The 53,321-nt window shown below is 60.4% G+C and carries 42 protein-coding genes and 1 pseudogene; 30 read left to right on the top strand and 13 right to left on the bottom strand.

Going from position 1 to position 53,321, the window contains the following annotated elements; genetic code table 11:
• Positions 1-629 precede the first annotated feature (629 nt).
• The 4 genes from NAV33_RS20620 to NAV33_RS20635 all read left to right on the top strand — a co-directional run bounded on the left by NAV33_RS20620 (position 630) and on the right by NAV33_RS20635 (position 5,174).
• Positions 630-1,517 carry an NAD(P)-dependent oxidoreductase gene (locus NAV33_RS20620; RefSeq protein ID WP_255983577.1) on the top strand — a complete coding sequence of 296 codons (888 nt, stop codon included), beginning with the start codon at positions 630-632 and terminating at the stop codon, positions 1,515-1,517.
• Positions 1,514-2,296 (top strand): hydroxypyruvate isomerase family protein, encoded by a 783-nt coding sequence (locus NAV33_RS20625; RefSeq protein WP_255983579.1) that lies wholly within the window; start codon positions 1,514-1,516, stop codon positions 2,294-2,296. The genes NAV33_RS20620 and NAV33_RS20625 overlap by 4 nt, the downstream gene beginning before the upstream one ends.
• Positions 2,297-2,422: 126 nt before the next feature.
• The gene (locus tag NAV33_RS20630) at positions 2,423-3,769 is read left to right on the top strand and encodes a spinster family MFS transporter (RefSeq protein WP_255983581.1); all 1,347 of its coding nucleotides are present in this window, start codon (positions 2,423-2,425) and stop codon (positions 3,767-3,769) included.
• Between the two features lie 139 nt (positions 3,770-3,908).
• Positions 3,909-5,174, top strand: coding sequence for an Hsp70 family protein (locus NAV33_RS20635; RefSeq protein WP_255983582.1), 1,266 nt, complete (start codon positions 3,909-3,911; stop codon positions 5,172-5,174).
• A gap of 103 nt (positions 5,175-5,277) precedes the next feature.
• Here NAV33_RS20635 and NAV33_RS20640 read toward each other — a convergent pair whose 3' ends face one another.
• The 3 genes from NAV33_RS20640 to NAV33_RS20650 form a co-directional block, all read right to left on the bottom strand.
• Complete coding sequence (locus NAV33_RS20640) at positions 5,278-5,691, bottom strand: DUF6306 domain-containing protein (RefSeq protein ID WP_255983584.1); 414 nt, start codon at positions 5,689-5,691, stop codon at positions 5,278-5,280.
• A gap of 69 nt (positions 5,692-5,760) precedes the next feature.
• Positions 5,761-6,312 (bottom strand): peptidylprolyl isomerase, encoded by a 552-nt coding sequence (locus tag NAV33_RS20645; RefSeq protein WP_255983586.1) that lies wholly within the window; start codon positions 6,310-6,312, stop codon positions 5,761-5,763.
• A 129-nt stretch (positions 6,313-6,441) separates the two neighbouring features.
• Positions 6,442-7,332, bottom strand: a complete 891-nt coding sequence (locus NAV33_RS20650; protein WP_255983588.1) for a LysR family transcriptional regulator — start codon at positions 7,330-7,332, stop codon at positions 6,442-6,444.
• A gap of 67 nt (positions 7,333-7,399) precedes the next feature.
• On the opposite strand from NAV33_RS20650, the gene NAV33_RS20655 reads away from it, so the two are divergent.
• Both NAV33_RS20655 and NAV33_RS20660 read left to right on the top strand, forming a co-directional pair.
• The gene (locus NAV33_RS20655) at positions 7,400-7,729 is read left to right on the top strand and encodes a 3-phosphoglycerate kinase (protein WP_255983590.1); all 330 of its coding nucleotides are present in this window, start codon (positions 7,400-7,402) and stop codon (positions 7,727-7,729) included.
• Between the two features lie 169 nt (positions 7,730-7,898).
• The gene (locus tag NAV33_RS20660) at positions 7,899-9,245 is read left to right on the top strand and encodes a DEAD/DEAH box helicase (protein WP_255983592.1); all 1,347 of its coding nucleotides are present in this window, start codon (positions 7,899-7,901) and stop codon (positions 9,243-9,245) included.
• Between the two features lie 45 nt (positions 9,246-9,290).
• On the opposite strand, the gene NAV33_RS20665 is transcribed toward NAV33_RS20660, so the two are convergent.
• Positions 9,291-9,584: a hypothetical protein gene (locus NAV33_RS20665; protein WP_255983594.1), complete on the bottom strand. Its 294-nt coding sequence runs from the start codon at positions 9,582-9,584 to the stop codon at positions 9,291-9,293.
• 202 nt (positions 9,585-9,786) lie between these two features.
• On the opposite strand from NAV33_RS20665, the gene NAV33_RS20670 reads away from it, so the two are divergent.
• Positions 9,787-10,164: a transcriptional regulator gene (locus tag NAV33_RS20670; RefSeq protein WP_255983596.1), complete on the top strand. Its 378-nt coding sequence runs from the start codon at positions 9,787-9,789 to the stop codon at positions 10,162-10,164.
• Between the two features lie 45 nt (positions 10,165-10,209).
• Here the strand turns inward: NAV33_RS20670 and NAV33_RS20675 are convergent, their stop codons facing one another.
• The 6 genes from NAV33_RS20675 to NAV33_RS20700 form a co-directional block, all read right to left on the bottom strand.
• Entirely contained in the window at positions 10,210-12,303 is a 2,094-nt protein-coding gene (locus NAV33_RS20675; protein WP_423836677.1) for a cellulase family glycosylhydrolase, read from the bottom strand.
• Positions 12,304-12,877: 574 nt separating this feature from the next.
• Positions 12,878-14,632: a S8/S53 family peptidase gene (locus tag NAV33_RS20680; protein ID WP_255983597.1), complete on the bottom strand. Its 1,755-nt coding sequence runs from the start codon at positions 14,630-14,632 to the stop codon at positions 12,878-12,880.
• Positions 14,629-15,594: an L-histidine N(alpha)-methyltransferase gene (gene egtD / locus NAV33_RS20685; RefSeq protein ID WP_255983599.1), complete on the bottom strand. Its 966-nt coding sequence runs from the start codon at positions 15,592-15,594 to the stop codon at positions 14,629-14,631. Before egtD ends, NAV33_RS20680 begins: the two co-directional genes overlap by 4 nt.
• Before the next feature lie 3 nt (positions 15,595-15,597).
• Positions 15,598-16,893, bottom strand: coding sequence for an ergothioneine biosynthesis protein EgtB (gene egtB / locus NAV33_RS20690; protein ID WP_255983601.1), 1,296 nt, complete (start codon positions 16,891-16,893; stop codon positions 15,598-15,600).
• 181 nt (positions 16,894-17,074) lie between these two features.
• On the bottom strand, positions 17,075-17,770 hold the full coding sequence (locus NAV33_RS20695; protein WP_255983603.1) for an SDR family oxidoreductase: 696 nt from the start codon (positions 17,768-17,770) through the stop codon (positions 17,075-17,077).
• A 30-nt stretch (positions 17,771-17,800) separates the two neighbouring features.
• Positions 17,801-18,112: a hypothetical protein gene (locus NAV33_RS20700; RefSeq protein ID WP_255983605.1), complete on the bottom strand. Its 312-nt coding sequence runs from the start codon at positions 18,110-18,112 to the stop codon at positions 17,801-17,803.
• Positions 18,113-18,234: 122 nt separating this feature from the next.
• Between NAV33_RS20700 and NAV33_RS20705 the strand changes: the two genes are divergently transcribed.
• The gene (locus tag NAV33_RS20705) at positions 18,235-22,728 is read left to right on the top strand and encodes a DEAD/DEAH box helicase (RefSeq protein ID WP_255983607.1); all 4,494 of its coding nucleotides are present in this window, start codon (positions 18,235-18,237) and stop codon (positions 22,726-22,728) included.
• Between the two features lie 67 nt (positions 22,729-22,795).
• On the opposite strand, the gene rapA is transcribed toward NAV33_RS20705, so the two are convergent.
• Positions 22,796-25,645: an RNA polymerase-associated protein RapA gene (gene rapA, locus NAV33_RS20710; protein ID WP_255983609.1), complete on the bottom strand. Its 2,850-nt coding sequence runs from the start codon at positions 25,643-25,645 to the stop codon at positions 22,796-22,798.
• Positions 25,646-25,837: 192 nt separating this feature from the next.
• On the opposite strand from rapA, the gene NAV33_RS20715 reads away from it, so the two are divergent.
• The 5 genes from NAV33_RS20715 (at position 25,838) to NAV33_RS20730 (ending at position 29,844) form a co-directional block, all read left to right on the top strand.
• Positions 25,838-26,137: an aspartate-semialdehyde dehydrogenase gene (locus tag NAV33_RS20715; protein ID WP_255983611.1), complete on the top strand. Its 300-nt coding sequence runs from the start codon at positions 25,838-25,840 to the stop codon at positions 26,135-26,137.
• A complete protein-coding gene (locus NAV33_RS20720; protein WP_255983613.1) occupies positions 26,137-26,766 on the top strand; it encodes an alpha-ketoglutarate-dependent dioxygenase AlkB family protein in 630 nt (209 codons plus the stop codon). The genes NAV33_RS20715 and NAV33_RS20720 overlap by 1 nt, the downstream gene beginning before the upstream one ends.
• Positions 26,745-26,906 carry a hypothetical protein gene (locus NAV33_RS20725; RefSeq protein WP_255983615.1) on the top strand — a complete coding sequence of 54 codons (162 nt, stop codon included), beginning with the start codon at positions 26,745-26,747 and terminating at the stop codon, positions 26,904-26,906. Before NAV33_RS20720 ends, NAV33_RS20725 begins: the two co-directional genes overlap by 22 nt.
• 212 nt (positions 26,907-27,118) lie before the next feature.
• A complete protein-coding gene (ccoM, locus tag NAV33_RS21490; RefSeq protein ID WP_336605407.1) occupies positions 27,119-27,229 on the top strand; it encodes a cytochrome c oxidase subunit CcoM in 111 nt (36 codons plus the stop codon).
• A 626-nt stretch (positions 27,230-27,855) separates the two neighbouring features.
• The gene (locus NAV33_RS20730; protein ID WP_255983617.1) at positions 27,856-29,844 is read left to right on the top strand and encodes a methyl-accepting chemotaxis protein; all 1,989 of its coding nucleotides are present in this window, start codon (positions 27,856-27,858) and stop codon (positions 29,842-29,844) included.
• Positions 29,845-30,065: 221 nt separating this feature from the next.
• On the opposite strand, the gene NAV33_RS20735 is transcribed toward NAV33_RS20730, so the two are convergent.
• Positions 30,066-30,536, bottom strand: coding sequence for a MaoC family dehydratase (locus NAV33_RS20735; RefSeq protein WP_255983619.1), 471 nt, complete (start codon positions 30,534-30,536; stop codon positions 30,066-30,068).
• Between the two features lie 280 nt (positions 30,537-30,816).
• On the opposite strand from NAV33_RS20735, the gene fadD2 reads away from it, so the two are divergent.
• The 4 genes from fadD2 to hrpA all read left to right on the top strand — a co-directional run bounded on the left by fadD2 (position 30,817) and on the right by hrpA (position 40,687).
• Positions 30,817-32,505 carry a long-chain-fatty-acid--CoA ligase FadD2 gene (gene fadD2, locus NAV33_RS20740; RefSeq protein ID WP_255983621.1) on the top strand — a complete coding sequence of 563 codons (1,689 nt, stop codon included), beginning with the start codon at positions 30,817-30,819 and terminating at the stop codon, positions 32,503-32,505.
• A gap of 217 nt (positions 32,506-32,722) precedes the next feature.
• Positions 32,723-34,411, top strand: a complete 1,689-nt coding sequence (gene fadD1, locus NAV33_RS20745; protein ID WP_255983623.1) for a long-chain-fatty-acid--CoA ligase FadD1 — start codon at positions 32,723-32,725, stop codon at positions 34,409-34,411.
• A gap of 272 nt (positions 34,412-34,683) precedes the next feature.
• Complete coding sequence (locus NAV33_RS20750) at positions 34,684-36,348, top strand: sensor domain-containing diguanylate cyclase (protein WP_255983625.1); 1,665 nt, start codon at positions 34,684-34,686, stop codon at positions 36,346-36,348.
• Positions 36,349-36,577: 229 nt separating this feature from the next.
• Positions 36,578-40,687, top strand: coding sequence for an ATP-dependent RNA helicase HrpA (gene hrpA, locus NAV33_RS20755; RefSeq protein ID WP_255983627.1), 4,110 nt, complete (start codon positions 36,578-36,580; stop codon positions 40,685-40,687).
• 190 nt (positions 40,688-40,877) lie between these two features.
• On the opposite strand, the gene NAV33_RS20760 is transcribed toward hrpA, so the two are convergent.
• Complete coding sequence (locus tag NAV33_RS20760) at positions 40,878-41,786, bottom strand: LysR family transcriptional regulator (protein ID WP_255983629.1); 909 nt, start codon at positions 41,784-41,786, stop codon at positions 40,878-40,880.
• Positions 41,787-41,998: 212 nt separating this feature from the next.
• Between NAV33_RS20760 and NAV33_RS20765 the strand changes: the two genes are divergently transcribed.
• The 13 genes and pseudogenes from NAV33_RS20765 to NAV33_RS20825 form a co-directional block, all read left to right on the top strand.
• A complete protein-coding gene (locus tag NAV33_RS20765) occupies positions 41,999-42,211 on the top strand; it encodes a hypothetical protein (RefSeq protein WP_255983655.1) in 213 nt (70 codons plus the stop codon).
• A 94-nt stretch (positions 42,212-42,305) separates the two neighbouring features.
• A complete protein-coding gene (locus NAV33_RS20770) occupies positions 42,306-43,394 on the top strand; it encodes an amidohydrolase family protein (protein ID WP_255983631.1) in 1,089 nt (362 codons plus the stop codon).
• Positions 43,395-43,415: 21 nt separating this feature from the next.
• Positions 43,416-43,769 carry a Rieske (2Fe-2S) protein gene (locus NAV33_RS20775; protein ID WP_255983633.1) on the top strand — a complete coding sequence of 118 codons (354 nt, stop codon included), beginning with the start codon at positions 43,416-43,418 and terminating at the stop codon, positions 43,767-43,769.
• Positions 43,770-43,906: 137 nt separating this feature from the next.
• A complete protein-coding gene (locus tag NAV33_RS20780; protein ID WP_255983635.1) occupies positions 43,907-44,296 on the top strand; it encodes a carboxymuconolactone decarboxylase family protein in 390 nt (129 codons plus the stop codon).
• Positions 44,297-44,549: 253 nt separating this feature from the next.
• Positions 44,550-45,980 (top strand): aldehyde dehydrogenase family protein, encoded by a 1,431-nt coding sequence (locus tag NAV33_RS20785; RefSeq protein WP_255983637.1) that lies wholly within the window; start codon positions 44,550-44,552, stop codon positions 45,978-45,980.
• Between the two features lie 299 nt (positions 45,981-46,279).
• Complete coding sequence (locus NAV33_RS20790; protein ID WP_255983639.1) at positions 46,280-47,530, top strand: NAD(P)/FAD-dependent oxidoreductase; 1,251 nt, start codon at positions 46,280-46,282, stop codon at positions 47,528-47,530.
• Position 47,531: 1 nt separating this feature from the next.
• Positions 47,532-47,852: a 2Fe-2S iron-sulfur cluster-binding protein gene (locus tag NAV33_RS20795; protein ID WP_255983641.1), complete on the top strand. Its 321-nt coding sequence runs from the start codon at positions 47,532-47,534 to the stop codon at positions 47,850-47,852.
• Between the two features lie 123 nt (positions 47,853-47,975).
• Positions 47,976-48,977 carry a TRAP transporter substrate-binding protein DctP gene (gene dctP / locus NAV33_RS20800; RefSeq protein ID WP_255983643.1) on the top strand — a complete coding sequence of 334 codons (1,002 nt, stop codon included), beginning with the start codon at positions 47,976-47,978 and terminating at the stop codon, positions 48,975-48,977.
• A gap of 63 nt (positions 48,978-49,040) precedes the next feature.
• Positions 49,041-49,535 carry a TRAP transporter small permease gene (locus NAV33_RS20805; RefSeq protein WP_255983645.1) on the top strand — a complete coding sequence of 165 codons (495 nt, stop codon included), beginning with the start codon at positions 49,041-49,043 and terminating at the stop codon, positions 49,533-49,535.
• A gap of 24 nt (positions 49,536-49,559) precedes the next feature.
• A complete protein-coding gene (locus tag NAV33_RS20810; RefSeq protein ID WP_255983647.1) occupies positions 49,560-50,873 on the top strand; it encodes a TRAP transporter large permease in 1,314 nt (437 codons plus the stop codon).
• 87 nt (positions 50,874-50,960) lie between these two features.
• Complete coding sequence (locus NAV33_RS20815; protein ID WP_255983649.1) at positions 50,961-51,848, top strand: NAD(P)-dependent oxidoreductase; 888 nt, start codon at positions 50,961-50,963, stop codon at positions 51,846-51,848.
• A 222-nt stretch (positions 51,849-52,070) separates the two neighbouring features.
• On the top strand, positions 52,071-53,000 hold the full coding sequence (locus NAV33_RS20820) for a ZIP family metal transporter (RefSeq protein ID WP_255983651.1): 930 nt from the start codon (positions 52,071-52,073) through the stop codon (positions 52,998-53,000).
• Between the two features lie 117 nt (positions 53,001-53,117).
• Positions 53,118-53,321 (top strand): annotated as a pseudogene (locus tag NAV33_RS20825) (hypothetical protein); the annotation flags it as partial.

Genomic DNA, 53,321 nt, shown 5'->3' on the forward strand with positions numbered 1-53,321 from the left:
GAGAGCACTGCTAGCAGCGTTTTTACACACTCTGGGCCAAAAGCTGCCGCAGCCGGCTGGCTGCTATCGAGTCAGAAACGGATGTTGGCCCGGCTGTTACGAGCTGGGCTGCGTAAACGCGCTCTCGCTTAAATTCTGCGCTGCGCAGTGAAATCTGACGGAGCCTAGTTGTTCAGAACCTTACTTTCATCGCGATGCGCTGCAGGAAATGATTCAACTGGCCACAAACAGTCAAAGCTTTTTTATCTAGCCCCGACCCAAGCCCAAGCCGGCCAGCCAAACGTTCCGGTAAAACTAGGTCGATTTAACCTGCCAGAGACAGTCCGTCTCGCTTTTGACCTCACCTCACCTGCAACCTATCAACGGGTGCGAAAAGCAGGCTCGTAGCTAAAAATCCTCCATGGCTTTGCTGACCGCTTCGATGCATAAGCGTCTATTTCAGTGGCCTTGCGGTATCGCTCGTACCCAGAAACTGGAAAAGCTGAACAGACACTCTCCATTCACAGCGCTTACTTGCCTTGCTCGGTCGCAATCGAACTGCTCCGGCGAGACACCGTGGCATGGCCTCAAGCAGCGCGATGGCTTTCGTGGCGCTAGAATCGACGTTCCCTCATTCCAGGAGCCAAACCATGTCCGAACTGCCTTCCATCGCCTTTGCCGGCATCGGCCTGATGGGCCTGCGCATGTGCCGCCGGCTGATTGCTGCCGGCTATCCGCTGACGATATGGAACCGCTCGCCGGAAAAATGCGCGCCGATCGTTGAGGCCGGTGCGTGGCAGGTGAGTAGCCCCGCCGAGCTTTGCGCCGCAGCCGATATCGTTCTGCTGTGTCTTGCGGATACCACGGTGGTGCGCGAAGTGGTATTCGGCAGCGACGGCATCGTCGAGGGCGCGCGAGCAGGGCAGGTGCTAGTGGACCATTCCAGTCTGGAACCAGCCGCCACTCGTGCCATGGCCGCCGAGCTCGAATCACGCAGCGGCATGCGCTGGGTCGACGCGCCTGTTTCCGGTGGCACTGCGGGGGCCGAGGCGGGCAGTTTGGCGATCATGGCAGGCGGGCGCGGCGAGGACGTCGAGCGGGTGCGGCCGATCCTGATGCAGCTGGGCCAGCGTCTGACGCACATGGGTGAGATCGGCGCGGGCCAGGTGACCAAAGCCTGCAATCAGATGATCGTGGCTTGCAATGCGCTGGTGATTGCCGAAGTCGTGGCGTTGGCCGAGCGTTCCGGCGTCGATGCCAGCCTGATCGCGCCGGCGCTGGCCGGTGGTTTTGCTGACTCCAAGCCGTTGCAGATTCTCGCGCCGCAGATGGCCGCCAGCGAATTCGAGCCGGTTAAGTGGCACGTTCGTACTTTGCTCAAAGATCTCGATACCGCCGTGCAGCTGTCCCGCGAGGAAGGCAGTGCCACGCCGATGACCGGGCTCGCCGCGCAGCTGATGCGTCTGCATGGCAGTCAAGGGCATCTCGAGCAGGACCCAGCCACTTTGGTGCAGATGTACCGGGAGCAAGACCAATGAAGATTGCCGCCAACCTATCCATGCTGTTCAGCGAGTTACCGCTCGGCGAGCGCATCATGGCGGCGCGAGCTGCCGGTTTCGATGGCGTGGAAAATCAGTTTCCCTATGAGCTTCCGGCGATCCGTCTCAAGGAGTTGCTCGAGCGCGCCGGTTTGCCGCTGGTGCTGATCAACCTGCCAGCGGGCGATTTCATACAGGGAGGCCCCGGCCTGGCGGCGATGCCGGCGCGCCAGGACGAGTTCGACGCCGCGCTGCAGGAAGCACTGACCTACGCGGCCATGGCCCGACCGATGTGCATCAACGTGCTGCCGGGTCGGCTGGCTGACGGCATCGATCGCGACCAGGCGCTGGAAACGTTGGCGAACAATTTGCGCCGGAGCGCCGAGGCCTTTGCGTTGCTCGGTATTCGGGTCGTGTGCGAGGCGATCAATCCGCTGGATATGCCTGGGTTTCTGATCAACACCCCCGAGCATCTACAGGCCTTGCTGGAGCGCGTCGACCACCCCAACTGCCAGGCGCAGCTGGACCTGTATCACATGGCGCGGCAGCAACTGGATATTGTCGCTGGCATTCATTTTTTGGGGGCGCGCATCGGACACGTGCAATTCGCCGACTGCCCCGGTCGTGGCGCACCTGGTACGGGAGCGGTGGAGTTCGAGCCTTTGATCTCGGCATTGCAGGCGGTGGGTTACGACGGCTGGCTGTCTGCCGAGTATCGGCCCGATGATCAGGGCACCGCAGCGAGCCTGGGCTGGCTGGCGGAGTGGCAGCATCGCTGAGTCGCCGCATTGCCCGGCATAAGCGGGGGTGATGGTGACAGACAGACGTGCATCAGGACTTTAGAGTCAGCGTCGAAAATCGGTCGGGGAAACGGCCGCGTATAACAATAAATCGAGAGCGACGTCATGCAGCCATCCACCCAAGCCGCGAACGCCTGGCGCGTCCTGTTTCTGCTGTTTCTGGCTAACCTGTTCAATTTTTTCGACCGCACCATTCCGGCGATCATCGCCGAGCCGATCCGCCTGGAGTGGAATCTCAACGACTTCCAGTTGGGCCTGATCGGCACCGCTTTCACCATCATCTACGCGATCGCCGGGGTGCCGCTGGGGCGGATGGCCGATACCGGCTCGCGTCGCAAGATCATGGGCTGGGGACTGACCGCCTGGAGCGGGCTGACGGCGGTCAACGGCTTCGCCTGGAATTTCTGGAGCTTTCTACTGGTGCGCATGGGCATCGGTATCGGCGAGGCCAGCTATGCACCAGCGGCGAATTCGCTGATCGGCGATCTGTTCCCAGCGCACAAGCGCGCGCGGGCGATGGGCATCTTCATGCTCGGCCTGCCGCTGGGGCTGCTACTGGCATTTTTCACCATCGGCTTGATGGTCGAATACTTTGGCAGCTGGCGTGCACCGTTCTTCATCGCCGCGGTGCCTGGACTGGTGCTGGCACTGTTCATCTTCTTCGTCAGGGAGCCGCAGCGCGGCGCGGCGGAGACGGTCAAAGTCTCCCAGGAACGCGTCGAACAGCCGATCCGCAAGGTGCTGGCGATTCGTACCTTCTGGTGGCTGGTGCTGGCCGGGCTGGCGTTCAACTTCGCGACCTATGCCTGCAACGCGTTCATGGTGCCGCTGCTGATGCGCTACCACGGCGTGCCGCTGGTCGAGGCCTCGGTGGCCACCGGCGTGATCGTCGGGCTTACCGGTCTGATCGGGTTGACCTTCGGTGGCTGGGTTGCTGACAAGATCCATCAGCGTTTCGCCCGCGGCCGGCTGATTTTCGCCGCAGCGAGCATGGTCATCGCCACACTCGCCACCGGTTATGCGCTGTTGGCAGGACGCATTGAGGTCGGTGTGTTCGTCGCGGTGTTCAGCATCGGCTGGCTGTTCTCTTATAACTTCTATACCTGCGTCTACACGGCGATCCAGGACGTGGTCGAGCCGCGCCTTCGCGCTACCGCCATGGCGCTGTTCTTTGCTGGCCTGTACCTGCTCGGTGGCGGCATGGGGACCGTGGTGGTGGGGCTGCTGTCGGATCACTTTGCCGAGTCGGCGATGCTCGCAGCCGGTGCTGCCGAGATGACCGAGGCTTTCCGCGCCGAGGGTCTGCACGGGGCGATGTATCTGATCCCGGCGTCCCTGCTGCTGACCATGGTCTTCCTGTTCCAAGCCTCGCGGACTTTTTGTCACGACTCGCAGCGCATGACCAGTGGCATGAGCCAGTCCGCCAGCGAAGCCGAGGCCGCACTGGCCTGAATCACCGAACGCCCGCTGCGCGCCGGTCAGGCGCCGCAGCGGCGTCCGCTATCTCCGACTCAGCCAGGCGACGATTGGCCAGCATTTGCCGGCAGGGTCGCATAAACTGCGCGGCCGTTTTTGGCAGTCCGGACCGCACATGCACACTCCGTCTCCCGCCCGCGCTTGCGGCATCGACTTCGGTACCTCCAATTCCACCGTTGGTTGGTGGCGTCCCGCCAGCGAACCGCTGCTTGCCCTTGAGGATGATCAGCACACCCTGCCTTCAGTGGTGTTCTTCAACGTCGAGGAGCGCCGCCCCGTGTATGGCCGGCTGGCCCTAGCCGAGTATCTGGAAGGCTACGAGGGGCGGCTGATGCGCTCGCTCAAAAGCCTGCTGGGTTCCAAACTGCTGAAGAGCGAGACAACGGTGCTGGGCAGCGCCATGCCGTTCAAAGACATTCTCGGGCTGTTTCTCGGCACGTTGAAGCAGCGTGCGGAAGAACAGGCCTCGCGCTCGTTCGAGGAAGTGGTGTTGGGCCGCCCGGTGTTCTTCGTCGACGACGATCCGCAGGCGGACAAGGAAGCGGCCGACACCCTCGCTGCCGCAGCCAGGAAAATCGGCTTCAAGGACGTCTCGTTCCAGTACGAGCCCATCGCTGCCGCCTTCGATTACGAATCGCGCATCGAGCGGGAAGAGCGCGTGCTGATCGTCGATATCGGCGGCGGTACTTCGGACTTCTCGCTGGTGCGCCTGTCGCCGGAGCGACGCCAGATAGACGATCGCCAGGAAGACATTCTCGCCACCTCGGGCGTACACATCGGCGGTACCGATTTCGACAAACAGCTCAGCCTGCAGGGCGTGATGCCGCTGTTCGGCTACGGTAGTCGGATGAAGAGCGATGCGCCGATGCCCACCAGCACGCACCTCAATCTCGCCACCTGGCACACGATCAATGCGGTCTATGCACCGGCTTCGTTGCGCGCGTTGCAGAGCATGCGCTACGACATTGTCGATCCTACCGGAATCGACCGCTTGTTCAGCCTCATCGAGCAACGCGCCGGGCACTGGCTGGCGATGCAAGTGGAGCAAGGCAAGATCGAGTTGACCGAGCAGAACCAATATCTGATCGATTTCGCGCGTATCGAAACCGGGCTGCAAGCAGACCTGAGCCGCGAAGGATTCGAAACGGCCATCGAGCCGTTGCTCGAACGCATCCGCGTTAACGTCGGTCAATTGCTGGTCAGTGCCGGGCTCAAGCACGAGGACATCGACACGGTGTTCTTCACGGGGGGTTCCAGCGCGATCCCGGCACTGCGCCAGCGTGTTGCAGCGCTCCTGCCGCAGGCGCGCCACGTCGAAGGCAACCGCTTCGGCAGCATCGGCAGCGGTTTGGCCATCGAGGCGAAGAAGCGCTACGGCTGAAGCCGTTCAGAGCCTGCAAGATTGGTGGCGCGCTGGCAGTATTGTTGGGGCGAGGCGGCGACTTGCGTCGCTACGTCCTGCCACGAAAAGGCTCAGCCTGGAATCAGGCGGCCTGGCTGTTCACTTCATGAATCTTCAACATCTTTTCCAGCTCGGTGCGGATAAATGCGTCTTCGCAGCCCGGCAGGTATTCGCGCAGCTTGCGGATCACCCAGAATTGGCCTTTGTCGACGAAGGGCAGACGCTCGTCCAGTGACTCGATGGCCATGGCTTTGTCATAGAACGCGCCGGTTTCGCGGTTCGGCTCGATGCCCAGATGAGCGAGGCAGTTGAGCACCAGCTTGCAGCTGTCGATCTCGCCTTGACGAATCTGCTCCAGCAACCGCCGCTGCGCCGGATCGCTGTATTCCTGCAGACTTTCCCCCGCAACCTTGGCACCGGCGCGCTCGGCGCTCAGCAGATCCTGCAGCAGCTTCGCTTCGCCCTCGGCTGTGTTGAGATAGTTCTGTTCGGCCATTCGCTAGATATCCTGTTGCAGCGATTACAGCGCACGGGACGACACATGCGCTGTGTCCATCGGTGGGTGCTACAGCTTCTTCGCGGAAACGATTTTCACCGGCGTCAGTGGGACGTTTTGCATCATGCTGCGGTTGCCGGTCGGCACCTGGGCGATCTGGTCGACCACGTCCATGCCGCGCACCACTTTGCCGAACACCGCATAACCGAAGTCGCGGCCGCCATGGTCGAGAAAGTCATTGTCGCGGTGGTTGATGAAGAACTGGCTGGTAGCCGAATCGACGTTTTGCGTGCGGGCCATGGCCAGGGTGCCGCGTACGTTATGCAGGCCGTTGTCGGCCTCGTTCTTGATTGGCTCCTGGGTCGGTTTTTGGTCGAGGTTTTCGCTGAAGCCGCCGCCCTGAACCATGAAGCCCGGAATGACGCGGTGGAAGACGGTGTCGTCGTAGAAACCGCTTTCCACGTAGCTGAGGAAGTTTTTCACGCTGATCGGCGCTTTTTCCGCTTCCAGCTCGATTTCGATTTCGCCCATGCTGGTGTTCAGCAGCACATGTGGGTTTTCCGCTGCGAGCAGGTTGCCGGCCAGCAGCAATGAGCAGGCGGCAAGTACAAGTCGTTTCATGGTGTGTTCCTGGTTTGGATGGAAGCTTGGTTCAGCCTGCCGATACAGGCTGCGTGGAAATACTGTGCTCGGTCGTTAAACGCGCCTCAGCCGTTGCTCGCTACGTTTTCACACGATATGGATAGCAGACTACGGTAGCGCATCGTACGTTCTGATCAGGTCGATGAGAATCTGCGTCGCCGGGCCGAGCGGCTTGTTCGGGTTAGTGTAGAGATAGAACAACGGGCGGCGAATGCTCCCTTGGACTAATGGCAACGGCTTGAGCGCGCCTTCTGCCAGCTCGCGGCCGATCATGTGTCTTGGCAGCCAGGCGAAGCCGAGCCCGCTGCTGACGAAGCCGACCGAGGTGGCCAGACTGCCGACGGTCCAGCGTTGCTCGGCGCCCAGCCAGCCGGCGTCGCGCGGTTGGCGCTGGCCGGAATCGCGCACCACGACCTGCATCTGATTCTGCAGATCCTGCACGCTGAGCTTGCGTTGCAGCTGATGCAACGGATGTTCGGCGTGGGCCACCGCGACGAACTCCACGGTACTCAGTTCCGCGCCCAGATAACCGGTGATACCCAAGCCACTGATGGCCAGATCGGCGGTGCCATCCTTGAGCACGTCCTCGACGCCGGAAAGTACTTCTTCACGCAAGCGCACCCGGCAGCCGCGACTCTTGGGCATGAATTCGGTCAGCGCGCGAATCAGTTTGGCGTTGGGATAGGCCGCGTCCACCACCAGACGTACCTCAGCTTCCCAGCCCTGCTCCATGTGGTAGGCCAGGTCTTCCAGTTGGCCGGCCTGGGTCACCAATTGCCGTGAACGGCGCAACAGCACTTCGCCAGCATCGGTGAGTACTGCTTTGCGCCCATCGATGCGCAACAAGGGCACGCCCAACTGCTCCTGCATGCGCGCAACCGTATAGCTGACCGATGACTGCGAGCGATGCAGCATTTCTGCCGCCTGGGCAAAGCCGCCGTGATCGATTACCGCCTGCAGGGTTCGCCATTGATCAAGGGTCACGCGGGGCGCTTTCATTCCGTTGTTTTCCTGTTACGTCTGTCTGGTACGCTGGCATCCGCCTTTACGAGGAGCCCGCATAAAAATGAAAAGAATCCGCTTCGCTGCGCTCGCGTCGCTCGCCATCATCCCACTGAGCGCCCTGGCCGTCAGCTACCCGGTGGAACTGGAACAAGAGCTCAACGGCGCTGAAGTTCTGGCCACCACCGAAACCATCGATCGCGACATGGCCGGCCTGCTGCTGCAGAACTTCGGCGAACGCCCGGTTGAGTGTACTGCCGTGTTCCGCAACGGGCCGGAAGTACCCCGCACCCGTCGTACTACGCTGGCGTCCGGCGAGCGCAAGCCGCTGACCGCCAAGTTCAAGCGCGATGTGATCCGTCTGCGCGTCAAGCTGACCTGCGAGCCGGAGTAATTCGGTCACGACCGCATATCGCCGCGAACTCGAGTCACTGCCGCTTAGCTGTGCCAGAGACACCTCAACCTCGCCGACGACAGCCTGTTGCGCCGCATAAAGCCGCCTCGCGATAGGCTGGACGGGTTAATCTATGCGACGTTTTTTCGACTTACCTGAGGTGTCGCCCTTGTTTGACCAATTCGCCCTGCACGAACGCCTGCTCAAGGCGGTCGCCGAACTCAAATTCGTCGAGCCGACGCCGGTGCAGGTGGCGGCCATTCCCCCCGCGCTGGAAGGGCGCGACCTACGGGTAACGGCGCAGACCGGCAGCGGCAAGACGGCGGCATTCGTGCTGCCGATGCTCAACCGACTGATCGGCGATGCGGTGGTGCGCACCGACGTGCGCGCGCTGATTCTGTTGCCGACTCGCGAGCTGGCGCAGCAGACCCTCAAGGAAGTCGAGCGTTTCTCGCAGTTCACCTTTATCAAGTCGGCGATGATCACGGGTGGTGAGGATTTCAAGGTCCAGGCGGCGATTCTGCGCAAGGTGCCTGACATTCTCATCGGCACACCGGGACGGATGATCGAACACCTCAACGCTGGCACGCTGATTCTGAAGGATGTGGAAATCCTCATCCTCGACGAAGCCGACCGCATGCTCGACATGGGCTTTGCCGAAGACGTGCAGCGTCTGGTCGGCGAATGCGCCAAGCGTCAGCAGACCCTGCTATTTTCCGCCACCAGCGGCGGCGCCGCTTTGCGCGAAATGGCCGCCAGCGTACTGCGCGATCCGCAGCACTTGCAGCTCAACCGCGTCAGTGAGCTGAACGAGGGGACTCGCCAGCAAATCATCACGGCCGAAAACACCGAGCATAAAGAAAAGCTGGTGAACTGGCTGTTGGCTAACGAGACGTACAAGAAAGCGGTGATCTTCACCAACACTCGGGTGCAGGCCGACCGCCTGTACGGGCGGCTGGTCGCGGAGGGCGTGAAGGCCTTCGTCCTGCACGGCGATAAGGACCAGAAGGACCGCAAGCTGGCCATCGACCGGGTCAAGGAAGGCGGCGTCAAAGTGCTGGTGGCCACCGATGTGGCGGCCCGAGGGCTAGATATCGAAGGCCTGGATCTGGTGATCAACTTCGACATGCCGCGTTCGGGAGACGAGTATGTACATCGCATCGGCCGCACCGGTCGCGCTGGCGCTGAAGGCCTGGCGATCTCGTTGATCTGCCACAACGACTGGAACCTGATGTCGAGCATCGAGCGCTATCTCAAGCAGCGTTTCGAGCATCGCGTGATCAAGGGCTTGAAGGGCAGTTACATGGGGCCGAAGAACCTCAAGGCCTCGGGCAAGGCGGCTGGCACCAAGAAGAAAAAGGAAGACAAGAAAAAAGCCGGCGACAAGAAGGCCAAGCCAAGCTCAAAACCAACAGCCAAGCGACCAAAGAACGCCAAGCGCGAGGCGCCGCCATCACAGGTCGTCAGTCAGGACGGAATGGCACCGTTGCGCCGCAAGAAGCCCGCCGCGGAATAACCTTGCAAGCCGGGTAGCGCTGCTGTTGCCCGGCTCTCTAGAAACTTAACGCTTTTTCGCCGGTGCGATATCGGCGTCCTTCTCCGCCTCTTCCACGTGCTGCAAGCGCTTGTCATAGGCTTGGCATTCGTCGCCGAGCTGCTCGGCCGTTTGCTTGACCTCCATATCGCGCAACTCCTCGTTAATTTCCTCGGCGCGCTTGGGATTGCTTTCGGTCAATTGACTGACCCGTTCGGCAAGCTGCTTCGCCTTCTCGTTGATCTGGTCGGTCGTGCATTCGGCGAGCGCCGGCTGGCTTGCCAGCAAGACGGCAACAAACGGAATCATCAGGTATTTCATGGTGTGCTCCTTCTAACGGCTTGTTCGGTGGATCGTCGTCGGAGCGCTTTAGTTCAGCCTTTTCCGTTGCGCTGGATGATCGAACCATGCCACTGCCGATAGGGTCCCTATAACAAGAGCCGCCGTCCCCAGGTGGTGTGAAAGCGCAGCGCGCGAAGGTTTCACACAGCCTGATCCTGAAGCGGTGCAACGGGAGAATGACATGACCTATAACTGGGATCTGATGCTGCGCTTGCTGCAGGAAGTGCAAAAGCCTGGCAGCGAACACTTTACGCCGCGGCATTACGCCGATGAGCATGCTGTCGCCATGGAAGACGCCGGACAACCGATGCCGAATTTGGACTCGCTCAAGGCTGAAGCGCAGAACTACGAAAGCCTTCTTTTCGAAGGTGGCTTCATTGCCTCGCGTCCGGAAGAGCAGGGCGGCAATGGCGAGAATTTCGTTCTGACCGAGCGTGGCGTGCGCCTGCTGAACATGCTCGAAGGCGGAGGCGGCGACACAACGTTCCGCCAACGTCTGGATGAAAAGGGCGAGGCTGCGCTGGTGCCCGAGGTTTTCGATGGAGTGGCGACGGGCTAAGCTCGAAGGGAGCCGCCCCGCTGATGCGGGGCGTTGGTTCGAGAATTATTGCAGCGGACCGATAGTTCCACAGGATTTGTTCGTCGCATGCTTCTGCAGTATCGGCAGTTGTGGGCGTGGCTTGCCGCTCTTGACGTCCAGCGACAGCGCATAGTTGCCCCACCAAGGACCTGCCGCCCAATAGGTGCTCGGAACGCAATGCTGGTTGAGGTATTTGAGCAGGTTGTCGGTCGCCACGATCGCTGATGGTGAGTAGTCTGGCGCGCCATGCTCGCCGATAAAGCCACGTAGTTTGTTCCTGCTTAGCCACTCGACGAAAGGCTTGGCGCGAGTAACGCCGATCATTGGGTCGTAGACGGCGCTCCGGCTCGCATAAGTGCCCGAGTAGTCCTTGTCGAGATACAGATGGGCTTCGTACACCAGGTTGTTTTTCGGGTCGCGCATCCAGGGGTCGGTCGCGAGCCGGGTGTTATAAGACGGCCAGTGGAACGCACTCGACCAACGATCACCGGCGACGAATATCCAGCGTTTCTGATCGACATCTCGAATCGCCTGCGAGGCAGCGAGCGCGGCTGCGGGCCATTTGCCGTTGGTGGAGTGCGGTTCGTTCATCAGGCCGTAACCGTACACTGCCGGATGGTTGGCGACCTTCTGCGCAATGCGACGCCAGCTATCGGCGAAGGCGCTGATCGGCACCTCCTTAGAGGCGATTAGCTTGCCGTAGTACCGGTAGTAGTTATGCATGTCCAGAATGACCTGCATGTTGTGCTTCTTCGCGTGATCGAGGGTAGCCATCAGCCGGCCTAGCTCGGCGGCGTTGAGCTCGCCATTGAGTTTCGGCTGGATGCGTTCCCAACGAAACGGCAGGCGCACCAGCTTCAGATTAAGGCTGGTGTAGCGCTTGAAGTCGGCTTCGCTCGGGTAGATGTAGTGGATCTGATAGCGACCAGGAAGGCCGACATCCGCACCGAACTCTGCACCGGCGAGATTGACACCCACCAGGTTGATCGGATTCGCCGGTGACGCGCCGCTGCTAGCGACTGGCGCCGTGCTGTTGCTAGCACTTGATTGGATGAAATCGGTACTGCTCACCGAAACCGTTCGAGGATAACCCACCGCTTTGCCATCGATAGGGCCGCCATCGAGCATTACGGTCATGTTGCCGCCAGAATGGTAGACGAGCTTCACGGTACGGACCTGCCCGTCGGCGAATCGCACCTTTGCGCCCTTGTGGAAAGCCGCTTTGTTGGCCGCGCTTCCCTTGACCGAAATCCCGAGCGAACGCGTGTAAACACCATTGACGAAATCGGCACCGTTGAACGAGTTCAACGCGGTTACCAGGGGTTCACTGGCTACTGGCGCGCTGGTCGACGGCGTTACCACTGGCGTGTTAGGCGTCGCCGGAGTGCTCGGTACTGCTGCGCTTGTCGTGGCGAACAGCTTGTTCGGATGGCCAAGTTTGCCACTGAGGGCGCCGCCCGAAAGCATGATGCTCATGTTGTTGCCGGAGCTGTACACGGCTGTGATTTTGCGAGTCTGTCCGTCGGCCAGTTTTACCGATGCGCCGGGTTTGAATGCCGAGCGGTTGGCTGCGCTTGCGGGTAGCGAGAAGCCGGCCGACTTGCGCCAAACGCCGTTCACCCAATCGCTGTTGGTGTAGTTGTTGATCGCGCTGCTGTGGGCTGTAGCGCTCGCCGTGGAAGAAACAGTTGGCTCGCTGGTTATGGCCTCGGAGCCCGAGCCCAACGCAGCCACGGTCTTCGGATAGCCGGTGGTCGACGCGTTGAGCGTCCCGCCCGAGAGCATGACGCTCATGTGCGCGCCGGAAAAATAAACGACCTTGACGGTACGTACCTGCCCGTCCGCCAGTCTCACCTGCGCGCCTTTATTGAAAGCCGCCTTGCTGGCCGCGGTCGCCGGAATGGAAAAGCCCGCCGACGCGCGCCAGACACCTTTGTTCCACTCTGGACTGGTGAAGTTGTTGACCTGTGCCGTGGCGGCGATTCGTATGGTGTTGGTCGTCGAGGCGGACGTGGCTGCGCTTGCATCCTGAACCATCGCCGTGAATCCGAACATTGCCGTGAGCAAGGCTGCGCCTAATACAAGTCGTGGCGTACCCGAAATTGCTTTGAGGGACATAGATATCTCCGGAACTTAATACGACAAAAGGCCGCAAGAGCCTTTTAAAAAGTGGCGGAAGCATTCATGGGTGATGCAACGAACGAAGCACTGACCAACGACGCAACCAACTCACGCAACAGAGCACAAGCGGCGGGGCCGGATAGCTCGTTCTGCGTGGATAGGCTTTATATAGATTGATTGTTAAAGAATGAAGTTCTTTTGGCGCCGTAAAAATGCCACATAACATTGTTTTAATTATCTGGTGCTATATTGCCAGCATCGTAGTGGCGCCATGCTGGCTTAAACGTACTTATTTAAGCTTTTGATTTAGTGATGAAATTTCAAATCCTGCGAAATTGGCGCGCACGGCGAATAACTGTCGTTTCGTTTGTTTAGTAATAAAACGACGGGCCAAAAATAGTGAGCATTTTATTGCAGAGTGTTTCAGGTACACACAGTTGCCCACCTGAAATCGGTAAGCGAAGCGGAGCTTTAGGCGTTTGCAGTAAAGTTTGCAGACAGGTAATTGCAGCGAGGCGCCAAGTTGGTGCGGCAATATTTGCAAAAAGCCGGGTCGATGCAAACAGCGGAATTAGCGCGTCTGGTTCAGGCTATTGGTGGTCAATTCCAGCGCCTTTCGCATATCCAGCCGGGCAGAGCGTCCGATGTCTTGATTGTCCAGCTGGTAGCTGCGTTCAGACGGCAATATCGGCGCAGTCAGATCGTCCGCCTCGACAGGTTCGAAATCCTTGTCACGGCCGATGGTCAGGGCGCTGCGACGCAGCAGCTCTCGCACCTGCTCCGGCGCAAGCTGAGGGTTGATCGAAAGCATCGCGCCGACCACGCCTGTAACCATCGGCGTGGCGTAGGAAGTACCGCAATGAACGTCGCCACGTTTACCGGCCTCCAGCGTTGCGGCTCGGGTGCAAGCCGAGGCGGTGATGTCGACGCGCAGATCGATATTCGATGACGGCCGCTTGGTGACATATTCCGGATGCTCCACGGGCACGTCGCGCTTGTCGTTGCGTTGGTGGCCGCCAACCACCAGTAACTGTTCGGCAATGAACGAGGAGGGTAGGCGGTAATCGTCTTGGCCGGAGCGGGCCGAACCATTGCCGGCTGAGTTCACCACCAGCACATCGGGATGTTCGCGGCGTAACCAGAGGAAAAATTCTTCCAGCAATTCCTCATAGCCGCTCATGGCAACACCGGAGCGGACCAGCGAATCGACCTCTTCGCCCTCGACATCCAGAGTGCCGACGCGATGGATGCCCCAGCTCCAGTTCAGCACCCGCACGCCATCCTCGACCAGATTCACCGAGGCGGCGACGTTGGCGGTAATACCAGCATCGGAGTTGCGCTCGACGATTATCTCGAAGCCGGAGCTGGCCGGCTCCAGCGCGCTGAGAAAGCCGCTATCACCGGGCTCCACGCTACGCGCGGCAAGGATGCCGGTGACAGTGGTGCCGTGGTCGGCTGGCGATTCGGCGTCTCTGGCGTAAACGCAGGCCCGCGGCTCTTGCGGATCACAGTCGCCGACATAGTCGGAGAACTCGGGCGAGTCGAAGTCGACGTTGCGTTCGATGATGCCGATGCGTACCGGGTGCGTCTGGATCGGCGCTTTCCTGGATGGCATTCGATGTCGGTAGTAGTCCACGGCATCGAGAAATCTATTGGCGACCCACTCGCTGTTACGCGGTTTCTTGCCTTGATCCTGTTCTACCGGCTCCTCGGCGCCCGACTCTTCGACCACCACCGCGTCCACGCTCACTTCGTTGCCCAGGCGCAAGATCATGGCGTCGCGTTCGGTCAGGTTCTCGACGGGGAGGCGCAGCTGATAGGTATTGAGCGGTGCGATGGCGCCGACCACTTCGGCGCCGTATTTCTTGGCCAGGCGGCGCGCCTCGTCCAAGCCGTCGTACTTTTCCTCGATGATCAGGCTGATCAGGTTCAGATAAGTCGTCAGCCCGTCCATGTTCTTCGCCACTTCGTCCGGGCCCGCCGCCAGCACATGGCTACCGTTGACCGTCAGCCAGACTGGGTTGCTGCGGCGCTCGCCTTGCTCAAGCCAAAGCGGCCCGCTCTGGTGTTCATCCTTGCGCAACGTGAGGCGCAGGCGTTCGTCTTCTTGATTAGTGACCTGCAGCGGCTTGCCGCTCAGCATCAGCTTCATATCGCCGCTGGCGAGTCCTTCGCTGCGTAGACAGAAGGTCAACTCGTCAGTCGCGAAAAGATTGCCGCACCGCTGCAAATCCTTGAGCCGCAACGGGGCGTCGTCAGCCAAGGCGGGGCCATTGCCCAGCACGAGCAGCAAACCAACCAGGCTAATGAAGGGCGGTTTCCTCATTGTCGACGTTGCAAGTAATGCACGCTGAACAGTTCACCGGAGTCGGTCCACTGGCCGCTGCAGTCGAATCCGGCGCTGCTGGCCAGATCGGCAAACGATTCCAGCGTGTACTTGTAGGAATTCTCGGTATGCAGGCTTTCGCCGACATCGAAGTGAAAGCGCTGGCCTTCGATGGTCACGTCTTGCGCCTCGCGGCTGATCAGGTGCATTTCGATGCGCGAATCCTGTTCGTTGAAAAACGCCCGGTGGGCGAAGCGTGACGGATCGATATCGCTGTGCAGTTCCTGGCGGATGCGCTGCAACAGGTTGAGGTTGAATGCGGCCGTGACATGGGCACGATCGTTGTAGGCCGCTTCGAGCACGCTACGGTCCTTGACCAGATCGACGCCGATCAGCACGCCGCCGCCGGGAGGGAGGATTTCGTGCAGGTGGCCGAGCAGCTTACGCGCCTCCAGCGGCGTGAAATTGCCGATGCTCGAACCGGGAAAGAACACCAACGGATGATGAATGGTGAAATCGTCCGGCAGCTTCAGTTCGTCGGAGAAATCAGCGCAGGCGGCGTGAACTTCCAGCCAGGGATAGTCGGCGGCCAGGCGCTGGGTGCTGGTCAGCAGGAAATCCTCGGAAATATCGATGCCCAGATAGCTGACCGGACGCAGCCCTTCGAGCAGCAGGCGCACCTTGCGGCTGGCGCCGCTGCCCAGTTCGATCAGGTCGGTCTGCGGGCCGGCGATCTCGCGAATGTCGTTTGCCGCCTCGGCGAGAATCTTTTCTTCGGTGCGAGTCACGTAGTACTCCGGCTGCAGGCAGATCTGCTCGAACAGCTCGGAACCGCGCCGGTCGTAGAAAAACTTCGGCGAAATATGCTTGGGCGATGCCGCGAACCCCGCCAGCGCCTCGTCGCGCAGGGAGTTATCGTGGGCCGGCTGCGTCTGGTCATGGAAATGTACGGCTAGTGCCATCTTTCATAGCTCCCTGGCCAGGCGCAGCCCGGCGAACTGCCAGCGCATGGCGGGCTGGAAAAAGTTGCGGTAGGTGGCGCGGATGTGGGGTTCGGGCGTGGCGCAACAACCGCCGCGCAAGACCATCTGGCCGGACATGAACTTGCCGTTGTATTCACCCAGGCTGCCCTCCAGCGGGCGGAAGCCGGGATAGGGTCGGTAGGCGCTTGCCGTCCACTCCCAGACGTCGCCGAAGAGCTGCGCCGGTCCTTTGTGAGGAGCGCTGGTAGAGACAGGTTGCAGGTAATCGCTTTCCAGGAAATTGCCGCGCAGAGGCTGGTCGGTAGCCGCGACTTCCCACTCAGCTTCGCTCGGCAGTCGGGCGCCGGCCCAGCGTGCGTAGGCGTCGGCTTCGTAGAAGCTGATGTGGCAGACCGGTGCTTCCAGATCGAGCTGTTGCAGCCCGCCGAGGGTCATCTCGTGCCAAGCGTCATCGTGGCGTTGCCAGTACAACGGCGAGTTCCAGCCGCACTGCTGGATCTGTCCCCAGCCGTCCGACAGCCACAGTTCGCTGCGCGCATAGCCGCCGTCGGCAATGAACGACAGATACTCGCGGTTGCTGACCAGGCGATCGGCCAGTTGGAAATCTTCGATGAATTGCCGGTGCCGCGGCGTCTCGCAATCAAAGGCGAAACCCATGCCGGCGTGGCCGATATGGTGCACGCCACCGGCGTAGTCGTGCCAACGGATGCGGTCGTTGTGCAGCGTTGGCGCTGGCTTGAGGTCGGTGCGGTAGACCGGGTGCAGCGGGTTCTGCGCCAGGATGTGCTTGATGTCCATCAACAGCAGCTCCTGATGCTGCTGCTCATGCTGCAGGCCCAGCTCGACCCGGCGCAGTATTTCAGCGGCATGCTGCTGTGGAGGATTGGCGAGCAGCTCGCCCATGGCGCGGTCGACGAAGTGGCGGAAGCGGTAGACATCATCCACACCGGGCCGGGAGATCAGTCCACGCTGGGTCCGTGGAAACGGCGTGCTATGGGTTTCGTAGTAGGAATTGAACAGGTGGTCATAGGCCGCATCGAGCGGCTTGTAGCCGGCGAGATAGGGCTTGAGCAGAAACGCCTCGAAGAACCAGCTGACATGCGCCAGATGCCATTTCGGTGGGCTGACATCGGGCATGCTCTGGACGACGTAATCCTCGACCTGCAGCGGTGCGCAGATCGCTTCGCTGGTCGCACGCACCTGTCGGAAGCGCTGCAGCAGATAATCCAGCTCGGCGAGCGCCGGTTGCTGTTTTGGCTGTTCTGCCAGGTTGCCCATGGGCGTCCCCCTTGTTCGTTCCTGGATGTGATGCCATGGACGGCCGAAACCGCCTCTATAGCGACCCGAAGCGAAGCGCAAAAGTTTCTGCCGAGCGTGGCGGAGCTTGTCTGCGAGACGCCTGCCGCGGCGGATTGATGGGTTGCTCCGTCAGCGGACTCGGCGCGGTGCGTCCAGCCGGTTATTCACGCTCAATTGGCGGGGTCGGACGAATCAGGATTTCGTTGACATCCACATGCGGCGGTTGCGACAGCGCGTAGACCACCGCCCGGCCAATGTCCTCGGGTTGCATGGCATAGGTGGGTGGTTTGTCGAACAGCGGCGTGTCCACCATGCCGGGCTCGATCAGCGTGACCCGCACGCCGGTGCCGCGCAGTTCTTCGCGTACGCTCAAGCCCATGCCGGTCACCGCCCACTTGCTGGCGCTGTACATCGAACCGGGAATCACGAAGCGGCCGGCAGCGGAGCCGGTCAATAGCAGATGACCACGGCTTGCCTTGAGCGCCTCGATGCTGCAACGCAGCGTCAGACCGACGCCGTAGACGTTGGTCAGCAGCATCTCGCGCCAGACCTCGGGATCAGCGCCGCTGAAGCCGCCTTCGCTGCCGGGTATGCCGGCATTCGCATAAACCGCATCGAGCTGGCCGAAATGCGCAAGGACCTGCTGCACCATGGCCTGTTGCTCGGCATATTCCTTGACATCGCAACGGATAGCCAAGGCGCGCGCGGGCCCTCCTAGGTCTTTCACCAACTGCGTCAGCTTGTGCACCGATCGCGCGGCCAGCGCAACGCGGTAACCGGCCTCGACCGCGAGCCGGGCGGTGGCTGCGCCGATTCCGGAGGAGGCACCGGTGATCAGCAGAACAGGATCGGTCATGATCGTCACTCGTCCTTCGTTGATGGAGAATCAATAGTTCGGCGGGGTTTCCGGGATTCCGGTGTCGTCGGTGATGGCTGGCATGGTCCAAGGCTCAAGCCGCTGATCCTTGTCCTCGACGTCCAGGCGCGCCTGCTCGATCACACCGCCGAGGCGCTGCGGACTGGTGTACTCATCGCGCGATACGCTGGGCACCCGCAACATCTCTGCGCCGCTGCCCGACATCACGGTGAAGCCGAAGCTGTCCTCGTCCGGGTTGGCGCTGGTGACGCAGCCGCACGGCAGAAAGGCTTCGGTGACGAGTTGCATCGCCTCGTCGAGGTTCAATGGTTGGTTGCGCATGGCGTTCTCCATCGTCGGGCTGTTTGAAGTGGACCGCCGCGGCGGGCGGCCGTTTCCTTGCAGGCGACGGATTGCGCTTCCAGCCCTTGTAGCCGAGCCGTAGCGGCAGCATATTCAGGCGCATGAAACCAACTCCTGTTCACGATGCGCTGGCCGCGTTCCATCCAGCGGTAGCTGGCTGGTTCAGCCGCAGCTTTCCAGCGCCGACACCCGCCCAAGCCCGAGCGTGGCCTTTGATCCGTTCCGGTCAGTCGACATTGGTGGCCGCGCCCACGGGCTCGGGCAAGACGCTGACAGCCTTTCTCGCCGCGATCGATCGGCTGGTGCAACATGGCCTTGAGGGTGGCCTGACAGACGAAACCTCGGTCGTCTACGTCTCGCCCCTCAAGGCACTGTCGAATGACATCCACGTCAATCTGGAACAGCCGCTGGAAGGCATTCGCGCCGAGTTGCAGCGCCTCGGCCTTCCTGCGTTAGACATCCGTACGGCGGTGCGCACTGGCGACACCCCACAGGCCGAGCGCGTGGCGATGCGCAAGCGGGTGCCGCATATCCTGGTGACGACGCCGGAGTCGCTTTACGTGCTGCTGGGCTCGGAGTCCGGCCGGCAAATGCTGACGGGCGTGCGCAGTGTGATCGTCGACGAGATTCATGCCATCGCGGGCAACAAGCGCGGCAGTCATCTGGCCTTGTCGCTTGAGCGGCTGGAATCGCTCTGTGCACGGCCGCTAGTGCGCGTCGGGTTGTCCGCAACGCAGAAGCCTATCGAAGCGGTCGCTGAGTTTCTGGTTGGCGGGCCGGATCGCAGCTGCGCGGTGGTGGATATCGGTCATGGCCGCGCTCGCGATCTTGCGCTCGAAGTGCCGCCGGTTCCGCTGGAAGCGGTGATGAGCAACGACGTCTGGGAGCTGGTCTACGATCGATTGGCGGCTCTGGCTGGCGAACACCGGACCACGCTGGTGTTCGTCAATACGCGGCGGATGGCCGAGCGCGCCGCAAGACATTTAAGCGAACGCCTCGGTAACAGGGTGGTGGCGGCCCATCACGGCAGCCTGGCTCGTGAACAGCGATTGGATGCCGAACAGCGGCTCAAGCGCGGCGAATTGCGGGTGCTGGTGGCCACCGCCTCGCTGGAGTTGGGCATCGATATCGGTGACGTCGAGCTGGTCTGCCAGCTGGGTTCGCCGCGCTCGATATCGGCTTTTCTGCAACGCGTCGGCCGTGCTGGCCACCAGGTCGGCGGTGTATCCAAGGGCCGCTTGTTTCCCAGCTCGCGCGATGACCTGATCGAATGCGCCGCGCTGCTCGACAGCGTCCGCCGTGGTGAGCTGGATACTTTGGTCATCCCGTCGGCGCCGTTGGATGTGCTGGCGCAACAGATCGTCGCCGAGGTGTCGTGCCGCGAGTGGCAGGAGGATGCGCTATTTGCGTTGATTCGCCGTGCCATGCCTTATACCGATTTGAGCGAGGCGGATTATCAGGCGCTACTGGCGATGCTCGCCGAGGGCTACACCACCCGCCACGGCGCACGTGGCGCATACCTGCACCGGGACCTGGTCAATCGCAGCCTGCGTGGTCGGCGCGGTGGCCGTCTGACCGCGCTGACCTCCGGTGGCACCATCGCGGATAACGCCGATTACGCCGTGTTGCTCGAACCGCAGGGATTCAACATCGGCACCGTGAACGAGGACTTTGCAGTCGAGAGCCTGGCGGGTGACGTGTTTCAGTTGGGTAACACCTCCTACCGCATCATCAAGATCGAGCCCGGACGGGTGCGGGTGGAAGATGCGCAAGGTCAGCCGCCGAATATTCCGTTCTGGCTAGGCGAAGCGCCGGGACGCAGCGATGAACTGTCGGCGGCCGTGGCGAGGTTGCGCGGTGAGATCAATGAGCGCCTGGCCGACGCGGGACCCTGTAGGAGCGAGCTTGCTCGCGAATCTGACCCTGCCGAGGCTGCAGCATTCGCGAGCAAGCTCGCTTCTACCAAAGCGGAAGGCAGCGAAGCGTTGCTGTGCTCGATGGCTACAGGCTTGTCTCCCTCGCCCCTTTGGGGAGAGGGCCGGGGTGAGGGGGAGGAGGTGTGCACGGTCGACCTGACCCCCGCCATCGACTGGCTTACCAACACACTTGGTCTACCTGACGCGGCCGCCCGCCAGATCGTCGAATACCTGGCACGCGCTCGCTCGGCTCTGAGCGCGCTACCTACGCAAAACCGCCTGATCATGGAACGCTTCTTCGACGAATCAGGCGGCACCCAGCTGGTCATTCACTCGCCCTTTGGCAGCCGAATCAATCGCGCCTGGGGTCTGGCGCTGCGCAAGCGCTTCTGCCGCACCTTCAACTTCGAGCTGCAGGCGGCGGCGACGGAGGATGCGATCATCTTTTCGCTTTCCACCAGTCACAGCTTTCCCCTCGAAGAGGTCTGGCGCTATCTGCATCCCAACAGCGCCGAGCAAGTGCTGATCCAGGCGTTGCTCGACGCACCGCTGTTCGGCGTGCGCTGGCGCTGGAACGCCACCACCGCCCTGGCGCTGCCGCGCATGGCCGGTGGGCGCAAGGTGGCGCCACAGCTGCAAAGGATGAAGAGTGAAGACCTGCTCGCCACCGTCTTCCCCGACCAGGTCGCCTGCCTGGAAAACATCGTCGGCGAACGTGAGATTCCCGAGCATCCACTGGTGGCGCAGACGCTGGACGACTGCCTGCACGAGGCCATGGACAGCGAGGGTTGGCTGGCGCTGCTGCGGCGCATCGAGGCGGGCCAGGTCGAGCTGCTGGCGCGTGATCTACCGGCGCCTTCGCCGCTGGCGATGGAAGTGCTCGGCGCGCGTCCCTATGCGTTTCTTGACGATGCTCCGCTGGAAGAGCGGCGCACCCAGGCCGTACTCAATCGTCGCTGGACCGACCCTGAGTCCAGCGACGATCTCGGTGCTTTGGACGCAGCGGCAATCGAGGCTGTGAGCGAAGAAGCCTGGCCGCAGGCGCGCAGCGCGGACGAGCTGCACGAGGCGCTGATGGGTCTCGGCTGTATCGCCGAAAGCGAATCTCAGACTCAGGCGAAGTGGCCGGATTGGCTCGCTGACCTGGCGCGTGGCGGCCGAGCGACACGGATGCAAGTCGCGCTGGATCGCGCGCTCTGGTTGCCGGTCGAGCGTCTGAGCCTGTTGCAGTCGATCTACCCCAACGCTCGTTGCGAACCGGTGCTTGCGCTGCTGCCCGGCTTCGAGCAGCAGTTGGGCGAGGATGGCGCCTTGGTCGAGCTGGTGCGCGCGCGCCTGACCGGTTTCGGCCCCTTGCCTGTTTCATTGATTGCACGGCCTCTAGCCTTGCCAGCCTCGGCCGTCGCGTTGCCATTGACGCGTCTGGAAGCCGAGGGCTACGTGTTGCGCGGACGCTTCACTCCGGGCGCGGCGGAGGAAGAGTGGTGCGAGCGACATCTACTAGCGCGTATTCATCGCTATACGGTCAAGCGCCTGCGCCGCGAGATCGAACCTGTGGAGCGCGCAGATTTCATGCGGTTTCTGTTCGATTGGCAGCACCTGTCCGAGGCGACGCGGATGCAAGGCCGCGATGCGCTCGGCACGGTAGTCGAGCAACTCGAGGGCTTCCAGGCCGCCGCCGGAGCCTGGGAAAGCGACCTGCTGCCTGCCCGCTTGAAAGACTACGGTGGCACCTGGCTGGACGAACTCTGCCGGTCCGGACGCATCGTCTGGACGCGTCTGGCGGGGCGCATCAAGGCCAGCAGCGGCCCGGTGCGCGGCACGCCGATCGTCCTGCTGCCGCGTCGGCATCTGGCGGCTTGGTATGCGCTGGCGAGCGATGCGCCACAGCCAGAGCTTTCATCGCGCGCGCAGCGGGTATTCGAGACGCTGCAGGGGCAGGGCGCGCTGTTCTTCGATGAGTTGCAGCACGACACCCATCTGTTACGCAGCGAACTGGAGGATGCCCTGGGTGAGCTGGTCGCGGTCGGGCTGGTCAACGCTGATAGCTTCGCTGGTCTGCGCGCGTTGTTGGCGCCCGCGGCGAAACGGTCACGTAGCACTCGGCAGAGCCGCGGCGGCGCTTTCATTGGTGGTATGGCGGATGCAGGTCGCTGGGCCTTGGTGCGAAAAGGCGCATCGGCACCCGCCGAAACGCCCACGCGCCGACCGATGCTCGATCCTGAAGCGTTGGAACACATTGCCATGACGCTTCTGCGCCGATACGGCGTGGTGTTCTGGCGGCTGCTGGATCGGGAAGCCGACTGGCTGCCGCCCTGGCGCGACTTGCTGCGTGTCTACCACCGGCTCGAAGCGCGTGGCGAGATTCGCGGTGGACGCTTCGTCGCGGGAGTCGCGGGCGAGCAGTTCGCCCTGCCGGAGGCGGTGGGCCTGCTGCGTGAAGTACGCAAGCGACCGCTGGAGGGCGAAATGATCGCGGTCTCGGCGGTCGATCCGTTGAATCAGCTCGGCACCCTGCTACCCGGTGAACGCGTACCCGCGGTGGCGGGCAATCGCATCCTCTATCGCGACGGCGCGCCGCTGGCGTTGTTGATCGCTGGCAAACCGGAACTGTTGGCAGAGCTGGATGAGGATGATCAGCGCAAGGCACGGCAACTACTGGCCGTGGCGCGACGCTAAATACATCCGGCAAACGAAAAGGCCGGCTGCGATCGCTCGCAGCCGGCCTTTTCAATGCAGCGGTAAGTCAGCCCGCGACCAGCACGCGAATCGCCTCCAGGCGCAGCGCCGCTTTCTCCAGCATCGCCAGGCCTTCTTCACGCTGTTTGCGCAGGGCGTCGATTTCGCTGTCACGCACGCTGGGGTTGACCGCTTGCAGCGCGGTCAGACGCGCCAGCTCTTCGTCGAGGCTCGCCTTCAGCTTGCGCTGTGCTTCGGCGACGCGCTCGGTGTGGCGCGGGGCAACCTTGGCTTCAGCGTCGGCGATCTGCTTGGCGAGCACGTCGCGCTGGGCCTGGACGAACTTGTTGGCGCTGGCGCGCGGGACGCTTTCCAGCTGATCGGTAAGGGTTTCGAAGGCCACTTTCGGTGCCAGGTCGTTGCCGTTCGAGTCGAGCAGGCAGCGCAGCGCCAGCGGCGGCAGAAAGCGGTTGAGCTGCAACGCACGCGGCGCCACCACTTCGCTGACGAACAGCAACTCCAGCAGCACGGTGCCGGGTTTGAGCGCCTTATTCTTGATCAGCGCCACGGCGGTATTGCCCATGGAGCCGGACAGCACCAGGTCCATGCCGCCCTGCACCATGGGATGCTCCCAGGTGAGGAATTGCATGTCTTCCCGGGCCAGCGCCTGCTCGCGGTCGTAGGTGATGGTCACCGCTTCGTCGTCGCCGAGCGGGAAGCTGGCGTCGAGCATCTTCTCGCTGGGACGCAGGATCAACGCGTTCTCGGAATGATCTTCGCTGTCGATGCCGAAGGCGTCGAACAACTCTTCCATGTAGATCGGCAGGGCGAACTGGTCGTCCTGTTCTTCAATCGCTTCGACCAGCGCCTTGCCCTGTTCGCCACCGCCGGAGTTGAGTTCCAGCAGGCGGTCGCGGCCGCTATGCAGCTCGGTTTCGAGGCGCTCGCGCTCGGCGCGTGCTTCGTCGATGAGTTTTTGAAACTCGTCATCGTCGCCTTCTTCCAGCTGGCTCAGCAGGCGTGAGCCGAACTGATGCTGCAGGGCGTTGCCGGTGGGGCAGGTGTTAAGGAAGGCGTTTAGCGCTTCGTGATACCACTTGAACAGACGTTCCTGCGGGCTGGTTTCCAGATACGGCACGTGCAACTGGATCACGTGCGCCTGGCCGATCCGGTCGAGACGACCGATACGCTGCTCCAGGAGGTCGGGGTGGGCCGGCAAATCGAACAGCACCAGATGGTGAGCGAACTGGAAATTTCGGCCTTCACTGCCGATTTCGGAACAGATCAGCACTTGTGCGCCGAACTCCTCGTCGGCAAAGTACGCGGCGGCGCGGTCGCGCTCGAGGATGCTCATACCTTCGTGGAACACGGTAGCCGGAATGCCGGAGCGCACACGCAGGGCGTCTTCGAGATCCAGTGCGGTCTCGGCGTGGGCACAGATGACCAACACCTTGAATTTCTTCAGCATCTTCAGCGTGTCGATCAGCCAGTCGACGCGCGGATCGAAAGTCCACCAGCGATTCTGGGCGGCGGGTTCTTCCTGCTGGCTCTGGAAGCTGACTTCCGGATACAGCTCGGCGTGCTCGCCCAGCGGCAATTCCAAATATTCGGCCGGGCAGGGCAGCGGATAAGGATGCAGCTGACGTTCCGGGAAACCGCGCACGGCGGCACGGGTGTTGCGGAACAGCAGGCGTCCGGTGCCGTGGCGGTCGAGTAGTTCGCGGATCAGGCGGCTGCTGGCTTCGATATCGCCATCGGTGGCGGCGGCAAGCAGCGCTTCACCTTCGGCGCCGAGGAAATCGTGAATAGTCTGATGCGCTTCCTGCGACAGGCGTCCCTCGTCGAGCAGCTCCTGCACCGCCTGGGCCACCGGCTGGTAACTGGCACTCTCGGCGCGGAAGGCTTCAAGATCATGGAAACGGTTGGGGTCGAGCAGGCGCAGACGGGCGAAATGGCTTTCCTGGCCCAGTTGCTCAGGGGTCGCGGTTAACAGCAGCACGCCGGGGATGACTTCGGCCAGTTGCTCGACCAGCTTGTATTCGGGGCTGGCGTTCTCGGGATGCCAGACCAGGTGATGCGCCTCATCCACCACCAGCAAATCCCAACCGGCGGCGAAGGCGGCGTCCTGAGCGCGCTCGTCGTCCTTCAACCATTCAAGCGAAACCAATGCGAGCTGGGTGTCTTCGAAGGGATTGCTGGCATCGCTTTCGATGAATCGTTCGTCATCGAACAGCGCGACCTGCAGATTGAAGCGGCGGCGCATTTCCACCAGCCACTGATGCTGCAGGTTTTCCGGGACGAGGATCAGCACGCGCTTGGCGCGGCCGGAGAGCAGTTGGCGATGGATCACCAGGCCGGCTTCGATGGTCTTGCCCAGGCCCACTTCGTCCGCCAAAAGCACGCGCGGGGCGATGCGATCAGCGACTTCACGGGCAATATGCAGCTGGTGCGCGATGGGTTGTGCACGCACGCCACCCAGGCCCCACAGCGAGGAGGTCAGCTGTTTGCTTTGATTTTCCAGGGTGTGGTAGCGCAGCTTGAACCAGTTCAGCGGATCGATCTGGCCAGCGAACAGGCGGTCACTGGCGAGGCGGAACTGGATGAAGTTCGATAGCTGGGTTTCCGGCAGCGTGCGGGCTTCGTTCTGCGCGGTCAAACCGTGATAGACCAGCAGGCCGTCGACGTCATCGACCTCGCGCACGGTCATCTTCCAGCCTTCGAAATGCGTGATTTCGTCACCTGGAACGAAGCGTACGCGTGTCAGCGGGGCGCTGCGCGCGGCGTACTGGCGGGTTTCACCCGTCGCCGGGTAGAGCACGGTGAGCATCCGGCCGTCGAGCAACAGGATGGTTCCTAGACCGAGTTCCGCTTCGCTATCGCTGATCCAGCGTTGCCCCGGTAGATACTGCTGCGCCATGCCCTGCCTCCCGCTGTAAAAAAGCCCGCTATGTTAACGGAACACTGCCCGGAGAGCGACGACAGATGCCGACCGGATAACGCTTGGAGTGTAGCGTTGCTGTTAAAGTCGGCGGCAATTCAGCCGATCAATCGGTACAGGCCCGCAAAACGGGCCCCGGTTAATCTCGGTACTGTTTGATAGGGATTAGAGATGCTGCCAGTCATTCCGCCCGGCACCGTTCAGGTTACGGCGCAACAAGATGTGGTCAAGCCAAGGCCCGACATTGCGCCGGTCGCCCCCGTCCAGTCGAGCGCCAATGAAAGCTCAGTGGGGCTCGATCACCGACATCCGCAGGAAGCCGAGCAGATGCTGCGCGACGAGCAACGCAGGCGGCAGCGCCGTCGCGGTTACAGCCCTGAGGAGCTGGCCGAAGGCGAAATTGCCGAAGAGGATCAAGAAGCCGTCGGCGAGCTGCCGCGTCAAGGTCTGTGGGTGGATGTCGAAGTTTGATGTTGGCCCATGGCAGTCCCACCACCATCGACCTGCCCCAGGCAGACCTGGCGTATTGGCCCCGGTGGGTCGATGCTGAACTAGCCAGCCGCTGGCTGCATGGCCTGTCGACCGATACGCCATGGACGCAACCACAGATCAGGCTTTACGGACGGCAGTTCGCCGTGCCGAGGTTAGTCGCTTGGTACGGCGACGCCAATGCACGCTATCGCTATTCCGGGGTGGTCCACGAACCCCTGCCGTGGACGCTACTGTTGAACGAGATCCGCGAGCGTGTAGAGACACAAGTCGAACAGCCGTTGGACGGCGTATTGCTCAACCTTTATCGCGATGGGCAGGACGCCATGGGCTGGCACAGCGACGACGAACCGGAGCTGGGATCGGAGCCGCTGATTGTCTCGCTCAACCTCGGTGCGACCCGGCGTTTCGATTTCCGGCGCAAGGGGACCAACCGGATAGGGCATTCCCTTGAATTGGAGCACGGCTCGTTGCTGGTTATGCGCGGCACGACGCAGCATTATTGGCAGCACCAGATTGCGCGGACGCGCAAGGTGACCGAGCCGCGTCTGAACCTAACGTTTCGCCAACTCTTTCGTGAGGCAGTTTTATGGGCAGTGACGTACAGCTGATCGACTTCAGCGCCGAACGTGAAAAGCGTATTCACGACATCAAGGAAAAGCGCCTCGCCGAAATGCGCCAGGCCTTCGAAGAGGCGCTGCCCTTGGCCAAGCCCAAAAAGAAGGCCAAGAACAAGCCGAAGAAGCGCTGACCCGTCTTCGCGCGGGTTGCTCGCTCCTACGATCCACTAGCGGCTCAGAGCCGTATCCCTGGGGATCCGCCACACACCCTCTTTTCTTCGTCCAGATATAACGCGACGCCTGTCTTTCAGCAGGGCGCGGCCATTGGCGCGGTCAATTTTTGTATGGCGCCACCGGGTACCGTACAGCCATAAGACAGCACAACACAGCGGGGGCAGAAATGATGTTCGACATTAATGTGGTGCTTGCAGGCGTAGGTGCAGTCGGGCTGATGGTCGCCTTCCTCGGTGGTTACAGATACTTCATCTGGCAGGACGCGCAAAAGAAGCGTTGAGTTTGCCGTGTCACAGAGCACGCAAGGCATTTGGGCGACCTAGGACGCTCTTTTCGCCGCCAGCCCATTGGGCGCTACGGTTTGCCTTCGTCTTTTCTGCTTCAGCCCGGCGCTATCGTGGCGGAGCGGAGTCCAGCACGTGTGGCGCCAGGCTAGACTTGCGGTTTGCACTGTTGCGCCAAGGCGCTGGTCGAGCGCTCACAGTTCACCGACTTCTCCCTTATCTTCGATTGCTGCGCCTGGCCCGTAAACTGCGGGGCTTGCCTTCCAAGCCAACCACAGCAACGGCTGCGAGATCGCTACCGCCAATCAGAACTGAAAGCGGAACGAAACTTCCCATTATGGTGCGCAGTCGGGCCGAAAGCCCTATTCCAGAGCGTGTCGTGCCGCACAGGTCCACACGAAAAGGGCCATAGACAATTCAATTTCTTTGCTGGATGGAGGCTCCATGCCAGCAACCATGGGCGTCAGGTAACTCTTCGGTAAACATCTTGGCCAGTCGGTCAGAAAAAAGTCGAAACCCCGATCCACCGGCAGGGATGTTGCAATGCAGCCTCACAAGCGCGGCCCCGCCGCGCGACGGAGCGCCGGCCTCCCTGCAGTCGTCGGCATGCAAAGGAGTCGTCATGTCGTTTTTCACACCTGTCCTGTCGCTGATGTCGCGAGCGCGATACGCCCAAAAGTTCGTCATTATTCTCGCGGTGTTCATGCTGCCGTACTGTTGGTTGTCCAGTGACAAGCTGTCCGGGCTGTACCGCTCAATCAGTGCGCTCGAGCAGGAGCAGCTCGGGCTTGAGGCGATAGAGCGCTACTTGGCGGTACACCAGACCGCCTTGCGCGTCGCCGCGCTGCAGGTTGTACGTCAGGCGCGCGACAAGCCCGACGTCGTCGAGGCCATTGCCGAGCAGAACAAGCGCTATGAGGCGCAAGCCTCCGAATTCAACCGCTGGCTGGACAGCCATGGGTTTGGCGAACAGGCGGCGCATCCTACGGGCCTGGCTGAGCAAGCCAAATTCGAGCGAGGCACCGCCGTCGATACCTTGTTCATGCATCACGGCACGCCGGTGCGCGGGCATGTCGAGGCGATGAAAGCCATCGCGGCCCGTGGGCATCTGGTTCAGGATCAGGACCCGCTGGTGTTCGGCGAAATGGATCGCCTGTTCAACCGCGTCCTCCCGCTCTACCAGAAACTGGCCCAGGCCGGCGCGTACAGTGCCTATCTGAAGGCCTACGGCTACCTCGAATCGGCAACCCGGCCGTCAGTAGTCAATCTTGGCAGCGAAATCGCAGCGATGGCCTCCACCGAATCCGGTGCGGGGCCGGTTGCCGAGCAGATTACCGCGGCGTCGGACACCCTGGCGAAGACCTATGCTGCGGTTACCGAACCCTATACGAGTTCGCGTTTCTTTGGCAGCGACAACGTGCAGCTGTGGGCGCAGGACTTCGACCGCTACGACGAGGCCGCCGGCCAGCTCGACAATGCGTCCGCCAGCTTGTTTGCTACGGTCCACCAGCAGATCGCCGAGCACCTGGCGAGCGGGCGGGCCAGTCTCAAAGCCTGGGCAGTCGCGCTGTTGGCGGTGGTGTTGGTCACCCTTTACCTCTTTGCTGGCTTCTACCTGTCGGTGCGTGGCGCAATTAAGGTGATTGGCGACGGCACGCGGCAACTTTCCGAGGGCGATCTACGGCACGACCTGCAGACCCTGGCGCGGGACGAACTCGGCGAGCTAGCTCATGACTTCAATCGGATGCAAGGTCGCATTCGAGATCTGATCAGCGAGGTTGCGCGATTTTCCGCCTCCACCACGGTCAAGGCTGAGCGCCTGAACGGTAGCGCGATCGGCGGCCAACAGGCCATCGCCCGGCAGACCGCCGAACTCGAGTTGATCGCCAGCGCCATCAGTGAACTGGTGAGCAGCGTGCAGGAGGTCAGCAATAATTCGCTGACCACTGCGGAAAAAGCCAACCGGGCTGGCGAGCAGTGCCGTGATGGGGAGGTGCAAGTCGAGCGCGCTGTAGTTCAAATCAACCAGCTTTTCGGCGAAATGGAGCAGTCGCTCGGCGCGATCACATCGGTCGAACGAGAAAGCAGCGAGATCGCCAAGGCCGTCGATGTGATCAAGACTATCGCCGAGCAGACCAATTTGCTGGCGCTGAACGCGGCCATCGAGGCGGCGCGTGCCGGGGATCAGGGCCGTGGGTTTGCGGTGGTGGCAGACGAGGTTCGCAGCCTGGCGCAGCGATCTCACGCACTGACCGGCGAGATCTATTCCACCATCGGCCGCTTGCAACAACAGGTCGGCGATGCCGTGCGGATCATCCAGGCCAGCCACCACAACGCTTCCGAGACGGTGGAGGAGGTGACCCGCACCGCAGCGATCTTCGCAGGCATCACCGAAAGCATGGGGCAGATCATCGACCACAACACTCAAATTGCCTCGGCGGCTGAGCAACAGGCGGCCGTGGTGGAGAACGTTGAGCGCAACACGTTGGCGATCAAGAGCCTGAGCGAAGCCAATGCGCTGGAAGCCAGCCAGACCGTGGAGGTGAGTACGGAAGTGGTGAGCATGACCCGCGATCTGCACGGGCTGATCGGGCACTTCAAGATGGCCTGATCGGAGCGCGAGTCTGCCGGGCCTTTGACACTGAGCGCTTGTTGATTCGAGCGCAATGCGTTTGACGGTGCCTGGCGGGGCGGGCTTGGCCGGTGTCGGCGCATGTTGCTTTTGCTAGCTGTAACGGTCCGACACCCGTCCATAGCGCTGGCTACGGAGAAAGAAAGCGCCCAAGCGAAGCAGGTCTGGTGCGGACACCAGTCCTGCACCGCTTCAGCTTTTCAGCCGAAGCTGATCGGTGGCAGCTCTTTCAATTCAACGGTCTCGTCACGACGCGGCGCCAGGACTTCGGCTTCGCCATCCACCACTTGCTCATCGTTCTGGTTGAACACGCGGGTGGCGATACGCACGCGGTTCTTCGGCAGCTTCTCGAGGATTTCCAAACGCACAGTAAGGGTGTCGCCAAGCTTCACCGGACGGGTGAACTTCATCGTCTGCCCCAAATAGATGGTGCCCGGCCCTGGCAGGGTGCAGGCCACTGCCGCACTGATCAGCGCGCCGCTGAACATGCCGTGGGCGATGCGCTCCTTGAACGGCGTGCCGGCAGCGAATTCGGCGTCGAGATGGACCGGGTTGCGGTCGCCCGACATGGCGGCGAACAGTTGGATGTCCCGCTCCTCGACGGTTTTTTCGAAGCTTGCAGTCTGACCAACCTCCAGAGCGGAGTAGGGGGTGTTGCTGAGCGTGCTCATGCGTAAACCTCTAGGTGCGGGGGGAACTGATGATAGACGCTGCCGCGATGGCATTAGCGGCAAATCATGATTGGCGCGGCACGGCGAGCCGCTTTGTGGGGCTGCATTCTAGAGGGCGGCGCGCCGGTTGTCCCGGTTGCCAACGGCTTTGCTGCCGTGAGTGGAGATTCACATCATTGATTACGCTGCCTGAGCTATTGCACGGCATTGCGGAGCTGTTAAGTTCGCCACAGCCCGCCGCGAGTGGGTCAGACACTCTCAGGTAAAGAGGCCAATAACAATGCAACCTGATTTCTGGAACGACAAACGTCCCGCCGGTGTGCCCAACGACGTGGACATGGGCGGCTTCCGCTCGGTAGTGGAAGTGTTCGAGCGATCCTGCAAGACCCACGCAAATCGCCCTGCGTTCAGCAATATGGGCGTGACGCTGACCTATGCCGACCTGGAGCGCTACTCCGCCGCTTTTGCGGGATGGCTGCAGAATCATACGGACCTGCAGCCGGGCGATCGTATCGCGGTGCAGATGCCCAATCTGTTGCAGTATCCGATTGCCGTTTTCGGCGCCCTGCGTGCCGGTCTGATCGTGGTCAATACCAACCCGCTCTATACAGCGCGGGAAATGCGTCACCAGTTCAAGGATTCCGGCGCGCGGGCGCTGGTCTATCTCAATACCTTCGGCAAGTTGGTGCAGGAAGTGCTGCCGGAGACGGGCATCGAGGTGCTGATCGAGGCGCAGATCGGTGACATGCTGCCGTCGGTCAAGGGGCTGTTGGTTAACGCTGCGGTCAAGCATGTGAAAAAGATGGTGCCCGCCTACAGCCTGCCGCAGGCGGTCTCGTTCAAGCATGTACTGCGTGATGGCGGCCGCCACAGTCTCAAACCGTTGCCGCTCAGCCTCGATGACATCGCGGTGCTGCAATACACCGGTGGTACCACCGGAGTGGCCAAAGGCGCGATGCTGACTCATGGAAATCTTGTGGCAAACATGCAGCAGGTCCGTGCCAACATGCAGCAGTTGGACGAACAGGGCCAGACCCTCATCAAGGAAGGTCAGGAGATCATGATCGCGCCGCTGCCGCTGTATCACATCTATGCCTTCACGGTTAACTGCATGTGCATGATGGTGACTGGCAACCACAACGTGCTGATCACCAATCCCCGTGACATCGACGGCTTCGTCAAGGAATTGCAGAAATGGCAGTTCACCGGTTTTCTCGGGCTGAATACGTTGTTCGTCGCGCTCATGGCGCACCCGGAATTCAAGAAGATCGATTTCTCTGCGCTCAAAGGCACCAACTCGGGCGGCACTGCTCTGGTTTCCGCCGTGGCCGAGCGCTGGAAAACCCTGACCGGTGTCACCGTAACCGAGGGCTACGGGCTGACCGAGACCTCGCCGGTGGCCTGTGCCAACCCTCATGGGGACAAGTCACGCCTGGGTAGCGTCGGGCTGCCGGTACCAGGCACTGCGCTGAAAATCATCGACGATGACAGTCAGGAACTTCCGCTAGGTGAGCGCGGCGAGCTGTGCATCAAGGGCCCGCAAGTCATGAAGGGCTATTGGCAGCGCCCGGAGGCTACTGCCGAAGTGCTGGACGCCGACGGCTGGTTGAAGACTGGAGATATCGCTGTAATTGACCCAGACGGCTTCGTGCGCATCGTCGATCGCAAGAAAGACCTGATTATCGTCTCTGGCTTCAACGTCTATCCCAACGAAATCGAAGACGTGGTCATGGCGCACCCCAAGGTTGCCGCTTGCGCCGCGATCGGCGTGCCCGACGAGAAGTCCGGCGAGGCGGTGAAGCTGTTCGTGGTGCGCAGCGACGCCAGCCTGACCATCGAGGAGCTGCAGGCTTACTGCCGTGAGAACTTCACCGGCTACAAAGTGCCTCGGCATTTCGTCTTCCGTGACTCGCTGCCGATGACCCCGGTCGGCAAGATCTTGCGTAGAGAACTCCGCGACCAGGCGTAACCCCTCGCTGCTGGCGACGCCGGCAGCTTTGCAGTGTGACCGATAGCTTTCTGTCGGTCACTTTGTGCCTATTCCTCTGGGATTTGATACTGTTCGGCCAGTTTCAAAACTGCTAACCTCCAACCGCTTTTTGACCGGAATTGCGGTACAAAAATTAACAAAACACAACAAAACAGCTGCTAATTGCAGTAAAGCTGTCGCTTAGGAGTGGGGCTTCATGACCGATAACTTCTGGAAGGATAAATATCCTGTCGGGGTCGAAAGCGAGATCAATCCCGATGAGTACCAGAACATCCAGGCTGTGCTCAAACAATCGTGCGAGCGTTTCGCGGACAAGCCGGCCTTCAGCAATCTCGGCAAGACCCTGACTTACGGTGAGCTGTACACACTATCCGGCGAATTCGCCGCCTACCTCCAGCAGCACACCGATTTGCAGCCGGGCGACCGCATCGCGGTACAGCTTCCTAACCTGCTCCAGTATCCCGTTGTCGTATTTGGCGCCATGCGTGCCGGTCTGATCGTGGTCAACACCAACCCGCTCTACACCGCGCGGGAAATGGAGCACCAGTTCAATGACTCCGGTGCCAAGGCACTTGTCTGCCTGGCCAACATGGCCCACCTGGCTGAGGAAGTATTGCCGAAGACCGGCATCCGCCACGTAGTCATCACCGAAGTCGGCGATATGCTGCCGACCGTAAAACGCATGCTGGTCAATGCCGTGGTCAAGCATGTGAAAAAGATGGTCCCGGCTTACAACCTGCCCAAAGCGATCAAGTTCAACGATGCCATGGCGCTCGGTCGTGGCAAGGCGGCTCGCGAAGCCAACCCGGCTGGCGACGACACTGCCGTACTGCAATACACCGGCGGAACCACGGGCGTGGCCAAGGGCGCAATGCTCACCCACCGCAACATCGTCGCCAACATGCTGCAATGCCGCGCATTGATGGGCTCCGAGCTGGGCAATGGTTGTGAAACCATGGTCGCGCCGCTGCCGCTGTACCACATCTACGCATTCACCTTTCACTGCATGACGATGATGCTGATCGGCGCCCACAACGTGCTGATCACCAATCCGCGTGACCTGCCGACCTTCATCAAGGACCTGAGCAAGCATCGTTTCACTGGCTTCGTCGGGCTCAACACGCTGTTCGTTGCGCTGTGCAACAACGAGGATTTCCGCAAGCTGGACTTCTCGTCCTTGAAAGCAACTTTCTCCGGCGGCATGGCATTGCAACTGGCGGCAGCCGAGCGCTGGCAGCAAGTGACTGGCTGCTCCATATGCGAAGGCTTCGGTATGACCGAAACCAGCCCGGTGGTGTCGGTCAACCCGTTCGGAGGCATTCAGATCGGCACCATCGGCATTCCGATGCCATCGACGCAATGCAAGGTCATCGATGAGGAAGGCAACGAGTTGTCGATTGGCGCTACCGGCGAGCTGTGCGTAAAAGGTCCGCAGGTAATGAAAGGTTACTGGCAGCGTCAGGAAGCCACTAACGAGATTCTCAGCGCTGACGGTTGGTTGAAGACGGGCGACATCGGCATCATTCAGGCCGACGGTTATATGCGCATCGTCGATCGCAAGAAGGACATGATTCTGGTGTCCGGCTTCAACGTTTATCCCAACGAGCTGGAAGACGTGCTCGCAACCCTTCCGGGCGTACTGCAATGCGCGGCGATTGGTGTGCCGGACGACAAGTCGGGTGAGGCGATCAAACTGTTCGTGGTGGTCAAACCCGGCGAAAGCCTGACCAAGGAACAAGTCATGCAGCACATGCACGACAACGTTACAGGCTACAAGCGGCCCAAGACCGTTGAATTCCGCGAAAGCCTGCCGACCACCAACGTCGGCAAGATCCTGCGGCGTGAGTTGCGTGACGAAGAGCTGCGCAAGCTTGGGAAAAAGTAAGATCGCGATACGTAAAAAGCCCCGCTTCGGCGGGGCTTTTTCTTTTCTGACGGGGGAGCTTACTCGCTCCACTCTGTGACGGATACGGTTCGAATTTCTGCCTGCAAGACTAACTCCGCACCGTCATCGCCCAAGCGCTTGGGCTGTATGACCCTTCCTTGCGGAACCAAATGCTTCACTCCATACTGCCGCCCATAATCAAAACAAGAACAGCGTTTGCAGTTTCTCAAGCCCAAACGCGATGCTTATTCCTATACAACTAAGGAAGGCATATGGGGGAAACGGGGCTTACGCTCTCCGCAGTGCCGGCCAAGGCCAGCAAGTTGAAAATCCGACCCGCGCGCCTGACTGTGCTTATTTGCGTTGCGTTGATAGCCGTTGCAATTAGCGTCGGCTATCTGACCGGTCAGTGGCTGGCAATACGGGCTCTCGACGACGCCGCTTCCCATCGGCTCGAAGTCTTCCGCGCTTCCTTCTTCAGCCCAGTCGAGCGTTTCGAGTACCTGCCCGAGCTGATGGCTTCACATCCTGCCGTATTCGAAGCGCTCAATCATCCCGACGATTTGCGCAGCCAGGCCGCGCTCAATTTGATTCTGCAGAACGCTAGCACCAAGGCCGGTGCCGCAGCTGTGTATGTCATGAATCGCGACGGGCTAACGATCTCCGCCAGCAACTGGGACTCGCCTGAAAGTTTCTACGGCAAGGATTTCTCCTATCGCCCGTATTTTCAGAAAGCGCGCGAGGGTAAGGTCGGCCGCTTCTACGGCGTCGGTTCGGTAACTGGCATACCCGGCTATTTTCTGGCCTCGGCGGTACGCGACGGCACGACAATTATCGGCGTGGTCGCGGTGAAGGTGGATCTGGACACGCTGGACCAGCGCTGGCTGGCGGAGTCCGACCAAATCGCGGTCACCGATGACAGCGGCATCATCTTTCTGAGCACGAACAAGGAATGGAAGTACCGAACCACGCGGCCGTTGTCGGATGACGTCTTGCATCGGCTACGCGAAACGCGGCAGTACGCGACGATGCTCAAGTCGCCTGTGCGCTTCACCTCCGATCCGTTGTGGTCCGATCCGCGTGTGGTCCGCGCGAATGAGCCGGACAGTGGCGAGACGCGCCGTTATTTCATGCTCAGCCATTCGCTGCCGCAAGCCGATTGGACTATCACGAGCTACTCGTCTATGGCGCAGGCCGAGCAGACAGCTGCAATTGCTGCGTTCATTGCCGCCGGCGGCACGGCGTTCGTGCTGCTTCTGGCGATGTACGTGCGACTGGTGAGGCGCCGGATGAAGGAGAAAGAAGCGGCCCGAACAGCAGCTGATGCGGCACACGCGCAGCTCGAAGCCAAGCACCGCGAGCTGGAGGCGCTGAGCCAGCATTTACAGACGATGGCTATTTCCGATCCGCTGACCGGCTGCTACAACCGGCGCTATTTCACCGAGATTGCGGAAAAGATGGTCAGCGCTGCCCAGCGTCACGACCGTTGCATTTCGGTGCTGATGCTGGACATAGATTTCTTCAAGAAAATCAACGACAACTATGGGCATCCTGCCGGCGATGAAATGCTTAAAGCGGTAGCCGCCGCTTGCCAATCCGTGTTGCGGCAACCGGATTTTCTGGTGCGCTTCGGCGGGGAGGAGTTTGTTGCGATCCTGCCCGACGCTGATACGACCGAAGCGTTAGTGGCAGCAGAACGCGCACGGCAGATGGTGCAGGCCTTGCAAGTCAAAACTGGCCAGCACGTGCTCAAGGCGACAGTCAGCATCGGGATCGCCGAGTATTTCGAGGGCGAAAGTTCGCTCGACAAAGCACTCGCGCGCGCCGACAGCGCGCTCTACCACGCCAAGCGTAGCGGCAGGAACCGTAGCATGGCCTATCGGGTAGAAATGGATGAAGATGGCGATGAGCCGGGGATTGCCAGAACTGCACACTGATCGGCAAGCGTTTCAATGTTTAAATTCGAGGCGACGCGGGTCGCAAGATTGTGTGTGTTGCATCTCCGCAATCAGAAAACGCCAGCTCGATGAGCTAGGCCGCATTCGAACTATGACGATCAACGGTTTCTCGTTGGCCCCATGATTCTGGAGCCCAGTAACCACTGGGCCACCGATCCATCGTAAATCTGAGACAATCCGCCCTTCACGAAATCGCTTACGGCTGTCCATGACCGACGCAATGCCCGCTATCGACACCCTGCTGAAAAACCTCGACCAGGCGATGTACGCCGACCGCCATCGCTTGCGTCGTCAGTTGCACGACCTGCGCAAGAAAGCCGGCGATGCGTCGATTGAAGATAATCGTCTCGTCCAGTGGCTCGAACGCTTCCGGGCCTCGGTCGCAAAGGCTGAAGCGCGGCGCAACAGCGTGCCGGCGATGCGTTATGACGATCAGCTGCCGATTGCCGCCAAGCGCGAGGAAATCAAGGACGCGCTACGCAAACATCAGGTGTTGGTGATTGCGGGTGAGACGGGCTCGGGCAAGACCACTCAGTTGCCGAAAATCTGCCTGGAGCTCGGCCGTGGCGTGCATGGGCTGATCGGCCATACCCAACCGCGTCGACTGGCCGCGCGTAGCGTTGCCACACGGGTAGCCGAAGAAATCGGCACCCCGCTTGGCGAGCTGGTGGGTTATCAAGTGCGTTTCGAAGATCAGAGCAAGGAAAGCTCGCTGATCAAATTGATGACCGACGGTATTTTGCTGGCCGAGACCCAGCACGACCGTTTCTTGGAAAAATACGACACCATCATCGTCGACGAGGCGCACGAGCGCAGCCTCAACATCGACTTCCTGCTTGGCTACCTGAAAACGCTGCTGCCGCGCCGACCCGATCTGAAGGTGATCATCACCTCGGCGACCATCGACCTGGAGCGATTTTCCGAGCATTTCAACGGCGCGCCTATTGTCGAAGTGTCCGGTCGCACCTTCCCAGTCGAGACCTGGTACCGGCCGCTGTCGGCGGAAGTCGATGAAGACGGCAACCGCGTCGAAGACGACCTGACCGTGGACCAAGGCATCCTCGCCGCGCTGGACGAAATCGATGCCCATGAAAAGAACATCGGCAAACGACCCGGTGATGTGCTGGTGTTCCTGCCCGGTGAGCGTGAGATCCGCGACGCCGCCGAGGTGCTGCGCAAGGCCAATCTGCGCTTTACCGAGGTGTTGCCACTGTATGCGCGGTTGACGCCGGCCGAGCAGCAGAAGATCTTCCGCCCCGCCGCTGGGCGCAAGATCGTGCTGGCGACCAACGTTGCGGAAACCTCACTGACCGTGCCGGGCATCCGTTATGTAATCGACTCCGGCACCGCGCGGATCAGCCGCTACAGCTACCGCGCCAAGGTTCAGCGGCTGCCTATCGAGGCCGTGTCCCAGGCCAGCGCCAATCAGCGCAAGGGCCGTTGCGGGCGGGTCGAACCTGGCATTTGCATTCGTCTCTACCGTGAGAAGGATTTTCTCTCTCGGCCGGAATTTACCGATCCGGAAATCCTGCGCACCAACCTGGCCGCCGTGATCTTGCAGATGCTGCACCTGCGCCTCGGCCAGATCGAGGATTTTCCGTTCATCGAGCCGCCGGACGGTAAGGCCATCAGCGACGGTTTCAACCTGCTGCAGGAGCTCTCGGCGGTCAATCGCGAGAACCAGCTGACGCCTCTGGGCCGCCAGCTGGCGCGTCTGCCCATCGACCCGCGACTCGGCCGCATGCTGCTCGAAGCGGCGCAGCTGGGCAGCATGGCCGAGGTGCTGATCGTTGCCAGTGCGCTGTCGGTGCAGGATGTGCGTGAACGCCCGGCTGATCGTCAACAGCCCGCCGACCAGGCTCATGCCCAGTGGAAGGACCCGGATTCGGACTTCGCCGCGCTGATCAACCTCTGGCGCGGTTTCGAGGAGCAGCGTCAGGCGCTGGGTTCCAACGCATTGCGCACCTGGTGTCGGAAGAATTTCCTCAACTATTTGCGTCTGCGCGAGTGGCGCGATGCCCACCGGCAGCTGACGTTGATTGTGCGTGAGCTGAAGTTGGGCGGTGATCAAAAGGCCAACTCCGATTACCGTAGCGAACGGGGCCCGGTCGCGAAGGTTCGCGAGCAAGCGCTGAGGCGCGCCCCTCGCTCCTACGAAGAGCCCGCCGCAACTGATTCCACACCAGCGCTGACTACCGATAACAAGGTCAACGCGATCGTCCGGCAACAGGCCGAAGCCAGCGAGGCCGCGCAGCGCGCCAAAAGTTACGCCGCGGTGCATAAGGCGATCCTTTCCGGCTTGCTCAGCCAGGTCGGCCACAAGACCGAGGATGGCGACTTTCTCGGCGCGCGCCAGCGGCGTTTCTGGGTCCATCCGTCGAGCGTCATAGGCCGTAAGAAGCCGAACTGGATCATGGCCGCCGAACTGGTCGAGACTACCAAGCTGTTTGCGCGCATGGTGGCGAAGATCGAGCCGGACTGGATCGAGCCACTGGCCAAGCACCTGACCAAGACCAACCACTTCGAGCCGCACTGGGAGAAGAAGCGCGGCCAGGTGGTGGCGTTCGAGCAGGTCACCCTGTACGGCATGATCATCGTCGCGCGGCGCCCGGTGCATTTCGGCCCCATCGATCCGCCGGCGACGCGCGAACTGTTCATCCGCGAAGGCCTGGTGCGTGGTGAGATGCACAGTCGCGCCAAGGCGTTGACTGCTAATCGCGAGCTGCTGGAACTGTTCGACGAACTGGAAGCCAAGGCCCGTCGGCGTGACATCATCGCTGACGAGGACACGCTGTTTGCGTACTACGACGCGCGCGTGCCGCAAGACATCTATCAGACGGCCAGCTTCGAGAGTTGGTACAAGCGCGAGAGTGCAAAGGATCCGCAACTGCTGATCATGCGCGACGAGGATGTGCTCGCTCGCGACGCCAGTGAAGTCACCAGCGCGCAGTACCCGGACCAGTTGCGCATCGGTGAACTGCAACTGCCGCTGGAATACCACTTCGAGCCCAACCATCCGCGTGATGGCGTGACCCTGCGCGTGCCGGCTCCGTTGTTGCCGCAGCTGCGCAGTGAACGGCTCGATTGGTTAGTGCCCGGCCTCCTGGAAACCAAGGCCGTGGCGTTGGTGCGCAACCTGCCCAAGGCAATCCGCAAGAACTTCGTGCCGGTGCCGGATTTCGTCAAGGCTGCGCTTTCGAAGGTCAGCTTCGGAGAGGGTTCGCTACCCGAGGCGCTGGGTCGCGAGCTGCTGCGCATGACCGGCGCCCGCGTGCCAGAAGAAGCGTGGAGGGAGGCGGCGAACCAGCTCGACAGCCATCTGAAGATGAACATTGAAGTCGTAGACGCCCGCGGTAAGTTCCTCGGCGAAGGTCGCGATTTGGCCGAGCTCACCGCGCGTTTTTCCGAGGCCAGCCAGGCTGCGTTGGCGCCACCGCAGCAAAAGACTGAGCAGAAGCCAGTCGAGGCCAAAGCCTTCGCTCAGGTGGCTGAAAAGGCTCAGGCGAAGATGGCCGGGCTGTCGATGACGGTCTATCCGGCTCTGGTGGAAGAGGGTGGGGTAGTCAAGGAAGGCCGCTTCCCAACCCAGGCTGAAGCCGATTATCAACACCGCCGCGCCCTGCAGCGGCTGTTGTTGCAGCAACTCAGCGAGCCGGCGAAATATCTGCGCAGCAAACTCCCCGGCCTCACCGAGATGGCGCTGCTCTACCGCGACATGGGCAAAGTGGATGCGTTGGTCGAGGACATCCTGCTCGCCAGTCTCGACAGCTGTATTCTCGATGGTGAAGCACAACTACCCCGCGATGGCGCCGCACTGGCCGCCCTTGCGGAAAGGAAGCGTGGCGATTGGGCGCCGCACGCCGAACGTCTTGCGCGGCAGGTGCTGGAAATCCTCAAGCTCTGGCATGGCCTGCAGAAGCGCTTCAAAGGCAAGATCGACCTGGCCCAAGCCGTGGCGCTCAACGACATCAAGGCGCAGCTCGGTAACCTCGTCTATCCCGGCTTCGTCCGCGAGACGCCTGCCGAATGGCTCAAGGAATATCCGCGCTACCTCAAAGCCATCGAGCAACGCTTTGAGAAAATCGGGGCGCAATTGCAGCGTGACCGGGTCTGGTCCGGCGAACTGGCCGGGTACTGGGAGCACTATCAAACCCGCTCGAAAAAGCACCAGCAGGAAGGCAAACGCGACCCTGAGCTGACCCTCTACCGCTGGATGTTGGAGGAATACCGCGTCTCGCTCTGGGCGCAGCAACTCGGGACCAGGATGCCGACCTCGGATAAGCGGCTGAACAAGCAGTGGAGCCAGGTCGAGTCCTGACAGCAGGGCCCCAACACGTCGATCTCTGGAGTTCCCGGAACGCTTATGGAGCCGCCTGCAACGGCTGGCCTGTCTGCGTGCAACCATCGACGGCAACAAACTGCGGCTGGCTTCGTCATTGTCCTGGTCGGTGTGGCGGTCGTCCTCGGCTTCCTGGCGCTCCGCCACGCGCGTCCGTGCGGGTTTTCTCCTAGCCCTGAGGAGTCTCTGCCGTTTTTGATTTTCGCAGCATCGCTACCAGCTCCTTTACGCAGCCGGGCAAGGCGTCGAGCTCACGTACCAGCATGCTGCGCTCCCGGATCGCCCAGGGTTCCTTCAGGTGCACCGTGACCAGTTCCATCGTACGGCGGTGACGCTCCGCGGCCGATTCGGGAATGATGCCAATGCCCACGCCAGCTTCGATCATCCTGCAGATCGCCTCGTAGCTGGACACTTGAACACGTAGCGGTAGGGTGCCGCCGAGCCGCTCAACCTGCGCGCTGACAAAGCTGAACAGCGTACTGCCTTCGTGAAGACCGATATGTTGGTACGCGAGAGTCTGACTCAGGGTGACTTCGGATTCGTTGGCCAGCGGGTGATTTTTGGGCAGCGCCAGCAGCAGCCGGTCCGTGCTGTAGTGCAGAACTTCCAATCCGCTGGCTTCCACCGGGCCAGCAATGAACCCTAGATCCGACGATCCATCGAGTACCCCACGGACGATGTCTCGCGATAACCGCTCCTGAAGATCAACGGTGACGCCTGGGTGTTGGGTAAGAAACCCGACGAGCACTTCCGGAAGAAACTCCGTCACAGCCGTTGTGTTGGCAAAGATGCGTATGTGTCCGAAGGAGCCCGTCCCGTACTCGGCGAACTCAGCCTTAACGTAATCCACCTGCCGCATGATCAGCCTGGCGTGCTGCAAGAGCTTCGTACCCGCCGGCGTCAACGTGACCCCGCGGGTATCGCGATAGAGCAACCGTGTGCCGAGCTGATTTTCAAGCGCCTTTATCCTCGCGCTGGTCGCGGCGGGCGACAGGTGGGCGCGACGCGCACCCTGCGTCAGGCTGGGTGATTCGGCTACGTGAATAAAGAGGCGCATATCGGCGATTTCAAAATGCATGTCGCTGTTTCTCCTGGCCGAGCGTTGATGGGTTTTTGCTCCCGCCGATGGCAGGCGCACTTGAGCGCGTTCTGCGCGGCCGAACACCGGTCTCCGTAATTACAAATTCCCAGAATGCGATTGGGATTGCAAGGTACACCCCACAACAACGCGGTAGGCCAAGGCTTCCCTAGCCATTCCGCTGTTCCCAAGCCTGACTTGAGCAAGAAGTTATGGACGTGAATGACAACGAAGAACTCAACGCCATCCGCGAAGGCGTGCGCGCCCTCTGCGCCGAGTTTCCCGCCGAATGTAGTGCTGATCTCGACCAACCTGATTCTACCGTGCGTGGCCGAACATTCATTGGAGCCGCGCAGCTTCTGAGCGGGTCCGCCCGCAGTTTGCGGAACGAAAACGCGGCCAAGGCAATAGGGAAAGCTGCGTAGGTGTAACAACACGAATTCATTGACGTGAAGACGACTCGCTCCGGGACATCGTGTCCTTGTTCGATGCGAGTAAGAACTGTGAGAGAGGTGAGGAATGAGCAATCCCCGCATGAAAATCATCGATTCGGATGTGCACCCCTGGGTAAATGGCGATATCGAAGGGCTTAAGCCTTACATGAGCCAGAGCTGGCAAAAGCGCTTTGAAGGCAAGCGCGCGATCCTGCCGGACCATCCTCTGCGTCCGCCGTTGGCTGGTGCTACGTCGATTCGCCGAGACGCCACGCCGCCGAGCGGTGGTGCTGGCGGTTCCGATCCGTATTTCATGCGGGAGGATCACTTGGATCCGCACGGAATCGAATACGCGATCCTTTCGTCGATCCAGGCGGGCAAGCTGGTCTCGCTACCGAATACCGGCGAGGCCGTTACCTTGGCTCGTGCCTTTAACGATTATTTCCGGGACAAGTGGCTCGACGTCGATTCGCGCTATCGCCTGGCGATGTGCGTTGCTGTGCATGATCCGATCGAGGCGGCCAAGGAGATACGGCGCATCGGCGGCGAGGAGGGCATCGTCGCGGTATATATGCCGCTGATCAATGTGCTCATGGGGAACCGTCACTATTACCCCATTTACGAGGCCGCCGAAGAACTCGGCCTGCCTATCCTGATTCACCCGACCGGTACCGAAGGGGCGTTTCAGACAAGCGTAGCTTTCGCTGGCGGGGTGCCGAGTACTTACATCGAGCGCCATTCCTGCTTCCCCCAGATCGCCATGGGCAACATCGCCAGCCTGCTGTTCGAGGGCGTGTTCGTGCGTTTCCCGAAACTCAAGTTCTTGGCAGCAGAATTCGGCTTCAGCTGGGTCCCGCACATGCTCTGGCGCGTCGACCAGAACTGGAGACAGTTCCGCTGTGAAGTGCCGTGGCTTGAATACGAGCCGAGCCGCTACGTACTCGATCACGTTCGTTTCACCAGTCAGCCGCTTGAAGAGCCGGAGAAGGATGAGTACCTGATCCAGATTCTGGAAATGGTGCATGCCGAGCGCACCATTCTTTTCAGCACCGACTATCCGCATTGGGACACCGATTATCCCCAGACAACTTTCCAGCGTCTGCCTCAAGCAATGAAGCAGCGCATCTTCTATGACAACGCAGCCGAACTGTTTGGATTGAACGCCGCGGTATAAGCCGGCTAAAGGAGAAAACCCGTGGAGCACAATGTAGGTCACCTGGACGATATACCAGATACCGATGCACTGATCGTCGACATTGAAGGAAGGCCAATCGGCGTGTTCAAGCGAGGCGATAAAGTTTACGCCGTCAAGAATCTCTGCCCCCACAAACGAGCGCCTCTAGCGAGGGGTACGGTCGAAGGCACGATGTTGCCTACTGCGTGCGCAGGCGAATTCAACTACGGAATGGAGAACCAGGTAGTTAGGTGCCCGTGGCACGGCTGGGAATTCGACCTGGAGACCGGAAAGTGCCTGTTTGGCGTGAGTGACAGCAAAATCAAAATCTATCCGGTTTCGGTCAGGGAGGGGCAGGTCTACGTTGACGTGTAACAAACCGAATGCCTCCGACGGCCTGCGCCATATGCCCATGGCGCATCAAACATGACCGATCGTGCCCACCAGCAAGCGCGCCTGTCCCAAGCAGGGTTAACGTCAAATCTGCCTTTATATAAAGATCGAGGTAAACGATGAACGAAGAGAAATTTTCCGAGAAGTTTAAAAAAGGGCTGCAAACTCGCCGTGATGTATTAGGCGACGCGTACGTCGATGCGGCTGTCAACAAGGCGACCGATTACAACTGGCCGATGCAGGAGTTCGTTACAGAGTACTGCTGGGATGAAATTTGGAACCGCCCTGGGCTCAGCCGCAAGGATCGTTCGATGCTCAACCTGGGCATGATCTCTGCGCTTGGCAGGACGCAAGAACTGAAGATGCACGTTCGCGGCGCCATCAACAACGGCTGGACTAAAGAAGAACTGCGCGAAGTTTTCCTGCAAGTCGCGGTGTACTGCGGTGTGCCGGCCGCCATCGACAGCTTCCGTACGGCGCAGGAAGTGTTCAACGAAATGGGCATCTGAACACCCCCTCTTCATTGAGAACTCACCGTTCATGCGACCGGCACAGGCAGCGTGGGATGGACGATGCGTCCTGCGCACGCCGTGAGTGAAACCCTTCGGGGCGACCTAGCTATCGCAGGCTGCACGTGGGACAGCAAGCGGTGGTTCGAATGGGCCTCGCGTGCAATTCGACCAGTCGAAACGGGCGCGAGTAGCTGTCCTGATCTTGCATTGCGCACGTTTCGCTTTCTGTACTACAAGCTCAAGGGGTGCCATGAAAACAATATTAATTAACGGGCAATGGCTTGCCGCTCATGACGAACGCCTGATCGATGTCGACGAGCCGTCAACAGGAAAAGTCTTCACCCAGGTAAGTCGCGGCGGCGAGTGGGAAGTCAACGCGGCAGTCCAATCGGCGCGCCAGGCACTGAATTCCAATTGGGGGCGGTTCACCGCAGCAGAGCGGGGGAGACTGCTGCTCAGAATTGGCAACCGGATACTCCTGCAAGCCAAGGAAATCGCGCAAATCGAATCACGCGACACCGGCAAGCCGCTGCATCTGGCGGAGCGAGACGTTGTCGTGCTGGCACGTTACTTCGAATATTACGGCGCGGCGGCTGACAAGCATCATGGCGAAGTCATTCCGTACCTGAACGGTTATACCGTCAATGTCGTGCATGAACCGCTTGGGGTCACCGGGCACATCATCCCTTGGAATTACCCTTCCCAGATGTTCGGTCGCACGGCCTGTCCAGCGTTGGCGGCCGGCAATGCGATCGTGCTGAAACCGTCCGAAGAGGCGTGCCAGTCGGTGCTTTACATCGCGACGTTGATGATGGAAGAAGGCCTGCCCGACGGTGCGCTCAATATTGTCACTGGATTTGGCCATGAGGCTGGCGCGGCCCTGACCGGACACCCGGACATCAACCTGGTCACCTTTACCGGCTCGCCTGGCGTAGGCGCACTCGTGCAGCAGGCGACCGCAGCTAACCATGTCCCCTGTGTGCTGGAACTGGGCGGCAAGTCCCCGCAAATCGTTTTCGCCGACGCCGATCTCGACAAGGCGGTGCCCGCTATTGTCAGCGCCCTGGCACAAAACACCGGGCAAACCTGTTCGGCAGGTACCCGTTTGCTAATTCAGCGCGAAATCTACGATGAGGTGGTGTCGCGTGTTGCGGCGCGGTTCGAGGGTATTCGCGCCGGCATGCCGGACTCCGGTGCCGATTGCGGTCCGATCATCACCCGTGCGCAGTTCGAGCGTGTGCAGGCATTTATCCACCGCCTCCACGAATCCGGTTTGCCGTTGCTTGCAGCCGGCAAACTCGACGGCATCGAGCCGGGCGGATTCTTCGTTCCGCCGATGCTGTTCGGACCTGTCCCTCGTGACCACGAGCTGGCTACTGCCGAAGTGTTCGGTCCGGTGCTTGCAGCCATGCCTTTCGAAGACGAGGCGGACGCCATCGAGCTCGCCAACGCGACGGAATACGGTCTGGTAGCCGCAGTATGGACCGAGAACGGTGCGCGTCAGCAGCGCATGGCGCGCTCGGTGGTCGCGGGCCAGGTGTATATCAACTGCTATGGCGCTGGCGGTGGGGTCGAGCTGCCCTTCGGCGGCCGAAAGAAAAGTGGCTACGGGCGCGAGAAAGGCTTCATCGCCCTGGATGAGTTCACCACCACCAAAACCATAGTGAATTGTTTCGAGTGATGCTCGGCCCGTACGCCCATGCGTCGCTGTAGAGCCTTGGCGTCTTGCACACGTTGCGAAGTCGGGCCTCGCATTCGGTCAGCGCGAATGCGGGTGTCGGCAAAACTAGCTTCAAAACGACTTCGCTGCGGAGCAACCTGTAAGAAAGAGCGCTAGAGAAGATCCGCCGCTCGGGAGGCGAGCATGAGCGGTCACGATGGTTCGCCAGCGTGGCGCCAATGGCGGAATGACTTGGAGGGCAGCCAGTGAATCGCGGCTAGTCGTACTCCATAAAGCTGAGTCGAAACGGATCCCGAAGCATGACCAAGAGAATAATAATCGTCGGCACCGGACAATCAGGCGTTTCGCTGGCGTTCAAGCTGCGGATGCTGGGATGCCAGGAGGAAATCACCCTCATCGGTGAAGAGCCTGACCTTCCGTATCACCGCCCACCGTTGTCGAAGAAATACGTGACCAACCTGGCGGAAGCCGACGGGCTTTATCTGAAGCCCAAGCAACTCTATGAGAGTGAGCGTATCGAGCTGCGGCTGGGCTGTCGGATCACGACGCTAGATCGCACGGCAAAAAGCGTCACCTTGGATGACGGGACGACGCTGCGCTATGACTGGCTTGCGCTGGCTACTGGTGCGAATGCACGGCGCCTGCCGGCTTCGATAGGCGGCGATGCTCGTAATGTCTACACCCTCAGGACACTGGCCGACGCCAGGGCGCTGCGCGACGAGTTCGGCAAAGGACGCCAGCTGTTGGTGGTCGGTGGGGGCTACATCGGACTCGAGACCGCGGCGGTGGCGCGAAGCCTCGGCATGCACGTCACCCTGATTGAACAGGCCGACCGGATTCTCAATCGTGTGGCCTCGGTCGAGACCGCGTCCTACTTCAATGCACTGCATCTGCAAAACGGTGTGGTGATCCGAGAGGGCGTCGGCCTCGATGGTCTTGAGCAGCACGAAGGTCGGGCGGTGCGTGCGCGTCTCAGCGACGGTTCAGAAATGGACGTCGATGTGGTCGTCGCCGGCATCGGCGTGAACCCCGCCACGGAACTGGCAGAACGCGCCGGGCTGGTTGTAGTGAACGGCATCGTCGTCGATAGCTGCGGGCGTACCTCCGATCCGTCTATCTATGCTTCGGGCGACTGCGCCTTCTTCCCGTATCGGGGGGTGCACATGCGGCTCGAATCTATCCAGAACGCCGTGGATATGGCGGATGTGGTGGCGCGCTCGATGCTGGGCGAAGAGCCCCACTACCTGCCGATTCCGTGGTTCTGGTCCGATCAGTACGCCACCAAACTGCAGATCGCCGGCCTGCACCTTGGCTACAACCGCGTCGCGGTGAGAGAGGCGCCCCGCTCAGGCCTTTCGGTTTGGTATTTCGATGACGACCGCTTCCTCGCAGTCGACGCGATTAACGATCCGAAAGCCTTTATGACCGCGAAGCGCTGGTTAACGGCTGGCTTCAACCCAAGTTTTGATGCTCTGGCGGACCCGTCGGTCGAGCTGAGCGCCATACCAGAGTTCGTCCCAACACGTACGAATACAACGCAGGAGATCTGATGTGCCTACGATTATTTTCATTGAGCCAGACGGTACCGAGAAGCAGGTAGGTGCCCGGATTGGCCAAACCGTGATGGAAGCTGCTGTGCAGAACGGCGTGAAAGGCATTGATGCCGATTGCGGAGGTTCCTGTTCATGCGCGACGTGCCATGGATATGTCGACGAGGCATGGCAAGAAAGACTTGAACCAGCCGACTCGATGGAGTTGGACATGCTCGACTTTGCATATCAACGGTCAGATGGATCTCGCCTGACTTGCCAGCTCGTCGTGGGTGAAGAGATGGATGGGTTAATGATCAAACTTCCCGTATCTCAAGCCTGACGATGTGAAAGAGTTCGCCCGGCACGTGTTTATATGCCGAGCAGCAACCGGTGATAGAGCCAATAAGTTCGATTTGAACAGTTCGTGTAAATAAAACAAATATAAAAAATAGAGGAACAGCAAATGCTCCGTAAAAAAATAGCTTGCCTTGGTGTTGCATTGTCGTTGTCCACGGGTCTCGCATATGCAGAGTCCATGACGCTGAAGTTGGCGCATCAGTGGCCTCAAAATGAAAAAGACTATGTCGTTGCAGCGGGGGTGCAGTTCGCTGAAGAAGTTGAAAAGCGCAGCGGCGGAGATATTAAAATACGGTTCTTCCCCGCTCAGTCCATCGTCAAAGCGGCTGATACACATACAGCCTTGAAATCCGGGGCCATCGACCTGGCAATCTATCCGTATATATATTCCGCTGGGGCCATTCCCGAGATGAACCTTGTGTTGCTACCGGGTCTTTGGAAAAGCCACAACGAAGTCTTCGATTTCAAAAGTACCGAGGCCTGGAAAGAGCTGGAAGCGAAGGCCAATGACTACGGCTTCAAGACACTTGCTTGGATTCAGATCGCAGGGGGTTTTGCCTCGACCGATGGCCCTATTCGTGTTCCTGCGGATCTGCAGAACCAGAAAGTCCGTGCTGCGGGTAAGTACATGGAGGGTGCGCTCGTAAAAGCTGGCGCGAGCACATCGACAATGCCGTCCTCGGAAACTTATGGAGCCATGCAGAGCGGATTGCTCGACGGTTTATTGACTTCCTCGAGTTCGCTGGGTGCGTATCGGGTGTACGAAGTATCCGAGCATTACGTGTCGCCTGAAGATTATTCGGTCTATTTCACGATCGAGCCGATCGCCATCAGCATGAAAACCTGGAAGGAGCTCAGCCCAGAACAGCAGAAGATACTCGCCGAGGCGGGTAAGAGTGTTGAAGCGAAAGCGCTCGAAGGTGCTATGGCAGAGGACAAGCGCGTCGCGCACGAGTTTGCTGCCAACGGCGTTGCTGTGGAAAAGCTGACCGAAGGCGACTGGGATAAATGGCACGATCTTTTTGCCACCCATGCTTTCGCTGCTTTTAAAGAAGGAGTTCCTGGCGGAGCGGCGCTTCTGGAAAAGGCAATTTCAGGACAGCACTGAAACGACCCGTCTACGGACCGGCACGGCTCGCCGCACCGGTCCGTTGAAGTTAGGAGCGAAAGAATGTCCAGTAAAGTTAAATGCTTCGATGGCCTAATCATGTTGAGTGGCATAGTTGCCGGAATTGCGGCTTTTTTTATCGGTATCTCGGTTACTTACGATGTGGTTGCGCGCAGTGTGTTCGGTGCGACAACTAATTGGGTTACCGACGTAAATACCTATATTGTCGCTTTTATCACCTTCGTCGGTGCCGCGTACGCGCAGCGGGAAGGCGCGCATGTGGGAGTAGATATTGTAACGACCCGCTTGCCCCCGAAACTTCGCGGCTTGGCACTGTCGGTGTCGAATGTCATTGTCGTGTTGGTGGTCGGGCTGCTCTTATGGCTCGGCTGCGAACAGTGGCTCGAAATATGGGTTTCGGGCGAACAATCTGCCGGTATGTTTACCGTGCCTCTCTGGATTCCCTTCAGTTCGCTTCCCATAGGGATGCTTCTGCTATTGGCTGTTCAGTTGCGCAATACTTTTCGCTGCTGGCTCGCGCCGAGCGGACAGAACTAATCTTAATTTCATGAGATAACTACAATGCCCGTAGAAATTTGGATTGGCGCAGCAATGTTCGGTGCATTGTTGTTGCTTTTATCGATCGGTATTCCGGTTGCGTTTTCTCTGTTAACGGTCGCCCTTGGCTCCTTGTTCATATTAGAAGGCGGAATTTCGGCTTTCAGTCTGGTGGCCCCAACCCTCAATAGCAGCGTGATGGAGTTTGCGCTGACGGCCGTGCCCCTGTTTATTCTGATGGGCGCAATTATTTCCGCTTCGGGGATGGGCGGACGCCTATATAACGCTTTGGCAATCCTGATGCACGGCGTGCCAGGTGCGCTATTGGTCGCGACGACACTCGCCTCAACCATCATGGCGGCCGTGTCGGGCTCAAGCGTTGCTACCGCTGGTGCCATCGGGGGGCTGTCAATCAAGGAGATGCGGCGCCTGGGATATAGCGACAACGACTCCTGCGGCGCCGTTGCCGCCGGCGGGACCCTGGGCATTCTGATCCCGCCGAGCATTCCGCTAATCATCTACGGAATCATTTCCGAACAATCGATCAACAAGTTGTTCATCGCATGCATCGTGCCGGGCCTGATCATGGCCGCGTCCTTCATCGGCTATCAGGTGTGGCTCGACTGGCGCCGTGGGAATCTGAAAGTGGTCGACCCTACCGCCAATGTTCGGAAGGTCACGCTGACAATGCGGTTGCGCGCCTTGCTGGATTTGTTACCGATGGCGTTGCTCATCTGGATCATCCTGGGCTCCATTTACCAGGGAATCGCCACGCCCACCGAGGCGGCGGCACTGGGGGCGATCACCAGCCTGCTGTTAGCCGGTCTGCTTTACCGCGAAATCGATGGCAAGACGCTGGTCAAGATTCTGCTCGAGTCGGCACGTAGCAGCGCGATGGTGCTGATGATCGTCGCAGCCGCAATGCTGTTCGGCTATGTGATGACCACCACGGCCGTCGCGCCGATCCTCGCCAATGCCGTCGCCAGCATGGACGTGGCCCCATGGATCGTCCTGGCTGCAATCATGTTGTTCCTGCTGTTTCTCGGCTGCTTCATGGAGACGATTTCCATCATCGTCATCACCACGCCCATCCTGGTTCCGATCATCGATTCGTTCGGTTGGGACCTGATCTGGTTTGGCGTACTGCTGGTCATCAACATGGAAATGGCGTTGATCACGCCGCCGGTGGGTTTGAACCTCTTTGTGGTTCAGGGCGTTGTTCGGGACGTATCCATCGAAAGAATCATTGCTGGCGCTGCGCCTTACGTCGGAATCATGCTCCTGGTGTTGTGCCTGGTAGCGATGGTGCCCTCGATCACGACGCTCTTGTTGAACTAGCGAATGGTCTTCTAGTTGCCGGCTTGGGTGCGAGACCTTGGTCGAGCGACAAACTCGGTGCGGGCTTTTTGATCTGGGAGTTTTACTTTGAAAATCGCAGTAGTGGGTCTGGGAAACATGGGGGGGCGGGTCGCCAAGCGGCTCATGGAACAGGGGCATGAGGTTGGTATTTATGACACTGATGCCGCGGCCGTCGCACGGTTCGCTGAACTCGGCGCCACGGGCTATCAAAGCCTGAAGACTCTCGGCGCGGAGCACCCGTTCGTCATTACCGTGCTCCCGAACGGCGATATCGTCAAAAAAGTTGTGTTTGGCGAGCAGGGACTGGCGGCTGGCATGCGCGAGGGCAGCACACTCATCGACATGACTAGTTCGGTTCCGGCGATCACCACTGAAGTTGGCCAGGCTTTGTCGAAGCAAGGTATTCATATGCTCGATGCCCCTGTCAGCGGCGGGGTTAAAAAGGCTGAAACTGGCCAGTTGACCATCATGGTGGGTGGTAATGCCGCTGTACTGGCCGATGCCGATGCCATTCTCCGGGACGTGGGCGAGCACGTGATTCACGTTGGCGACCTGGGGGCCGGCCATACCGTCAAGGCGCTGAACAACCTCATCACGGCAACCACGCTAGCCATCACTTCAGAAGCCATGGCGCTGGGCGTCAAGATGGGCGTCGATGCGCAAAAAATGCTCGACGTGATCAACGTCGGTAGCGGCAAGAGCGTGTCGAGCGAGATGAAATTCCCGCAACAGGTCATGTCGCGCAAGTTCGACGTTGGGTTCACCGTCGGGCTGATGTGCAAGGACGTTGGTATTGCCTTGGATATGGCCCATCAGGCTGGGGTACCGACATTCGTCTCCTCAGCCGCGTACGAATTATGGAAATTCGGCGTAGCTAAAGGCTGCGGTGCCATGGACCACACGGCCATCGCGTTGGTAGTCGAGGAAATGGCAGGTGTCGAAATCAAGGGTTGATTGACGTAGGCCGGGGCGCGGCTGCATACGCAGCAGTGCCCTTGGCAGAGGTGTGCCGCCCGACCTAAGAATCCCGCTCAGTCGCGCTCCGGCACGAGCCCGTTGTTCAGGTCCGTGCCGGCGCTCTGTTCACCAGTAAAAACAGCGAACACTTTTATCAACGTGCATTGGCGCGCTGCGTTTTGGGCCGCCTACACGAAGCAAAGTAGCTAAGGCCGAGTCATGTTTCAAAAGAATCCATGTGGTGCGCTGCTGGCTACCTTTACCAACAAAGCGAGTCTTAACAGACTGGTTTTCCTCTGCCTGCTGGCGGCGCTTATTAGCATCGCTGGGTTAGTGATGGTCATGGCTGGATTCGTAGCGAATGGACACGAACCCGATGCGGCGCGCTACGCATTCATTGGCGGTGGCGCCGGGTTCGTCGCCACGGCGCTGGGCGCCACGTTTGCAATAACATTGCGGAGGTTGAGCGACGAAATCCAATCAAACATGCTCAGCTTCGCATCTGGAATGATGCTGGCGGCCAGTTTTCTGTCTCTTATATTGCCCGGATTCGATGCGGCCAATTCGATTCTCGAGAACAAATTCATGGCGGCAGGCACGGTAGTGCTCGGCTTGGCGCTGGGTGCCACGCTGATCAGTTGCTTGGACCGATTCCTCCCTCACGATCAGGTGTTCGCATTGTCTTATGGAACGGGCGCCGGGCTAGCAGGTGCTAGCCGGGTATGGCTGTTCGTCATGGCGATAGCGATTCACAACTTTCCTGAGGGCATGGCGGTAGGTGTGGGATTTGGCGGTGATCCGGAGCTCGGTGTGTCGCTCGCTACGGCGATCGCTATTCAGGATGTACCCGAAGGCTTGGCTGTCGCCATGGCACTTCGTGCGATTGGTCTTTCCATTCCTGTCTCCTGCCTGGTCGCTGCTGCCACCGGGGTGATGGAGCCCGTCGGGGCGATGTTCGGCCTTGCCGTTACGTCCGGTTTCGCGATTTCTTTTCCCCTTAGCCTGGGGTTCGCCGCTGGCGCCATGTTGTTCGTGGTGTGCAATAACATCATCCCAGAGACCTGTGGGCGCGGCGGCAAGGGCCGCCCCGGACTCTCCCTGATGTCCGGCCTGTGCGTGATGGTTTTTCTCGATGCAGCGTTAGGGTAAGCACCCAGATGACGCCAGGTCTGGTGTTAGGAGTCCAAAAGATATGAGACAGGGTCTGCCTTCCGTGCTGTCCGGTGGACAATCGCGCTACCTCGTTCTCGCTCAGGGAGAGGCCTGATGGGCGGAGGCTTTCTCCCGCTGGTGGTGACGCTGGCGATCCAGGCGCTCGCCTCGATGGCCTCGTTCACCGTGCCGGTGCTGGCACCGGCCGCGGCTCGCGACCTGGCCGGGCCGGTCGCGCTGGTCGGTGTCTACGTCGCGCTGATCTACCTCAGTGCGATGGTGACCAGTCTGCTCAGTGGGGGTTGGGTGGTCCGTTAT

The sequence above is a fragment of the Stutzerimonas stutzeri genome (assembly GCF_024448715.1).
Taxonomy (GTDB): Bacteria; Pseudomonadota; Gammaproteobacteria; order Pseudomonadales; family Pseudomonadaceae; genus Stutzerimonas; species Stutzerimonas stutzeri_AR.

Excerpts from the sequence above, each read along its gene's own strand:
- NAV33_RS20620 (WP_255983577.1), top strand. The coding sequence starts at position 630 with ATGTCCGAACTGCCTTCCATCGCCTTTGCCGGCATCGGCCTGATGGGC.
- NAV33_RS20625 (WP_255983579.1), top strand. The coding sequence starts at position 1,514 with ATGAAGATTGCCGCCAACCTATCCATGCTGTTCAGCGAGTTACCGCTC.
- NAV33_RS20630 (WP_255983581.1), top strand. The coding sequence starts at position 2,423 with ATGCAGCCATCCACCCAAGCCGCGAACGCCTGGCGCGTCCTGTTTCTG.
- NAV33_RS20635 (WP_255983582.1), top strand. The coding sequence starts at position 3,909 with ATGCACACTCCGTCTCCCGCCCGCGCTTGCGGCATCGACTTCGGTACC.
- NAV33_RS20640 (WP_255983584.1), bottom strand. The coding sequence starts at position 5,691 with ATGGCCGAACAGAACTATCTCAACACAGCCGAGGGCGAAGCGAAGCTG.
- NAV33_RS20645 (WP_255983586.1), bottom strand. The coding sequence starts at position 6,312 with ATGAAACGACTTGTACTTGCCGCCTGCTCATTGCTGCTGGCCGGCAAC.
- NAV33_RS20650 (WP_255983588.1), bottom strand. The coding sequence starts at position 7,332 with ATGAAAGCGCCCCGCGTGACCCTTGATCAATGGCGAACCCTGCAGGCG.
- NAV33_RS20655 (WP_255983590.1), top strand. The coding sequence starts at position 7,400 with ATGAAAAGAATCCGCTTCGCTGCGCTCGCGTCGCTCGCCATCATCCCA.
- NAV33_RS20665 (WP_255983594.1), bottom strand. The coding sequence starts at position 9,584 with ATGAAATACCTGATGATTCCGTTTGTTGCCGTCTTGCTGGCAAGCCAG.
- NAV33_RS20670 (WP_255983596.1), top strand. The coding sequence starts at position 9,787 with ATGACCTATAACTGGGATCTGATGCTGCGCTTGCTGCAGGAAGTGCAA.
- NAV33_RS20675 (WP_423836677.1), bottom strand. The coding sequence starts at position 12,303 with ATGTCCCTCAAAGCAATTTCGGGTACGCCACGACTTGTATTAGGCGCA.
- NAV33_RS20680 (WP_255983597.1), bottom strand. The coding sequence starts at position 14,632 with ATGAGGAAACCGCCCTTCATTAGCCTGGTTGGTTTGCTGCTCGTGCTG.
- egtD (WP_255983599.1), bottom strand. The coding sequence starts at position 15,594 with ATGGCACTAGCCGTACATTTCCATGACCAGACGCAGCCGGCCCACGAT.
- egtB (WP_255983601.1), bottom strand. The coding sequence starts at position 16,893 with ATGGGCAACCTGGCAGAACAGCCAAAACAGCAACCGGCGCTCGCCGAG.
- NAV33_RS20695 (WP_255983603.1), bottom strand. The coding sequence starts at position 17,770 with ATGACCGATCCTGTTCTGCTGATCACCGGTGCCTCCTCCGGAATCGGC.
- NAV33_RS20700 (WP_255983605.1), bottom strand. The coding sequence starts at position 18,112 with ATGCGCAACCAACCATTGAACCTCGACGAGGCGATGCAACTCGTCACC.
- NAV33_RS20705 (WP_255983607.1), top strand. The coding sequence starts at position 18,235 with ATGAAACCAACTCCTGTTCACGATGCGCTGGCCGCGTTCCATCCAGCG.
- rapA (WP_255983609.1), bottom strand. The coding sequence starts at position 25,645 with ATGGCGCAGCAGTATCTACCGGGGCAACGCTGGATCAGCGATAGCGAA.
- NAV33_RS20715 (WP_255983611.1), top strand. The coding sequence starts at position 25,838 with ATGCTGCCAGTCATTCCGCCCGGCACCGTTCAGGTTACGGCGCAACAA.
- NAV33_RS20720 (WP_255983613.1), top strand. The coding sequence starts at position 26,137 with ATGTTGGCCCATGGCAGTCCCACCACCATCGACCTGCCCCAGGCAGAC.
- NAV33_RS20725 (WP_255983615.1), top strand. The coding sequence starts at position 26,745 with ATGGGCAGTGACGTACAGCTGATCGACTTCAGCGCCGAACGTGAAAAG.
- ccoM (WP_336605407.1), top strand. The coding sequence starts at position 27,119 with ATGTTCGACATTAATGTGGTGCTTGCAGGCGTAGGTGCAGTCGGGCTG.
- NAV33_RS20730 (WP_255983617.1), top strand. The coding sequence starts at position 27,856 with ATGTCGTTTTTCACACCTGTCCTGTCGCTGATGTCGCGAGCGCGATAC.
- NAV33_RS20735 (WP_255983619.1), bottom strand. The coding sequence starts at position 30,536 with ATGAGCACGCTCAGCAACACCCCCTACTCCGCTCTGGAGGTTGGTCAG.
- fadD2 (WP_255983621.1), top strand. The coding sequence starts at position 30,817 with ATGCAACCTGATTTCTGGAACGACAAACGTCCCGCCGGTGTGCCCAAC.
- fadD1 (WP_255983623.1), top strand. The coding sequence starts at position 32,723 with ATGACCGATAACTTCTGGAAGGATAAATATCCTGTCGGGGTCGAAAGC.
- NAV33_RS20750 (WP_255983625.1), top strand. The coding sequence starts at position 34,684 with ATGGGGGAAACGGGGCTTACGCTCTCCGCAGTGCCGGCCAAGGCCAGC.
- hrpA (WP_255983627.1), top strand. The coding sequence starts at position 36,578 with ATGACCGACGCAATGCCCGCTATCGACACCCTGCTGAAAAACCTCGAC.
- NAV33_RS20760 (WP_255983629.1), bottom strand. The coding sequence starts at position 41,786 with ATGCATTTTGAAATCGCCGATATGCGCCTCTTTATTCACGTAGCCGAA.
- NAV33_RS20765 (WP_255983655.1), top strand. The coding sequence starts at position 41,999 with ATGGACGTGAATGACAACGAAGAACTCAACGCCATCCGCGAAGGCGTG.
- NAV33_RS20770 (WP_255983631.1), top strand. The coding sequence starts at position 42,306 with ATGAGCAATCCCCGCATGAAAATCATCGATTCGGATGTGCACCCCTGG.
- NAV33_RS20780 (WP_255983635.1), top strand. The coding sequence starts at position 43,907 with ATGAACGAAGAGAAATTTTCCGAGAAGTTTAAAAAAGGGCTGCAAACT.
- NAV33_RS20785 (WP_255983637.1), top strand. The coding sequence starts at position 44,550 with ATGAAAACAATATTAATTAACGGGCAATGGCTTGCCGCTCATGACGAA.
- NAV33_RS20790 (WP_255983639.1), top strand. The coding sequence starts at position 46,280 with ATGACCAAGAGAATAATAATCGTCGGCACCGGACAATCAGGCGTTTCG.
- dctP (WP_255983643.1), top strand. The coding sequence starts at position 47,976 with ATGCTCCGTAAAAAAATAGCTTGCCTTGGTGTTGCATTGTCGTTGTCC.
- NAV33_RS20805 (WP_255983645.1), top strand. The coding sequence starts at position 49,041 with ATGTCCAGTAAAGTTAAATGCTTCGATGGCCTAATCATGTTGAGTGGC.
- NAV33_RS20810 (WP_255983647.1), top strand. The coding sequence starts at position 49,560 with ATGCCCGTAGAAATTTGGATTGGCGCAGCAATGTTCGGTGCATTGTTG.
- NAV33_RS20820 (WP_255983651.1), top strand. The coding sequence starts at position 52,071 with ATGTTTCAAAAGAATCCATGTGGTGCGCTGCTGGCTACCTTTACCAAC.